Genomic DNA, 55,660 nt, shown 5'->3' with positions numbered 1-55,660 from the left:
TTCGCCGGTAAACGCGCCCTTGGCCTGCGCGCTGACATCCTGGGCGCCCCAGCTGATGGCGCTGCCCGACAACTCGGCGCTGGCCTGAGCCAGATAGGGAAACGGCACGCAGACGCCGATCTCGCAGTGCGAGGCAGGGTCGGCGGCGCGCAGGGCGGCGAGCAGGCTGGCGTTCTCGGCCAGGCTGCCGTGCATCTTCCAGTTGCCCAGCACCAGGCGGGTACGGCGAGTGGCGGCGTTTTCGGTCATGCGCTCAATGGGTTGGGGGCTGTTCAAAGGCGAAGCCGGCCTGGCCGAAAAGCGGCCCGCCGGGCATCCGCCGGGAGTCAGCCATTACGGCCTACCAGGCGAAAAAGCAGGGCGCGGAAAACCCGCACCCTGGGTCAAACCCATGATTGTATCGTGTTGGGGCGGTTTTCGCCGCCCCGCCCGTGTTACACGGTGAGGATGATTTTCCCGATCTGCTCGCCCGCCTCCATCATGGCGTGGCCGCGAGCGGCCTCCTCCAGCGGCAGCGTGGCGTGGATGATGGGCTTGATGGCGCCCTGCTCCAGCAAAGGCCAGACCTTTTCACGCAGCGAACGGGCGATCGCGCCCTTGAACTCGACCGAACGGGGACGCAAGGTGGAACCCGTCACCGTCAGGCGGCGCCGCATCACTTCGGCGGTGTTGATGGTCGCCTTGGCGCCGCCCAGCTGGGCAATGATGACGATGCGGCCATCGTCGGCCAGGCAGCTCAGATCGCGGCCGATGTAGTCGCCGGCCACCATGTCCAGCACCACATCCACCCCCTTGCCGCCGGTCAACGCCTTGATTTCCTGGACAAAATCCTGCGTCTTGTAATTGATGCCCTTGGCGCCCAGCCGCTCGACGGCGGCGACGCGGTCATCGCTGCCCACCGTGGCGAACACCGTGTGGCCCAGGGCGCGCGCGATCTGGATGGCCGTGGTGCCGATGCCGCTGGCGCCGCCGTGCACCAGCAGGCTTTCGCCGGCCGACAAGGCCCCGCGGTCGAAGACATTGCTCCAGACCGTGAAATACGTCTCGGGCAGGCCGGCCGCCTCGATGTCCGACAAGCCCTTGGGAATGGGCAGGCATTGCAGGGCCGGCGCGACACAGTACTCGGCGTAGCCGCCGCCGGCCACCAGGGCGCAGACCTTGTCGCCCACCTTGAAGCCGCCCGCCGCGGCATCGCCGGCGACGATTTCGCCGGCCACTTCCAGGCCCGGCAGGTCCGACGCCCCCGGAGGCGGCGCGTAATTGCCCAGGCGCTGGAACACATCCGGACGGTTGATGCCGGCCGCCGTCACCTTGATCAGGACCTCGCCCGGCCCCGGCTCGGGCGTCGGGCGCTGGGCCGGCACCAGGACCTCGGGACCACCAGGATGGGTGATTTCTACTGCGCGCATGACTTGTCTCCGTCCTTCGTTGAGCAAATGGATTATTATGACGCCCTTTGCGGAAAACCTGCGCCACGCCCCGGCGGGCATCAGGGTTTCCTGGCGCCTCGCGCGTCGCCAGATCAAGGAAGCGTGGCCGAGTGGTTGAAGGCACCGGTCTTGAAAACCGGCAAGGGCTTATACCCTTCGTGGGTTCGAATCCCACCGCTTCCGCCACATGCTCTGCCGCACCCATGGCGAAATTGGTAGACGCAAGGGACTTAAAATCCCTCGCCGCAAGGCGTCCCGGTTCGATTCCGGGTGGGTGCACCAGATAAAAACAAGCACTTGGCCCCCGATGCGGACACCGGGGATTGCGGCCATGCTCAGGGCCGAACCTTGGTCTCGAGGGCGCGCCTGAGCGGCTCGATCCGCGATTCGGCACGGTCCGGAGAGAACTTCGATGGACTCTCCAGGCGGCTCGGGTCGGAAACCACGAACGGAACCGGCGAGGTCGCCCTGATGATCTCGCTGGCCCAATCGCACAAGGCGGGCGGAACATCCTTGGCGGCCACGATATCCGCGGCCAGCTTGACATAGTCGCGCCCGATCTCGCGCTCCTTCCAGGAGGTCTGGAACATCCAGCCCAGCACGGCCACCACCAGGGGGACGGCCACGGCGGCAAAAATCTGCACCCAATCTCGCAATGCGGCACGTTGCTCCGGCGTCATAGGCACTCCTTTATCGACACAGGCATGCTTGCCGAAAAGCCGCTGACGGTCTCACGGATACACCCCATATCGGACCTGGCAGAGAAGACTCGTCCGGCCAGCGCTATACTGCCCCCGTCCCTGCCCCAAGCGTCGGCGTCCCGCCGCTCCCGCCTCATCTTGTCCCAGCCCGCTCCCTATATCGTCCTCGACGCCTGCGTCCTCATGTCCAACATCGTGCGCCGGCTGATGCTGCGCCTGGCCGCGGCCCAGGTTTACCAGCCGGTGTGGACGGAACGCATCGGCCAGGAATGGCGGCGCAATGCGGCGCGCCTATGGGAGGTGCCGCCGGCCTTTCTGGATGAGCAATGGGCGCAGATGAATACGCAGTTCCCGCAAGCCCTGGAGCCCGATATCGAGCCCTACGAGGCCGGGCTGCGCTATAGCGACCCCAAGGACTTCCATGTCATCGCCGCCGGCCTGGCGCGCCGCGCGCGCTGCGGGCTGCAGGTGCCGCCGGTGGTGCAGGTCGCCACCTGGAACCTGAAGGATTTCAATCGCTCGGAAATGCGCCGCCAGGGGCTGGACGCCTTCAATCCCGACACCCTGATCGCGCGCTGGCATGCGCAGCATCCGCAGGCCGTGCTGGAAGCGCTGGCCCCCGTGCCCCAGGACTACGTGGCGCTGGGCCGCGAGGCCGAGCCCCTGGCCGCCACCCTGCACCGCGAGCGCCTCTATCGGGTCAAGAATCTGGTTCAGTGATCGTGATTGCTGGCGGCAAAGCCAGCGTCATTGAGGATGCCGATGACTTCCTGGATGTGCTCGGGCCCCCGGGTCTGCAGCACGAAATCCACCTCGACATTGCGCACCGGCAGGGCCGTGAACGCGCGTTGGTGATGGACTTCGGTGATATTGGCGTGGGCGTCGGCGATCAGCCGGGTCGCCTGGGCCAGGGCGCCGGGCAGGTCGCGCAGATCCACCCGTATGCGGGCCAGGCGCCCTGCCCGCACCATGCCGCGCTCGATGAGTTCGCCCAGCATCAGGGGATCGATATTGCCGCCGGTGAGCACCAGGCCAATGCGCTTGCCCTTGTAGTGATTGGTGCCGCGCGCCTTGTCCAGCAGCAAGGCGGCCAGGCCGGCCGCGCCGGCGCCCTCGACCACGGTTTTTTCGATTTCCAGCAGGACGACGATGGCGTGCTCGATGTCGGCCTCGCCGACCAGTTCGATACGGTCCACCAGCCGGCTGACGATCTCCTGGGTGAGCGTGCCGGGCGATTTGACCGCGATGCCTTCGGCGATGGTGTAGTGCCCACTGTCCATGGAGACGCCGCGCACCGCCGCATACATCGACGGAAAGCGCTCGGTCTGCACGCCGATGATCTCGATGCCGGGCTTGATGGCCTTGGCGGCCGTGGCCACGCCGGAGATCAGGCCGCCCCCGCCGATGGCGATGACGATGGCGTCCAGGTCCGGCTGGGTCTCCAGCATCTCGATGCCTATGGTCCCCTGCCCGGCGATGACGGCCTCGTCATCATAGGGGTGGATCATGGTCAGGCCGCGCGCCTGGGCGAGCTCGAAGCCGTGCGCCTTGGCATCGTCGAAGGTATCGCCGGCCAGCACCACCTCGGCGCCGAAGCGCTTGGTGTTGGCGACCTTGACGGTGGGCGTGAAGCGCGGCATGACGATCACGGCGGGCACCTGCATGCGCTGGGCGTGGTAGGCCACCCCCTGGGCGTGGTTGCCGGCCGACACCGCGATCACGCCCTTGGCGCGCTCTTCGGGCGACAGCGTCAGCATGCGGTTGAGCGCGCCTCGCTCCTTGAAGGAAGCCGTGAACTGCAGGTTCTCGAACTTGAGCCAGACTTCGGCGCCCAGGATGTCCGACAGCGTGCGCGACAGCGTGAACGGGGTCTTTTGCACCTGCCCGCGCAGATGGTCGCGGGCGGCTTGGATGGCGGCAAAATCGATCATGGCTAAGCCGGTCAGCGCACCGGCAGAAAATTGAAGAACATCAGGCCCTGGGCATAGTTGATCCCTACGCGCCGGGAGTTTTCGCCCAGCAGGTTGGCGATCAGATCCAGCCGACCGATGATAGCGCCGAACTCCCGTTCAAAGCTGAGATTCGTGGCCGTGGAGGACATTTCATTGGCCAGCAGCAGCGACTCGCCCTGGGGATTGCGGCGCGAGGACAGCAGCCAGGCGGCCGCCTCGACGTTGCGCGCGGCATTGAAGATGCGCTGGCCGTCCAGCACATCGGAGACATAGAAGCGGGTTTTGTCGTTATGCGCGGCCAGTATGGTGTCGGCCATGCCGTAGATGAAGGCGGCCACGCGGTCGCCCTGGTAATTGGGATCCAGCGCCACGGCCAGCACCTGGATATCGCGCAGGCCCGCCAGCCCCGCCGGCGCGCGGCGCTCGTCGACCAGGCGCTTGACGTAGGCCACGGCGGCGGCCTGGTCGGCCACCCCGGACTTGCGCCACTCGCGCGGATTGCGCCGGTAGAGCTTGTCCAGCAGGGTATACAGGCTGTTGAAATTATCGCGGACTTCGAGGGTGACGGTGCGGTTGAAGTCGGTCTGGGCCAGTTGGTCGGCCGACATGGGTTCGCTATGCGGCACCCGCCCCGACGATGGGGTCGCGGCAGGCGCCACGCAGCCCGCCAGGCCCCAGCCTGTTGCCAGTATCGTCGCGGCCAGCCGCCATCCCCTCATGCCCGATTCGCCAGTCCTCTGCCGTCATCCGCAGCCCGCGGAACTGCCAAGACTTTACCGGATTTGCATCAACCCGCAAGCCGGGATGTTCCCGCTTTTTTGCAAAGAAAAGAAAAACGGCGCCCGAAGGCGCCGTTTTCCTGCCGGGGCAAACCGATTACTCGGCCTGCGGCTCGGACTGGGCTGCCGCCTCGGCGGCAGGCTGTTGCTGCTGCTCGATGCCGCCGATGGCCTTGATCGACAGGCGCAGGCGGCCCTTGTCGTCGGCCTCGATGACCTTGACGCGGACCTGCTGGCCGACCTTCAGCACATCGTTGATGTTGGCGATGCGGTAGTTGGCGATTTCCGAGATGTGCAGCAGGCCGTCGCGGCCCGGCAGCACTTGCACGATGGCGCCGAAATCCAGCAGGCGCAGCACGGAACCGTCGTAGATCTGGCCGACTTCGACATCGGCGGTCAGTTCGACGATGCGGCGCTGCGCTTCCTTGGCCTGGGCCTCGTCCACGCTGGCGATCACGATGGTGCCGTCATCGGAGATGTCGATCTGCGTGCCGGTCTCTTCGGTCAGCGCGCGGATGGTGGCGCCGCCCTTGCCGATCACGTCGCGGATCTTCTCGGGGTTGATCTTGATGGTCAGCATGCGCGGCGCGAAGGCCGACAGCTCGGTGCGCGAACCATCCAGGGACTCGCGCATCTTGCCGAGGATGTGCAGGCGGCCTTCGCGGGCCTGGGCCAGCGCCACCTGCATGATTTCCTTGGTGATGCCCTGGATCTTGATGTCCATCTGCAGCGCGGTGATGCCGTTCTCGGTACCCGCAACCTTGAAGTCCATGTCGCCCAGGTGATCTTCATCGCCCAGGATGTCGGTCAGCACGGCGAACTTGCCGTCTTCCAGGATCAGGCCCATGGCCACGCCAGCGACGTGATCCGTGGTCGGGACACCGGCGTCCATCATGGCCAGCGAACCGCCGCAGACCGAAGCCATGGACGACGAGCCGTTGGACTCGGTGATTTCCGAGACGATGCGGATGGTGTACTGGAAGTCCTCGGGCTTGGGCAGCACCGACACCAGCGAACGCTTGGCCAGGCGGCCGTGGCCGATTTCACGCCGCTTGGGCACACCGATGCGGCCCGTTTCGCCAGTGGCGAAGGGAGGCATGTTGTAGTGCAGCATGAAGCGGTCGCGGTACTCGCCCATCAGGGCGTCGATGATCTGCTCGTCCTGCTTGGTGCCCAGCGTGGCCACCACCAGCGCCTGCGTTTCACCACGGGTGAACAGGGCGCTGCCGTGGGCGCGCGGCAGCACGCCCAGGCGGATGCTGATCGGACGCACGGTGCGGGTGTCGCGGCCGTCGATACGGGGCTCGCCGTTCAGGATCTGGCTGCGCACCAGGCGGGCTTCCAGGTCGAACAGGATGTTGTCCACGGTCACGCCATCGGGCGCTTCCTGGCCGGCCGCGGCGGCCTGCTCGGCCAGCTTGGCCGACACGTCGGCGTAGACTTCGCGCAGCTTGGTCGTGCGGGCCTGCTTTTCGCGGATCTGGTAGGCGGCGTTCAGGCCTTCCTGGGCAGCGGCGGTCACCGCGCTGATCAGGGCTTCGTTCTTGGGCGCGGGCGCCCAGGTCCACTCGGGCTTGCCGGCGTCGCGCACCAGGTCATGGATGGCGTTGATGGCGGCCTGCATCTGTTCATGGCCGAACACCACGCCGCCGAGCATGATGTCTTCGGACAGCTGCTGGGCTTCGGATTCCACCATGAGCACGGCGTTTTCCGTACCGGCGACCACCAGGTCCATCTTGGAGGTCTTGAGCTGCGAAGCGGTGGGATTGATGACGTACTGGCCGTCGATATAGCCCACGCGGGCCGCGCCGATGGGGCCATTGAACGGGATGCCCGAGATGGCCAGGGCGGCCGAGGCGCCGATCATGGCCGGGATATCGGGATCGATTTCCGGATTGACCGACAGCGTGTGGATGACCACTTGGACTTCGTTGTAGAAGCCTTCCGGGAACAGCGGGCGCAGCGGGCGGTCGATCAGGCGGGAGGTCAGCGTTTCCTTTTCGGAGGGTTTGCCTTCGCGCTTGAAGAAGCCGCCGGGAATGCGGCCGGCCGCATAGGTCTTTTCGATGTAGTCGACGGTCAGCGGAAAGAAGTCCTGGCCGGGCTTGGCCTTCTTGGCGGCGACGACCGTGGCCAGCACGACGGTGTCCTCAACGGACACAAGCACAGCGCCGGAGGCCTGGCGAGCGATCTCGCCGGTTTCCAGTACGACCGTGTGCTGGCCGTATTGGAAGGTCTTGGTCACTTTATTGAACATGACGATGGTTCCTTGCAAATGAAAAACCGTGGCCGTCGCGACAGCGTCGCAGCGACCACGGTTGCGTCATGGGGAGCCAGCCCCGTCGATCACTTGCGCAGACCGAGTTTTTCGATCAGAGCGCGGTACGAATCGGGATTGCGGCCCTTGAGATAGTCGAGCAGTTTGCGACGACGGCTGACCATGCGCAGCAGACCGCGGCGCGAGTGGTGGTCCTTCGCGTGTTCCTTGAAGTGACCGGTCAGTTCGTTGATGCGGGCGGTGAGCAGAGCCACCTGGACTTCGGGGGAACCGGTATCGCCTTGCGCGCGTTGGAACTGCGAAACGATTTCGGCTTTTTTGATGTCAGCAACAGACATTATTGACCTCTACGGACATGCGTCAGGGCCGAGGTGCCCGGACGTGGGTTGAAAAAACACTGCTTTATCATCAATACGGCGATGCGTTTTGGCGCGCATCGCCCGGCCCGCATATCCCATGTGCTCTCTATGCACGGAAGATGCGGATCGAAAAGGATTATAGCCGATTCGCTAAAATGGATCGCGGCGCCCTCCCGGCCCGCCCCAGAGGATGGCAAAATCGGGGACAGCCCCCGTTCAGGAGAATACTCATGTCCCGCTCGCACACTCTGGCGCGCGCCTTGGCAGTAGGCGCCGCGGTAGCCGTCCTGGCCGCCTGCGCCCCCATGACCCAGGTCCCGCCTGGCTCGCCCTACGCCAGCGTCGTGAGCCAGTACGGCCAGCCCAATTTCAGCTGTCAGCTGCCCGACGGACGCCAGCGCGTGATCTGGACGCAGCAGCCCATGGGCCAGTATGCCTGGGGCACCAACCTGACCGCCGACGGGCGGATCGAACAGCTCGAAGCCCTGCTGACCGATGCGCATTTCAAACGCCTGGGCGAAGGCGTCTGGTCGGCCGAGCGCGTGCGCTGCGAATTCGGCCCGCCGGCGGAAATCCGCGAGACCGGCCTGCCCAGCGTGCGCCAGGTCGTCTGGGCCTACCGCTATCGGGAATCCAGCGTCTGGAACTCGCTGATGTATGTCTATATGGGCCGCGACGGCCAGCAGGTCACGCGCTTCCATCCCGGGCCGGACCCCATGTACGAAGAGCGCGACCGCGGCTGGTGGTAGGCGCCCCAACAAAAAGGCCGCCCCGGGGCGGCCTTTTTGCGAGACGGCTTACTGGCCGCGGCGCTCTTGCTGCAGCCTGCGCGCCCGGCTCCAGCGCCAGGCCATGATCACCCAGCCCGAGAACCCATAGAGCACGAACAGGCCAAAGAGCACGACCGGGGGATCGCTGGAGACGAAGACAAAGACGGCCACGACCACCAGGATGCCCCAGAAAGGCACGCTGCGGCCCAGCGCGAAGCTCTTGCCGCTGAAAAACGGCGCGTTCGACACCATGGCCACGCCGGCATAGGTCGTCAGGCCGAAGGCCACCCAGGCCATGATGCTGTCGTGGATGGGCAATTTGTTGTCGATGGCCAGCCAGACGAAACCGGCCACCAGCGCGGCGGCGGCCGGGCTGGGCAGGCCCTGGAAGAAACGCTTGTCGACCACGGCGATATTGGTATTGAAGCGCGCCAGCCGCAACGCGGCGCCCGCCACATAGACAAAGGCCGCCAGCCAGCCCCAGCGGCCGAGATCCTGGAGTATCCACTCGTAGGCGACCAGGGCCGGGGCCACCCCGAAGGAGGTCATGTCGGACAGCGAATCATATTGCTCGCCGAACGCCGACTGGGTGTTGGTCAGGCGCGCCACGCGGCCATCCATCCCGTCCAGCACCATGGCCACGAAAATCGCGATGGCCGCGGTCTCGAACCGGTCGTTCATGGCCTGCACCACGGCGTAAAAGCCCGCGAACAGGGCCGCCGTCGTAAAGGCATTGGGCAGCAGGTAGATGCTGCGATGACGATTCTCGGAATCGCGCATGTTGAAATTGGGCATGGCGTATGGGTACTTCCGCAAGCTTTGTAAGGTGAAAGGTTAACTCATCTGGCCCTGCTTGAGGCAAGGCAGGCGCCCGCCGTCGCGGCGGGCTTGCCGCCGGCGGGCGCCCCCGGACGCAAAAAGGCCGCCCGCAGGCGGCCTTTTTGCTGAACCGACGCGATCAGTTCTTGGACTTGTCCACCAGCTTGTTAGCGGCGATCCAGGGCATCATGGCGCGCAGCTTGGCGCCCACCACTTCGATCTGCGATTCCGCGTTGATGCGGCGGCGCGAGGTCAGGGTCGGCGCGCCGGCGGCGTTTTCGAGGATGAAGCGCTTAGCGTACTCGCCGGTCTGGATGTCGGTCAGGCACTGGCGCATGGCCTTGCGGGTTTCGTCCGTCACGACCTTCGGGCCGGTCTCGTACTCGCCGAATTCGGCGTTGTTCGAGATCGAGTAGTTCATGTTGGCGATGCCGCCCTCATAGATCAGGTCGACGATGAGCTTGAGCTCGTGCAGGCACTCGAAATAAGCCATCTCGGGCGCGTAGCCGGCTTCGACCAGGGTGTCGAAACCCGCCTTGATCAGCTCCACGGTGCCGCCGCACAGCACGGCCTGTTCGCCGAACAGGTCGGTTTCGGTCTCTTCGCGGAAGTTGGTCTCGATGATGCCGGCACGGCCGCCGCCGTTGGCGCTGGCATACGACAGGGCCACGTCGCGGGCAGCGCCCGACTTGTCCTGGTAGACGGCCACCAGGTGGGGCACGCCGCCGCCTTGCGAGTAGGTCGAGCGCACGGTGTGGCCAGGCGCCTTGGGGGCGACCATGATGACGTCGATGTCTTCGCGCGGCACGACCTGGCCGTAGTGCACATTGAAGCCATGGGCGAAGGCCAGCGCGGCGCCGGCCTTGATGTTGGCGTGCACTTCATTGCGGTAGACCGCGGCGATGTTCTCGTCGGGCAGCAGCATCATCACGACGTCGGCGCGCTTGACGGCTTCGGCGACTTCGGCGACTTCCAGACCGGCGTTGGCGGCCTTGTTCCACGAGGCGCCGCCCTTGCGCAGGCCGACCACGACCTTGACGCCGGAATCATGCAGGTTCAGGGCGTGGGCATGGCCTTGCGAGCCGTAGCCGATGATGGCGACGGTCTTGCCTTTGACGAGGGAGAGATCGCAGTCTTTGTCGTAGAAAACTTTCATGGTTGCTCCAGATGCTTTATTTCGAAAATCGTTGAATTCAGGGTGTAGGGTACTGCGGATGCCGGTCAGAGCTTGAGGATGCGCTCGCCGCGGCCGATGCCGGAAACGCCGGTACGGACGGTTTCCAGGATGGCGCTGCGGTCCAGCGCCTCGATAAAGGCCTGCACCTTCTCCTGGTCGCCGGTCAGTTCGATCGTGTAGGACTTATCCGTAACGTCGATGATGCGGCCGCGGAAAATATCCGCCATCCGCTTGACTTCTTCACGCTCTTTGCCGACCGCGCGCACTTTGATGAGCATGAGCTCGCGCTCGATGTGCGCGCCTTCGGTGAGGTCGACCACCTTGACCACATCCACCAGGCGGTTCAGGTGTTTGGTGATCTGTTCGATGACCTCATCCGATCCGACGGTGACCACCGTCAGGCGCGACAGCGTCGCATCCTCGGTGGGCGCCACGGTCAGCGTTTCGATGTTATAGCCGCGCGCGGAAAACAGGCCAACCACGCGCGACAGCGCGCCGGGCTCGTTCTCCATGAGCACAGAAATCACGTGTTTCATGGTGGCCTCCTTACAGATCCTCGGAACCGAGCAGCATCTCGGTCAGCCCGCGGCCGGCCTTGACCATCGGCCACACGTTTTCGGTGCGGTCGGTGATGAAGTCCAGGAAGACCAGGCGGTCCTTATGCTTCTTGAATGCCTCGCGCAGCGCCGGCTCGACGTCGGCCGGGCGCTCGATGCGCAGGCCCACGTGGCCATAGGCCTCGGCGACCTTGACAAAGTCGGGCAGCGAATCCATGTACGACTCGGAATAGCGCGAGCCGTAGTCGATCTGCTGCCACTGGCGCACCATGCCCAGGAAGCGATTGTTCAGGCAGACAATCTTGGGCGTGAGGTGGTATTGCTGGCAGGTCGACAGTTCTTGGATGTTCATCTGGATCGAGGCCTCGCCGGTGATCACGGCGATATCCGTGCCCGGGTTGGCCATCTGCACCCCCATGGCGTAGGGCAGGCCCACCCCCATGGTGCCCAGGCCGCCGGAATTGATCCAGCGGCGCGGCTTGTTGAACTTGTAGTACTGCGCGGCCCACATCTGGTGTTGGCCCACATCCGAGGTGACGAAGGCGTCGCCGCCGGTCACTTCCCAGAGTTTCTCGACCACGAACTGCGGCTTGATGACCTCGTCGGAGGGCGCGTACTTCAGGCATTCGCGGCCGCGCCAGGCCTCGATCTGCTGCCACCACTTGTCCTGGGAAGCCGGCTTGGTTTCCTGGCGCGCCTGCTCGTAATGGCCGATCAGCTCGACCAGCACGTCCTTGACGTTGCCGACGATGGGCACATCGACCCGCACGCGCTTGGAGATCGACGAGGGATCGATGTCGATGTGGATGATCTTGCGGGCATTCTGGGCAAAATGCTTGGGATTGCCGATCACGCGGTCATCGAAACGCGCGCCGATGGCCAGCAGCACATCGCAGTGCTGCATGGCCATATTGGCCTCGTAGGTGCCGTGCATGCCCGGCATGCCGACAAAGCGATGATCCGTCGCGGGCAAGGCGCCCAGGCCCATCAGGGTGTTGGTGCAGGGCGCGCCCAGCAGGTCCACCAGCTTGCGCAGCTCATCCGACGCATCGGAGAGGATCACGCCGCCGCCGGTGTAGATCATGGGGCGCTCGGCGCCCAGCAGCATCTGCACGGCCTTTTTGATCTGCCCCTGGTGGCCCTTGGTGACGGGCGCATAGGAGCGCATGGCAATCTCGCCCTTCTTGGGCGTGTACTTGCACTGCGCGACCGTGATGTCCTTGGGGATGTCGACCAGCACCGGTCCGGGACGGCCCGTGCGCGCGATATAGAAGGCGCGGCGCAGGGTTTCGGCCAGATCCTTGACGTCACGCACCAGGAAGTTGTGCTTGACGCAGGGCCGGGTGATGCCGACGGTGTCGCACTCCTGGAAGGCGTCCTCGCCGATGGCGGCGGTGGGCACCTGGCCGCTGATGATCACCATCGGGATGGAGTCCATATAGGCCGTGGCAATGCCGGTGACGGCATTGGTCACGCCCGGACCGCTGGTCACGATGCAGACACCGACCTTTTGCGACGCGCGCGAATAGGCATCGGCGGCATGCACGGCAGCTTGCTCGTGGCGCACCAGGATGTGCTGAAACTTGTCTTGCTTGAAAATCGCGTCGTAGATGTAGAGCACCGCGCCGCCGGGATAGCCGAAAACGTGTTCCACGCCCTCTTCGGCCAGGCAGCGCACGACGATATCGGCGCCATTGAGTTCCATGTTGTCTTTCCTTTCTGTACCGGCCCTGTTTCCCTGGTTGTCGCTCGCCCGGATACGGCGGCGACGGAACCCGTACCTGGCACGGCAGCATGATCCGGCGCTTTGCGGCTCACGGAGCCACGCCACCCGGACACCCTGCCGACCCGGCACACGCTCGTCAGAGACGCAGTGCAAACGCCCAAGAAGGCGTCGGAGGTCGAAATGGAAGCCTTGGCAACACACGCTTGTGGCGCGGCCAACAGCAGGTATTACTGGCGCAGCAGGCCGCGGAAGGTGGCCCGGGCCCTGCTCGCCCGCGCGCCGGATTCGGATAGCAGGCCGGCGCAAGAGGGGGCAATTTACCGCGTTGCGGCATCCTCCGCAAATCGGGGTGTCGCCGGGGCGCATCGGCGGCCGCTTTTTGGCGCCGCCGCGAGTTTTTCCAACCCATCCGGCCCCCAAAAACCCGGACGGATCTCTATACTTGGCAGGTCAAGACTCGCTTTCGCTCCATGGACCTGCGCATCGCCAGCATCCGGCGCTTTCTCTACAGCCACTACTTCTTTGGCGGCGTGCGCCAGGCCATCGGCATGCTGCTGCCCGTGCTGCTGCTGGGCGGCATCTGGGGGCAATACAGCATCGGCCTGGTGGCCACCTTCGGGGCGCAGTGCCTGGCCATCATCGACCAGCCCGGCGGGCCGCAGCGCCACCGCAGCAACGAAATGCTGGGCGGCGCCCTGCTTGGAGTCTCCACCGTCACCATCACCGGGCTGGCCTCGACCTACCCGCTGCTGCTCTGGTTCGTGGTGATCGGCCAGTGCTTTCTGTTCTCCATGTTCACCGTCTTCGGCAAGCGCGGCGGCCTGATCGGTTTTGCCGGCCTGCTGCTCATGACGCTGACCATGCACACACCCATGGCGCCCGACCAGGTGCTGTGGCACTCCCTGGCCACCCTGGGCGGCTCGCTGTTCTATTTCTACTTCAGCCTGTGCTTTCGCCACCTGTTCTGGCTGCGCGAAGAGCGCCAGGCCCTGTCGGTGGCGCTGTTCGCCACGGCCGACTATATGGCCTCGCGCGCCAGCTTCTACGATGAAAACGCCGACCTTGAGGAGTCGTACCGCACGCTGATGCAGCGCCAATCGGCCATGACCGACAACCACCAGGCCGCCCGCGACCTGGTCTTGCGCGCCCTGCCCCAAGGCAAGGGTTATCGCGAGAACGACCGCATCATGCTGTGGAATATGTTCGTCGACATGCTGCAGCTGCTCGACACCCTGGTGGCCACCCACACCGACTACGCCTCGCTGCGCCGCGCGCTGACCGGCAACGACGCCCTGGTCTTCATGCGCGACGCGCTGGTCAAGATGTCGCTGGAACTCAACCGCATCGCGCTGGACCTCTCGCGCGGGCGGCCCACGCAATACCGCAGCAGCGCCAAGGCCGAACTGCGCGCCATCGAATACGAAATCGAACAGCTCAAGCAGCAGGGCCTGGGCGAGCGCGAGCCCGAGATACTCGCGCTGCTCATCCAGGTGCTGCGCCGCCTGCGCAACGCCGCGCGCATCGTCGACCGCCTGGCCGACCATACGCGCCACCACCCCGACGCCGTCCCCACCAGCACGCTGCGCATCGACAAATCCCTCACCCGCTTCATGTCGCGCCAGGAAGTGCGGGTGGGCATGATCACCAGCAATCTGCGCCTGGACTCGCCGCATTGCCGCTATGCCCTGCGCGTGACCCTGGCCGCGGCCATCGCGCTGGGCCTGATCGGCAGCTGGGTGCCGCTGAACATGGCCGCCCACAGCTACTGGGTGCTGCTGACCATCGTCATCATCATGAAACCCGGCTTCGCCCTCACCCGCCAGCGTAACGGCTGGCGCCTGATGGGCACGCTGATCGGCTGCATACTGGCCCTGGCCCTGTTCATGACCACCGACAAGCCGGCCGTGCTCTTCGCCGTCCTGCTGGGCGCCTGCATCATGGGCAACAGCCTGGTGCAGCTCAACTACATGGGCAGCGCCATCTTCAATACCCTGTTCGTGGTGCTGGTCTTTCACTTCGTGGCGCCCGGCTCGGTGTCGCTGGAAGTGATCGGCGAGCGGGCCATCGACACCGTGCTGGGCTGCGTGCTGGCCCTGCTATGCAGCTACGTCCTGCCCTGGTGGGAAGCGCGCTACATGAAGCCCCTGGCCCGGGCCGCCTCGCGCGCCAACCTCGAATACCTGCGCGCCGGCCTGAACTACATCGACGTGGCGCGCCAGCACGGCGGCGCGCCCGCCTCGGACAGCGACAATGCGATCGCCGATGCCGACGTCGCCTGGCGCCTGGCGCGCAAAAACGTGCACATCGCCTTCAGCAATTATGCCGAGGCCTTCTATCGCATGATGAGCGAGCCGCAGCAGCATCAGGTCAGCGTGCCGGAATTCAACAACCTGTTGATCCAGAACCACATCCTGGCCTCGCAGATCACGGCCGCCGTGCCCACGCTGGCCGCCATGCCGCAGACGCCGGCCGAGGTCCAGCAGGCGCTCGACGCCATGGTGCAGCTCCTGCAGCCCGACGAGCCGGAGCCGGCCGAGCTGCCGACGCAGTTCGACACCACGGGCGAAGGCGCCGCCCTGGCCTATCCGGTCAAGCAGATGCTGCGCGCCGCCGTCATGATCCGCCAGGAGCTGACCGCCGTCGCCGACCCCGGCGAGGCGGGGCTGATCACGGCCTAGCTTTCCCGGCGCCGGAAGACCAGCTTATCGGCGCTGGAGGCCGAAGCATCGAAGGCGTAACCTTCGCTGTCAAAGGCCTGCAGCCCCTCGGGCTTGTTGATCTTGTGCTCGATGGCATAGCGCGCCATCAGGCCGCGCGCCCGCTTGGCATGGAAGCTGATGACCTTCCAGGCGCCGTTCTTCCAGTCCTGGAAGACGCACTGCAGCACGCGGGCCTTCAGCGTCTTGAGGTCGACCGCCTTGAAATACTCTTCCGAGGCCAGGTTCACGATGATCGGCGTCTTCTCGCCCTCTTGCCGCTCATTGAGATAGCCGGCGATGGCGCTGCCCCAGTACTCGTAGAGATTCTTGCCCTTGGACGTCTGCAGCCGCGTGCCCATTTCAAGGCGATAGGGCTGCATCAAATCCAAGGGGCGCAGCGCGCCGTACAGACCGCTCAGGATGACGACATGGTCCTGCGCCCAATCCAGCTGCCTGGCCGACAGGCTGGAAGCCTCCAGCCCCTCATAGACATCGCCATTGAAGGCCAGCACGGCCTGCCGGGCATTGTCCTGGGTGAACGTCTTCTTCCAGGCCGCATAGCGGCCCACGTTCAACTCGGCCAGCGCCTGGCTCAGACTCATCAGCTCGGCGATATCGTCGGCCGACTTGGTCTTGAGCACCTTGATGAGCGCGGCCGCCTGATCCACGAACAAAGGTTGCGTATGCGTCTGCACATGCACCGGCGAATCGTAGTCCAGTTTCTTGGCGGGAGAGAGCAAAAACAGCATGAGGGCAAAATCCTTGTTATCAGCGGGCGGTCCAGCCGCCATCGACGGAAATGGTCGTACCGGTGATCTGCTCGGCGGCATCCGAAGCCAGGAACACGGCGGTGCCGCCCAGTTGTTCAGAGGTGACGAACTGCAGCGAAGGCTGCTTCTCGCCCAGCAGCTCGCGCGCGGCGGCCTCCTGGTCCACGCCGTCCTTGGCGGCCAGGGCGGTGATCTGCTTTTCGACCAAGGGCGTGCGCACCCAGCCCGGGCAAATCGCATTGGCCGTCACGCCCGTGCCGGCCGTCTCCAGCGCCGTCACCTTGGTCAGGCCCACCACGCCGTGCTTGGCGGCCACATAGGCCGACTTCTGCGCCGAACCCACCAGGCCATGCGCCGACGCGATATTGATGATGCGGCCCCAGCCCTGCTTCTTCATATGAGGCAGCGCGGCGGCCGAACCATGGAACACCGCCGACAGGTTCAAGGCCAGAATGGCGTCCCACTTCTCGACCGGAAAATCCTCGATCAGCGCGGTGTGCTGGATGCCGGCATTGTTGACCAGGATATCGATGCGGCCCAGCGACTTCACCGCATTGGCCACCAACTGGCGCACCGCCTCGCCCTTGGACAGATCGGCGCCGTCGTACAGCACCTGCACCTTGTGCTGCGCGGCCAGATCGGCGCGCAGTTTTTCGATTTCCGCGGCGTCGCCGAAACCATTGAGCACCACATTGGCGCCCTGCTGCGCGAACGCGCGCGCGACTCCCAGGCCGATACCGCTGGTGGAACCCGTAACGACTGCAACTTTGCCTTTGAGCATGAAGATTCTCCGCTGGGTCAAGACCCGACAAGTGTATCGCCGCCGCGGCCATCCCGCATGACCGTCCGGCCCTCAACGCGCGGAAGCATCGTCCCCCTCGTCAAACCCCGCCGGGCGCACCCGCATCCCCCCTATGCCGCCATAGCGCGCCGGGAGCAGCTCGGCCAGCTTGAGCGCGCAGGGAATCAAACCCATCGACACCGCCACGATCACCGACAGCACATCGCGCTGCACCACCGTCATCAAACGGTTGCTCGCCGCCTCCGCGAAAATCGCATAGCTAAACTCGCCGCCCTGCGCCAGCACCAGGGCGAACATCAGGCGGTGATAATGCGGCAGCCCGCCCAGCCGCGCCATACCATAGAGCAGCAAACCCTTGATCATCAGCAGCGCCAGCACCCCCAGGGCCACGTAATGCCAATACTGGTAGACCTCGCGCAGATTGATCGACATCCCCACCGCCAGGAAAAACAAACCCAGCAACAGCCCCTTGAACGGCTCGATGGTCTCCTCCAGATCGGCCCGATAGCGCGACTCGGCCAGCAACACCCCCACCAAGAATCCCCCCAGGCCGGCCGACAGCCCCGCCGCATCGAACAGCTGGGCCGTGCCCAGCACAATCAACAACGTGGCGGCCGTGAACAACTCGCGCAGCTCCGAGCGCTGGATCCACGTCAAAAAACGCAGACGATAGCCCGCCAGCACCACCAGCACCGCCACCAGCGCCACCCCGAAATGCGGCGGATCCGCGCCGTCCGAACCCAACATCCCGGCCGCCACCAGCATGGGAATGGCCGCCATATCCTGGAATAGCAAAATCCCCAGCGCCATACGGCCCAACGGCGCGCGCAACAGCCCCCGCTCCTCCAGAAGACGCAAGGCCACCGCCGTCGACGACAAGGCCAGCGACAGCCCGCACAACACCGCCACCGTCACGCTCATGCCCGCCAGATGACGCAGCCCGGCGCCAAACACCAGCCCCAACAGCACTCCCGCCGTCAGCACCTGCAAGGCCCCCAGACCGAACACCTCCACCCGCATCTCCCACAGCCGGCGGGGCGCCAGCTCCAGCCCGATCACGAACAACATCATGACCACGCCCCATTCAGACACGTTCATCATGGCCGGCACATCGGTCACCAAGGCCAGGCCCGACGGCCCCACCGCGATGCCCGCCACCAGATAACCCGGGATCGCCCCCAGGCCCAGGCGCTGCGTCAACGGCACACAAACCACCGCCGCCAGCAGCAACAACGTGACTAGCCCCATGCGTCCTCTCCCGTCCGAACGAGGAAAGATTTGCAGAAAGAAAAATTTTGGGTAGAATAGCGGGCTTTCCTGCTTCGGCAAGAGCCACAGGAAACAAACCTCGTTAAATCATCGGTCTCATGGGTTTTGTGGACACCACACCAAGCAGACCGGGATCGGCGTCCAAGGTTCGGACCACGGCCGGGACTGAAACAGGTTTGAGCAAGACACCTGGAGAGGTGGCAGAGTGGTCGAATGCGCCGGACTCGAAATCCGGTATACGTTTAGGCGTATCGTGGGTTCGAATCCCACCCTCTCCGCCAGATTATTGCCCGAGCGAGTCCCGGGCAGAGAAAAACCCCGTAAGTTCGATGACTTGCGGGGTTTTTTCTTTTGCGGCGTCGCGATACTCGCAATGTCGTCTGACGACTGGATCGCTGGGGGAGGCCGCCCGCGATCCAGTCGTCAGACAAAAGTAGACATGGACATCAACAACGGCCGAGGCGGGGAATAGCTCAGATGACGGGCTCCTCGCAGCGCGCCTGCAAATTTACGGCGCCCGGCATACGCTGCCTCCGTTGCTTCAGCGTGGCTGCCGTCAAGCTAATCCCAAGCGGCATCGACCGACCCTGCCCTCCAATGCGCAAAACCGGCCAACAAGACTAGATTTTCTTTCCCCCTCAAACCGCCGCCGCGCACGCCTCGATTTCAATCAGCCACCCGGGCTTGACCAGTCCGGCGACCTGGACGACGGTGCGGGCGGGGAAGGCGGAGACGCGCTCCTTGAGGTAGGCGTTGTAGGCGGCGTTAAAGCCGTCGAAATCCATTCGACCAGTCTCGGGGTCGGCCACCAGATAGATTCGGGCATGGGTCAGTTGCTCCAAGCCCAAGCCCATGTCGGCCAGGACTTTTTCCAGGCGGGCCAGGGTGGTCCGGGTCTGGGTGGCCGTGTCGCCGAAGGCCTGGCGGGAGTCGGCCGGGGCTTGGGGGTCGACCACTTCGGGGTATTGGGCGCTGAGTTGGAAGTGGGTCAGCCCCGGCGGGACGCCGACGGCGCGGCTGATGGCGGAGGCGGAGCCGGTGGCGGCGATGTGTTGGAGCAGGGTCATGATGGTGTTTTCCCCCATTTGTGAAAGGTGCGCCAGACTTTATAGTATTTTCACATTAACGCTCAATCGGGGAGAGCCTGGGTGGACGCCTTTCTTCAGCATCTGGCCATGCATCGCAGTGTGCGCGCGTTTGCCCAGCGCGAGGTGGACGCCTCGGTGCTGGCCCGGGTGTACGCGGCGGCCAGCCGCTGCCCTTCCTGGAACAATGCGCAGAATGTGACTCTGATCGAGGTGCGGGACGCGGCGCGCAAGGCGGAGCTGGCGCGGCTTTGCGGCGGGCAGGAGGCGGTTGTGCAGGCTCCTGTGTTCGCGGTCCTGTTGATGGATTTCCACAAGACGGCCGAGGCGGCGGCGCGGCACGGCCGCCAGCAGGTCGCGCATGAGGATGTCAATGGTTTGCTGATCGGCGCCGTTGACGTGGGCATCATGCTGGCGACGCTGATGTCGGCCGCCCGGGCGGCCGGCCTGGCGGTGTGCCCGGTCGGGGGGATCCGGCGCGAGCTGGACGCGGTCATCGATCTGCTGGCCTTGCCGCCGCTGACCTTGCCGCTGGCGGGGGTCTGCCTGGGTTATGCGGCCGATACGGTCGCCGGGCCGCTCAAGCCCCGCCTGCCGCTGGAGGCGCTGCTGCATGCCGAACGTTATGACCGCTCGCGGGTGGCGCCGGCGCTTACGGCCATGGACCGCGATATGGCGGCCTATCGCCAGGCGTCGGGCGCGGCGCCGGCGCCGTCCTGGACCGATGCGGTGTCCGCGCGCTATGCCGCCATGCCGGCTTATGCGGGGGTGGCGCGCGCCCTGCAGCGTCAGGGTTTTCGCTTTCCGACGTTTGATATGTAAATCATATAATCGGATTTTAGGGACAGGATGGCGATATGGCGCTTCTGAAACGACAGGCCCCCGCGGCCGCCCGCAGCGAACTGAATCTCACGGACCGCATTGCCGAGATGCTGATCGAGGAGATCACCAGCGGGCAGTATCAGCTGGGTGAGGTCCTGCCCCCGGAGCAAGTCATCGCCGACCGCCTGGGCGTGTCGCGCACGGTGCTGCGCGAGGCGGTCTCGCGCCTGAAGGCGGACGGCATCGTGACCAGCAAGCAGGGCCGCGGGCTGACGGTCATGCTCAATACCCGCCCTTCGGTGCTGCGCATGCAGGCGGCCGAGGAAGGCAATGTGGAGCAGATCCTGCGTATTGTCGAGCTGCGCCGCGGTTTTGAGATCGAGGCGGCCGCGCTGGCCGCCCAGCGCCGCGACCGGCAAGACCTGGACGATATGCGCGCGGCGCTGGACAACATGGCCACGGCGCTGGCGTCGGGCGATGTCATCACCGGCGTGGACGCCGACCTGAGCTTCCATCGCGCCATCGCGCGCGCCACGCGCAATGAACACTATCTCAATTTCTTCGACTTCCTGAGCGTGCTGTTGCGGCGCAATCTGGAAGTCTCGCGTTCGCGTTCGGCCAAGACGGCCGGGCGCGGCGCCCTGGCGCAGTCCGAGCACGAGGCCTTGTACGAGGCCATCGAGCTTGGCGACAGCGAGCAGGCCCGCCAGCGCGCGCGCAATCATATCGAGAACACCGAAACACGCTTGCATACCACCAGTTTCTTGAAACGCTAGCGGCGCTCACGACCGTTGCATACAAGGGGAAAAAATGGCGAGTAAGTCCTTAGACGAATTGGTGATGGCCGACCAGGGCCTGGTCAGCCGCTCCATCTTTGTCGACGAAGAAATCTTCAAGACCGAGCTGGAGCGGGTGTTTTCCCGAGCCTGGCTGTTCGTGGGCCACGAAAGCCTGGTGCCGAATCCGGATGATTATTTCCTGTCGCGCATGGGCACGGAATCCGTCATCCTGACGCGCGACCGGCAGGGCAATATCCAGGTCATGCTCAACAGCTGCGCGCACCGCGGCATGAAGCTGTGCCGCTACGACCACGGCAATAACCGCACATTTACCTGTCCGTATCACGGCTGGAGTTTTTCGACGGACGGCAAGCTGGTGGAGCGGCCCGGCGAGCTGGTGGGCGTTCCCGGCCATGCCACCCATTACAAGGGCGAGCTGGACAAGAAGGCCTGGGGCCTGAAGACCGTGGCCCAGGTCTGTGTGTACAAGGGCACGGTCTGGGCCACCTGGGATGCCGACGCCCCGCCTTTCCTGGATTATCTGGGCGATATGAAGTGGTATCTGGACGCGGCGCTGGATAGCCGCGACGGCAGTCCGGGCGGCTCCGAGGTGATCGGCGGCGTGCAGAAATGGCGCGTGAAGTGCAATTGGAAGTTCGCGCCGGAGAATTTCATCGGTGATCTTTATCACGATATCAGCCACCGTTCGGTGGATATCGTGGGCATCGGGCCCAGCGGCGGCAAGGGACGCCGCGACCCCACGCCCAACCGCATGACCATCGGCTTTCCCCGCCACGGCCATGGGCTGCTGGGCCAGCTGCCTTTCTATGCCGAGCCCGAGTACAAGCCGCTTTATGCCCAGCATCCCGAGGTGGAAGCTTATTACCGCGAGGTGCATGAGGCGCGGGTACGGCGCTTTGGCGACAAGATGCGCGTGATGACCAGCGTGGGCACGATTTTTCCCAATATGTCTTTCCATGGCCGCCAGCCGCGCACCATCGCGGTGTTTCATCCCATCAGCCCGACCGAAATGGAAATGTGGCGCATGTACCTGGTCGACAAGGACGCGCCGGCCTCGGTCAAGGAGGCCGCCCGCCACTATTACCTGCGCTATTCCGGGCCCGGCGGCATGACCGAATCCGACGATATGGAAAACTGGACCGGCGCCACCGAGGCCTGCCAGGGCACGGTCTCGCGCGAGTTGTATTTCAATTACCAGATGGGCGTGGGCCATGCCCGCGCCGTGCCCGAGCTGAAGGGCTGTGTGGAGAACGGCGAGTACACCGAGGAAAACGCCCGCATCTATTACCGGCGCTGGGCCCAGTTCATGAAGGGCATGAGCTGGGACGCCCTGATGGCCGAGTCGGCGTGAGGAGGACAGACGAATGAGCACGACTTCCATTCCCGCGTCGCTGCTGCTGTGGTGGGAAGTGCAGCAGTTCCTCAGCCATGAGGCCGAATTGCTGGACAGCCGCCGCTTCGACGAATGGCTGGGTTTGTTCGATGAGCAGGCGCGCTACCGCATGCCGCTGGCGCGCAATGTGCGCCGCGACCGCATCGCCACCGAGGAATACACGACCGAGGACCAGGTCGCCTGGATAGACGAGAGCCTGCCCACGCTGCGTCAGCGCGTCGCCCAGCTCAAGACCGGCATTCATTGGGCCGAGGAGCCTGCCTCGCGCACCACGCATATGGTCGCCAATATACGTGTCGCCGAGAGCCAGGAGCAGGACGGCAGGCTGAGCGCGCGCGTGCATTCGCGCTTCATGCTTTACCAGAACCGTCTGCAAACCGAGACCAATGTCTTTGTCGGCAAGCGCAGCGACCTCCTGGTGCGCCAGGCGGATGGCTGGCGCATTCTTGACCGGCAGATCCATCTGGACCAGAACGTGCTGCAGGCCAAGGCCCTGACCGTTTTCTTCTGACCCTTCTTGTTCCTACATTGTCCTCCGGGATGTCCGCCAGGCCATCCCCGGGGAAGGCTGTACCCATACCTGCTGTACCGGGGAGACGACACGCCGCGCCGCGGCCTTCCTTACATGGAGTGTTGCAATGAACCGCCGTACTGTTTTGAAGACCTTGGGATTGACCGCCGCCCTGCCCTGGGCTCCGCTGGCGCGCGCCGCCGGCGGGGCCTACGCCAGCCGCCCCATCCGCCTTGTCGTGCCCTATCCGCCCGGCGGCGTGACCGACGTGGCGGCCCGCCTGGCCGGCGAGCTGCTGACGGCCAAGTATGGCCAGCCCGTCGTTGTCGAGAACCGGCCCGGCGCCAGCGGCCTGATCGGCCAGCAGGTGGTCGCCGCCGCCGCGCCTGACGGCTATACCTTCATCATGGGAGGCCTGGGCGGCAATGTGCTGCCGCCCGTGACGGTGCGCGGCCTGCCGCTGGACGTGCCCAAGACCTTCGTGCCGGTGGCGCAGATCGCCGAGTTCGTCAATGTGCTGGTGGTCGCCAAGGATTCGCCGCTGTCCAATGTCCAGGAGTTCCTGGCCTATGCGAAGTCCAAGCCGGAGGGCAGCCTGAGCTATGGCAGCAACGGCATCGGCACGTCCGCCCACCTGACCACGGAGTTTTTTGCGCAGCGCACCGGCCTGAAGATGCAGCATGTGCCGTACAAGGGCAGCAATGAGCTGAACATCGATGTGGCCAATGGCAATCTGGATTTTTGCTTCAGCAACCTGCCGCCGGTGCTGCCCCTGATCAAAAAGGGCAATCTCAAGGCGCTGGCCGTCACCAGCAGCTATCGCAGCAAGCAGCTGCCCCAGGTGCCGACTTTCGAGGAAAGCGGCATGGCGGACTTCGACGTCACCAGCTGGCTGGGCGTGTACGCGCCGGCCGGCGTGCCGGCGGCGCTGGTGCAGGAACTGGGCAAGGTGATTGCGCAAGGCGTGGACCAGCCCGGTATGCGCGAGCGTCTGCAGACGGCCGGCTTCGAGCCGCAACCGCGCGATGCCGAAGGTTTCGCGGCCCTGAACCAGCGCGAGCTGGAACGTTGGGGCGCCATCGCCAGGCAGGCCAATGTGGTCATCGAGTTCGGCAAGGGATGAGGTATGCAGCCTAGCCCTTCTATCGGTGTCTTGATCGTGGGCGCGGGCCATGCGGGCGTGGAATGCGCCTGGGCCCTGCGCGCGGCCGGCTATACGGGCGGCATCATGCTGGCCGGCGAGGAAGTCCATCTGCCTTATGAACGCCCGCCGCTGTCCAAGGGCTTGCTGCTGGGCGCCACCGAACCCGCCCGCCTGCTGCTCAAGGCGCCGGCCCAGTACGAGAGCCAGGGCATCCTGCGCCTGGCCGGCCACGCCATCGTCAGCCTGGGCGATGGCGTGGCGCGCTGCGCCGATGGCCGCGAGATCGCTTTTGAGCGCTGCGTGCTGGCGACCGGGTCCCGCGCCCGCCGCCTGCCCGGGCTGGACGGCCCGCGCGTGCATGTCATCCGTAACCAGGAGGATGCCTTGGGGCTGCGCCAGGCCATCGCCGCCGGGCAGCGCCTGCTGGTGCTGGGCGGCGGCTACCTCGGTCTGGAGGCCGCCTGCTCGGCCACCCGCCTGGGCGCCCGCGTGACCGTGCTGGAGCAAGGGCCGTCCCTCATGGGCGGCCGGGTCTCGCCCCATACCGCCCAAGCCATGGCGGCCCTGCATATCGACGCCGGCATAGACCTGCGGCTAGGCTGCCGCGTGCAGCGCTGGGAGCGCCTGGCGGCGGGCTGGCGGGCGCATCTCGACGCCCAGCAGAGCTGCGAGGCCGAGCAGGTGTTGGTGGCCATCGGCGGCGAACCCAATGACAGCCTGGCGCGCCAGGCGGGACTGGCCTGCGCCGATGGCGTGCTCGTCGATGAGCACTGCCGGACATCGGACCCGCGCATCTATGCCATCGGCGATTGCGCCAGCGCCTGGCGCGAAACGCTCGGGCGCCAGGCCCGCGTGGAGAGCGTGCAGAACGCGCTGGCCCAGGCCCGCATCGCCGCCGCCCATATCGCCGGCAAGCCGCCCCTGCCCCGCCGAACCGCCACGTTCTGGTCCGAACAGCAAGGACGCCGGCTGCAAATGGCCGGCCTGGTCGCCGCCGGCGCGGCCTGCCGCGATGTCGTCCTGTCCACGCCCAAAGGCTGGGTCGTGGAACGCCATCTCGACGGCCGGCTGGCCGCCATCGAGGCGGTCGACAGCCCGGCCGAATTCGTCAAGGGCGTGGCGCGCCTGTCCGCGCCGCCCCAACTTCAGGAGACCTGACATGCCTCAACTCTTTTTTGTGCTGCCCGACGGCAGCGAACAGGCCGCCCAGGCGCCCGCCGACTGGTCGCTGATGGAATGCGCGCGCGATCAAGGCATCGAAGGCGTGGTCGCCGAATGCGGCGGCGGCGCGATCTGCGGCACCTGCCACGTCCATGTCGACCCGGAATGGTTCGCCAAGCTGGAACCCGCCGGCGCCACCGAAGAGGCTTTGCTCGACGTGGTTCCCGACCGCGGGCCCACCAGCCGCCTGGCCTGCCAAATCATGTTGAGCGAGGCGCTTGATGGCATGCGCGTGCGCGTTCCCGCCGAGCAACTGGCGCTGTAGGAGGCCGCGCCATGTCGTCCACCGTCAATCTGGTCGAGCTGCAACCCGGCGCGGTCCTGCTGATGACCGATGGCGCCGTCGTCGAAGTCATCGAGAACCCGCAGGATGGCATCTGGATCACCTGCCGCTACCTTTCCCATCCCGGCAATCCCGCACTGGTCAACGGCGAAGAGCAACAGGTCTTCGCCACCGACATCCAAGCCTATGCCGAGGCGCCCTGACGCGCCCGGCCCGATTTCTCAGGAGTGTTTCATGTCTGCATCGTCCCTTCCCACCATTGTCCTGTCCGCCCCGCTGCCCCCCGATCTGCGCGAACGCCTGCAAGCCGCCTGCCGCATTCTGGAAGTGCCCGCCGGGCAAAGTCCCGCCCAGGCGCTGGACGCCGCGCAGCGCGAATCCGTCCAAGGCATTCTGTGCACCATGAAGACGCGCATCGGCCCGGAAGAACTCGCCGCCCTGCCCCAACTGCGCGTGGTGTCGAACTTCGCCGTCGGCTTCGACAACATCGACATCCCCGCCGCCACCCAGGCCGGCGTGCTGGTCTGCAATACCCCGGGCGTGCTGGACAAGGCCGTGGCCGACCTGACGCTGGGCCTGCTCATCTGCCTGGCCCGCAACCTGGTGCAGGGCGACGCCTTTGTGCGTTCCGGCCAATGGAGCAAGGGCGCCGCGCCGCTGACCCGCGACATCCGCGGCAAAACGCTGGGCCTGCTGGGCATGGGCCGCATCGGCCGCGAGGTCGCCGGCATGGCCCGCGCGCTGGGCATGCAGGTCGTCTATCACAACCGCCGCCGCGACGATGCCGCCGAGAGCCAAGGCCTGGCGCAATACCGCGAGCGCGACGCCTTGTTCGCTGAAGCGGATTTTCTCAGCGTCCATATCCCGCTGAACGCGGAAACCCGTCACAGCATCGGCGCGCGCGAGATCGGCCTCATGAAGCGCGGCGCCTATCTGATCAACACCGCGCGCGGCGCCGTCATCAAGGAGGCCGAACTGATCGAAGCCCTGCGCTCGGGCGTCATCGCGGGCGCCGGCCTGGACGTCATGGAAACCGAACCCATCGACGCCGGCCATCCGCTGTGCTCGCTGCCCAACGTCATCCTGCAAGCCCATGTGGGCAGCGCCACGGTCGAAACCCGCCGCGCCATGATAGACCTGGCGGCGCAGAACCTGCTGGATGCGCTTCAGGAGCGGCAACCGGCCGCCATGGTCAATCCCTCGGTCTGGCAGGCTGGCGCCGCCCTGGCTTGAGGAGACCGCCATGCAGAAAACCAACCCGCCGCTGGTGCAGGCCAGCGGCATACAGCCCGAGATCGCCATCGCGGCCATCCCCGATGACGAGCGTGTCTGGGTGCCCCAGGCGCCGCAGGTCTGGTACCGCCCCCTCTTCCTGAACACCGTCACGGGCGGCTGGTGCAACCTGCTGCGCGTGCGGCGCTCGGGGGTGCTCAGCCGCCATATCCACCCGGGCATGGTCTTCGGCTATGTGATCAAGGGCTCATGGCGCTACCTGGAACACAGCTGGGTGGCGCGCGCCGGCAGCTTTGTCTATGAACCGCCGGGCGAGATCCACACCCTGGTTGTCGATGAGGGCGCCGAACAGGAAGAAATGATCACCTTCTTCAACATCAGCGGCGCCCAGGTCTATCTCGACGAACAAGGGCGCCAGGTGGGCTACGAAGACGTGTTCAGCAAGATAGAGATGTGCCGCAAGCACTATATCGAAGTCGGTCTGGGCGCCGACTATGTCGATCAGTTCATCCGCTAGATGTGATGCCTCGATAGGCGGTTCACCCAGGTCCGGCCTGGGAGTTCCCCTATCGAGGCTCGCTAGCTAGAGCGCCCTGCCGACGATCAGCGGATCGGTGACCAGATCGGGGCTGCTGCCGCGGCCCTCGTAGGGCAGGCGATTCAGCACATAGCGCATGGCGTTGAGCCGCGCGCGCTTCTTGCAGTCGGACTTGACCACGATCCAGGGCGCATCGGCCGTGTCGGTATGAGCGAACATGGCCTCCTTGGCCCGCGTGTAGTCATCCCATTTGTCCAACGAAGCCAGGTCCACCGGGCTCAGCTTCCATTGCTTGAGCGGGTGGACCTTGCGCTGCTGGAAGCGCCGTTTCTGTTCTTCCTGGCTGACCGAGAACCAGAACTTGACGAGATGGATGCCGCTGTTGACCAGGTGGCGCTCGAAATCCGGCACCTGGCGCAGAAACTCCAGGTACTCCGCATCGCTGCAAAAGCCCATGACGCGCTCCACGCCGGCGCGGTTATACCAGGAGCGGTCGAACAGCACGATCTCGCCGGCCGAGGGAAGGTGTTGGACGTAGCGCTGGAAATACCATTGGCCTCGCTCGGTATCGGAGGGTTTCTCCAGCGCCACCACGCGGGCGCCGCGAGGGTTGAGGTGCTCCATCATGCGTTTGATCGTGCCGCCCTTGCCGGCCGCATCCCGCCCTTCAAAAAGGATGACGACACGCTGCCCGGTGGCCTTGACCCAGGCTTGCAGCTTGAGCAGCTCGACCTGCAGGCGGTATTTCTGCTTTTCGTAGTTCTTGCGCAGCATGCGATGCCGGTAGGGATAGGCGCCGCCGCGCCAGTCGCCGGCCAACTCCAGGTCGGGATTGCGCGGCATGGGCCGCGCCGCCGCCTGCACCAGCGCCTGGTGCACGGCCCGCGCATCGTCGGGCGACAGCGCCTCGATGACCGACAGCAAGGCCTCCTTGGCCTCGCCCTCGGCCTGGACGCGGGAAGCGATATCCGCCAGGACCGACACCGCCTCTTCGCGCGCGGCCTGCATGCGGGCCTCGGCCTGGGCGCGCTCGGGATCCAGAACCGCGGCCTCGGGGGGCAGGCCGGTCTTGCGAGGCGAACGGGAACGAGGCTTGTCAGTCATGGCATGAGCTCCTTTTTTCAAGCACGGCGGAAACCGCAACCCTATACCATCGGCCAGTCTCCCCTTTTGCGCAACATCAAGCGGCTTCAGCGGCGGGTTGCCAAATCCGCCAAAGCCATCGACACTAGTGCCGCGCGGTGGACCGGCCACCGTTTCTCTCGTACCGCGAGGCCACATGAGCCAGTTTGTCTCCGAAATCCTGTTCGGCTATACCACGCTCATCAGCATCATCAATCCGGTCGGCCTCGCCTTCATCTTTCTCAACAAGACCGCCACCCTCACCGTCGAGGAAAGGCGCAAGCTGGCCTACAGCGTTTCGCTGTATTCCTTTTTTGTCCTGGTCGTGGCTTTCTTCCTGGGCTCCTTCGTGCTGCATATGTTCGGCATCACGCTGGAGGCGCTGCGCATCGCCGGCGGGCTGGCCGTGGCGGTGTCGGGCTGGACCATGCTCAACGCGCCGGAAATCCACAACAAGGACGCCCAGACCGTCCAGCAGATCGCGCCCAGCCAATTGGGCGAAATGGTGTTTTTCCCGCTGACGGTCCCGCTGACCACCGGCCCGGGAACGGTGGCCGCGGCCATCGCGCTGACGGCCAACCGGACCAAGGAGCTGCGCGAATTCGTGCTCGGCAGCCTGTCGTCCATCGCGATCTCCGCCCTGGTCGTGGTGTCGATCTATCTGGTGTACAGCCGGGCGGATTCGCTCTCGCGCTTTCTGGGCGAGGGCGGGACACGGGTAGTGACCCGGGTGTCCGCCTTTCTGCTGCTCTGCGTGGGCGTGCAGATTATCCTTACTGGCATCAGCCAGTTTATCCGCCCGCTGCTGGCCGGGTCGTAATTCCGGCCTTATTCGTCGACATCGATTGATTATCTTTCTGGATGAAATCTGCCGCTGGCGATTAACCATGAAGTAATCATGGATTTTAACCGGCCGCCGCCTTATGCTCGCGCGGCCCGGACATCAATCTTGGGGCGGTCTCGACGGCTCGCCCGACGCCGATCCATGTATCGCCGTGATGCGCTTGGGCCGCCATATCTTGCAAGCCTGCTCCAGGCTCTTGCCCTGCTGCAGGAATCTGGCAAATCCCATGGCCTGATCAACCGTCAGGAACTCGTACTTGCGGGCCGAGCAGCTGACAGCCCGGCCTTCCCGAATCACTTGCAAAAGCGCCTCCCTTTGGTTTGACCTGCATTCAAACATATAACATGACTCAAACCGGAAACCTGTTATTTGTTTAACGCAATTTTTAATCCAGCGCGCCGGGAAAAACGTTAGCGCATATATATAATATTCTCTACAAAATACATGGATAGATAGGCGCCAATTATCGCAAGCTCACGGGCTGGACATGGCTTGCCGCGGCCGCTAAAGGCTTGACAATCATTGACATTAGTTTTCTGGAGAAACATCTGGAAACGCCGTAGCCTTAAGTCTGAGCCTAACCCCAGCAGGCCCACACGACATGCGCCTTGCCATGATTTCCTCAGACAAAACTCCTCGCGCCCATCGCATCCCCTTGCGCAAGCGCGTCTCGGCTTCCAGCCAGCCCGGACCGAGCCTGCCGGGGCGCTGCCCGCCCGCGCTCTGTCAGCCAGCGCTGCGCCGCAAGCTGAACGAGCTTGAGGCGGAGAACCGCCGCTTGCGGCGCCTGGTGGTGACGGATGATTTGACGGGGATTTTTAATCGGCGTTATTTCGCCAGACGCTTGCAGGAGGCGCTGCACGCGCCGCAGCGCGGACTGGGCGTGGCGCTCTGTCTGTTTGACCTGGATGATTTCAAGGCCATCAACGACAGCCTGGGCCACGCCGCGGGCGACCGCCTGCTGCACGCGGTCGCGCAGGCGGTCAAGCTGCAATTACGCCGCAATGACGATTGCGTCTGCCGCGTGGGCGGCGATGAGTTCGCGGCGATTTACTCGGCCGACTCGCCGGAGAAGGCGCTGCGCCAGGCCGAGGGCCTCATGGCGGCCATCCGCCAGCTGAACTGGGGACAGGCCGGGCCGGCCAGCGCGACCTTTGGTTTGGTGTGGTTGCCGCCGGGCGTGATGGTGGATTGGCAGCATGCCTATGGCCGGGCCGATGATGCGCTTTACCGCGCCAAGCACAAAGACAAAGGCGGCATCGCCCAACTGGATGCCGCCCAGCAAGCGATCTGAAACGGGTCAGTCGCGGGGGACTTCGGGCGGCTCGATCCAGAAAAAGCGCTCGCCCTGCCGGATCATGCCGGCGACGCCTTCGGGTTCCATGCGGAAGTCCGTGCCCATGAGCGTGGCGCCCCCGTCCGCATGAATGTGGATGATGGCCAGGGGGTCTTTCTCCATGGTGTACCAGTAGTACCCAGGCTTGAGGTCGTGAGCGGTCGTCATGCATCGAGTATACCGACAAGCCTTGCGAAACGCTTGCGCTGACGCAAAGCCGGGCCTGTTGGTGATTGGATGTAACACCGCCGCCGGGCGGTTTGATTTCAGCCGATTTCAAACCCTCTTCTCCCCCTCGGGGCCGTCGATGGCGCGGCGCAGCACCGCCGCGCGCCCCGGTTGCGCTTTGTCGCCATTGCAATACCCGTCTGAGATGCTTTCGCGGCGAAAACGGCGACAATACGATCGACGCAATCTCAAGACTGCATGTGCAGCAAGGCAGGTGAAATCATGAAGAAATGGCTAGTCGCTGGTTTGGGCGCCGCCGCCCTGACGATGTCAGCTGCGGCAATGGCGCATGTGGACATCGGCGTGTCCATCGGCATCCCCGGCATCGCGGTCGCCCCCGCTCCGGTCTACGTGGCGCCGCCTCCGGTCTATGTGGCTCCGGCCCCGGTCTATGCCGCCCCGCCGCCGCGCTATTACGCGCCGCCGCCGGCCTATGTCCGCCCGGTGGTCGTGCCGGCGCCCGTCTACTACGGCGGCCCGCGTTGGCATGGCGGCCCGCGCCATCATCATGGCCACTCCCGCGGCCACTGGCGCCGCGACTGACGCGGCAACGCGGCGCAAACCGCAGCCGCCCAGAATAAAAAACCCCCGAGAGTCGGATATAGATCCGGCCTTCGGGGGTTTTTCTTTGACCGCGTTCGGCGAGACGCTCGTCGCAGAGGTGTCAGACACCAGGCGGCAGGGCCTTGCGGTCTGAAGACGTGCTTGGGGGTGTCTGACACCTCAGGGTAGGTTGCCGCGTGGCTGCGCGCATGGCATCCAGCCAGCGGCGCGGGGTGCTGGTGTTCTTCCACCAGCCATTATGCGGTCGCATGTGCAAACTCCGGTTCACCATTAAAACGCACACCATTGATCTTCGAGAAGATTTCCTGGCTGCCTGCCTCCGCCTCGCTGAGACTGCGGTAGGTGCCAAGGTTGGGAAGATCCCATGCTTTTTCGGGAGCCGTGCCGCCTACGCGGCGCGTCCATATCCGCACACTGAAGGACTGCCCCTCTTGCGGGACCACAGTGCAACGAACGCGAAAATCGCCAATCATTCGTGAAGTCATGGTTAGCTTCCTCTATTGAAATGAAGGGACACGAGGCCAAGCAGACATATTGTGCCGCAAGATGCGGCCCTTTTAATCGCTCATTCACATTTGTTCACATCAATAGCGCAAGACCATGATACCGGCCAAAGGCTACAGAACGGTTTCGGTCACGGAAACGGAATGTGGCAAACCATTATCGGAACAATAAATCGACAAAATAAAAAAACCCGGCCGCGGCCGGGTTTTGGGGTTTGCCCAAGCCTCAGGGCTTGAGCACCTCGATGCCACCCATATAGGGACGGAGCACCTCCGGCACGACGACGCTGCCATCGGCCTGCTGGTAGTTCTCCAGCACGGCCACCAGGGCGCGCCCGACCGCCAGTCCGGAGCCGTTGAGCGTGTGGACAAACTCGGGCTTGCTCTTGGCGTCGGCGCGGAAACGCGCCTGCATGCGGCGTGCCTGGAAGTTTTCACAGTTGGAGACCGAAGAAATCTCGCGCCAGGTATTCTGCGCCGGTAGCCAGACCTCGAGGTCATAGGTCTTGGCCGCGCCAAAGCCCATATCGCCGGTGCAAAGCAGCATGACCCGGTAGGCCAGGCCCAGCCGGCGCAGCACGGCCTCGGCATGGCCGGTCATCTGCTCCAGCGCCTCATAGGACTGATCAGGCTGGACCACCTGGACCATTTCGACTTTGTCGAACTGGTGCTGGCGGATCATGCCGCGCGTATCGCGCCCCCCGCTGCCGGCCTCGGAGCGGAAACAAGGCGTGTGCGCGGTCATGCGCAAGGGCAGATCGGCGCCGGGCACGATGGTGTCGCGCACCACGCTGGTCAGGGTGATTTCCGAGGTCGAGATCAGGTATTGGTCTTCGCGCACGAAAGCCTTGCCATGTTCGTCGACCTTGGGGTCATCATCGCCCCCGCCCTTGGTCACAAAGAACATATCGTCCTTGAACTTGGGCAATTGCCCCGTGCCGTAAAGCGTGGAGCTGTTGACGATATAGGGCGTATAGCACTCGGTATAGCCATGCTCGCCGGTCTGCAGATCCAGCATGAACTGCGCCAGGGCGCGGTGCAGGCGGGCCATCTGGCCGCGCATGAAGGAAAACCGGGCGCCCGACAGCTTGGCCGCGGTATCGAAATCCAGGCCCAGGGGTTCGCCGATGGCCACGTGATCGCGCGGCTCGAAGCCCAGCCCGGCGGGATTGCCGTCCGGGCCAGCCTGGCCGGGCAGCCAGCGGCGCACTTCGACGTTGTCGTCGCTGGACGCGCCCACCGGCACGCTGGCGTGCGGCAGGTTGGGCACCGACATCAGCAGCTCATTGAGCTGCTGATGCAGCATCGCCAGCTCGTCTTCCAGCTGCTTGAGTTTGGCGGGCAGGGCTTGCGACTCCGCCATCACGGCCGAAGCATCCTCGCCCTTGGCCTTGAGCTGGCCGATCTGCTTGGCCAGGGCATTGCGGCGCGCCTGCAGGGACTCGGTCTCGGTCTGCACGGACTTGCGGCGGGACTCCAGATCGTTGAACCGTTCCGTGTCGAAGGCAACCCCCCGGCTCTGGAGACGGTCCACGACGGTTTGCAGGTCTTTGCGCAGCAGTATCGGATCTAGCATGGTGATGGCGATTAAGTTGGGAAACGCGCCGCCGGCCGCGGGGACCGGGCGCCTTGGGTCGCGGCACGAAGCGCCGGCAACCCCGGGGATTTTACCCTCCCCGCCGGATAGGCCTGCCGCGCACACCCGTCTGGCGGATGATTTCCTGGATGCGCTGGCGCGCGAGAAGGTCGTCGTGGAAGTGCGGCATTAAGCCGCGCTAGCGCTTCTTGTCGCGGGCCTGGGCGTCGAGTTCGCGCAGGAAAGCCAGTTTCTGCTGGATCTTGGCCTCCAGCCCGCGGTCCGTCGGCTGATAGAAGGTCGGGTTCAGGCCATCGGGGAAATAATGCTCGCCGGCGGCGTAGGCATGGGGCTCGTCATGGGCATAGCGATAAGCGTGCCCATGACCCAGCTGTTTCATGAGCTTGGTCGGCGCATTGCGCAGATGCAGGGGCACGGGCGCGCTGCCATGCTCGGCGGCGAATTTGCGCGCGGCGTTGTAGGCGTTGTAGACCGCGTTGGATTTGGCCGCGCAGGCCAGATAGACCACGGCCTGGGCCAGGGCCAGCTCGCCTTCCGGCGAGCCCAGGCGCTCATAGATGTCGGCGCCCTGCAGCGTCAGCTCGGTGGCGCGGGGGTCGGCCAGGCCGATGTCCTCCACCGCCATGCGGACCAGGCGGCGCGACAGGTATTTGGGATCGGCGCCGCCGTCGAGCATGCGCGCGAACCAATACAGGGCGGCGTCCGGGTCCGAACCGCGCACCGCCTTGTGCAAGGCGCTGATCTGGTCATAGAAGGCGTCGCCGCCCTTGTCAAAGCGGCGCAGGTTCTGCGAGAGCGACGTCTCCAGCCAGGCCGCGTCGACCTCTTCGCGGCCGGCGGCTTCGGCCGATTCGGCCACGACCTCGACCGCGCTGATCAGGCGGCGGGCATCGCCATCGGCCCAGGCCGCCAGCTGCTCGCGCGCGGCGTCGTCAAACCGTATGGGTTTGTCATCCCGGCCTTCATTGAAGGCGGCGACGGCGCGGTCCACCAGCAGCATGAGCTCTTCGGCGCTGAGGGACTGCAGAACGTAAACCCGCGCGCGCGACAGGAGGGCCGAGTTGACCTCGAAGGAGGGGTTTTCGGTGGTGGCGCCGATGAAGGTGAACAGGCCGCTTTCCACATAGGGCAGGAAGGCATCCTGCTGGGCCTTGTTGAAGCGATGGACCTCATCGACGAACAGGATGGTGCGGCGGCCCTGCCCTTGCGCGATCTGGGCCGTGACGACGGCATCGCGGATGTCCTTGACGCCGCCCAGCACGGCCGAGATGGCGATGAACTGGGCATCGAATCCATCGGCCATCAGCCGCGCCAGCGTGGTCTTGCCCACGCCCGGCGGCCCCCAGAAGATCATGGAGTGCGGCCGGCCGGACTCAAAGGCCACGCGCAGCGGCTTGTCCGGCCCCAGGAGATGCGATTGCCCGACCACGTCGGCCAGCGTGCGCGGGCGCAGGCGCTCGGCCAGGGGCACATAGGGGCGGTGGGCGGGGTCGGCGGAAAACAGATCGTTGCTCATGGCAGCAGAAAACAAAAGGACAGCGTCCAGGCGGCCATTACACCATGAGCCCGGCTAGGGGAAAGTCCTAGCTCCCGCCTGTAAATTTCTTTCAAGATAATCTCTACAAATCAGATTATTGGTAAAAATTTTCAAGGAGGCCGCATGGCCGAGGTGACGCCGCTGGACCCCGACGGCAAGGGGCTGGGCCCGTTTCCCGCAGGCTGTACCACCGCCCAGGCAGCCAGCCTGGGCTGGAATCTGCTGCGCGAAGATCTGAGCCTGCCGGCGGCCGTGCTCTATGAGAGCCGCATGCGCCACAACCTGCAATGGATGCAGCGCTTCATGGAGGCCTATCAGGTCAAGCTGGCGCCGCATGGCAAGACGACCATGAGCCCGGCCCTGTTCGCGCGCCAGATCGAGGCCGGGGCCTGGGGCATCACCCTGGCGACGGCGCCGCAGACGCAAGCGGCCTATCGCCACGGCGTGCGCCGGGTCATCCTGGCCAACCAGTTGGTCGGCCGCGCCAATATGGCCATCATCGCCGGGCTGCTGCGCGATCCGGCCTTCAGTTTCTGCTGCCTGGTCGACTCGGCCGCCAACGCCGCGCAATTGGGCGCCTACTTCCGGCAGGCCGGCCTGCGCCTGCCCGTGCTGCTGGAACTGGGCGTGGCGGGCGGGCGCACCGGCGTGCGCGATGCCGCCCAGGCGCAGGACGTGCTGGACGAGATCGCCCGCTGGCCGGACGCCCTGGCCCTGGCCGGCGTGGAAATCTACGAAGGCGTGCTGCAGGACGAGGCGGCCATCCGCGCCTTTCTGCGGCGCGCGGCCGATACCCTGCGCCGCCTCGCCGCCGAGGGCCGGCTGCGCGACGAAGGCGCCGCCATCCTTACCGGCGCCGGCTCGGCCTGGTTCGACGTGGTGGCCGAGGAGTTTTCGGGCCTGGACATCGGGCGCGCCCTGGATATCGTGCTGCGCCCGGGCTGCTATCTCAGCCACGACGTGGGGATCTACCGCAGCGCCGCCGAACGCATCGCCGCGCACAATCCCGTGGCCCAGCGCCTGGAACCGGGTCTTCAGCCCGCGCTGCAGGTCTGGGCCTATGTGCAATCGCTGCCCGAAGCGGGCCGCGCCATCATCGGCCTGGGCAAGCGCGACGCCGCCTTCGATGCGGGCCTGCCCGCGCCGGCCCGCCACTACCGGCCCGGCGCCCCGCTGCCGCAGGACGCGCCCGCCCAATGGAAGCTGACCGCCATGATGGACCAGCATGCCTTCATGTCCATCGGGCCGGACGACGACATTGCCGTGGGCGACATGATCGCCTTCGATATCTCCCATCCCTGCCTCACTTTCGACAAGTGGCGCCAGATCCTGCTGCTGGATGATGCCTACAGCGTCACGGGCGTGGCCGCGACTTATTTCTAACCAGCAGTTTGTTGTTGACTCCCCTGGAGACAAGCTCATGAATCTGCGCACCACCCGGCTGGCCAGCCTGTTCGCGGCCGGCATCCTCGGCCTGGGCCTGCATGCCACGGCCATCTCGGCCGCCCCGGTCAAGGGCGGCACCATCTCGGTCGCCACCATCGGCGAGCCGCCGACGCTGGATCCGATGACCAGCACGGCCGACCTGGTCGGCATCCTGACGCAGCACATCTTCGAGACGCTCTACACCTTCGACGCCAAGTGGAACCTGACACCGCTGCTGGCCGAGAAGTTGCCGGACATCAGCGCCGATGGCCTGACCTACACGATCAAGCTGCGCCCGGGCCTGAGCTTCCATGACGGCTCCAAGCTGAGCTCGGCCGATGCCGTGGCTTCGCTCAAGCGCTGGACCGAGATCGCCTCGCGCGGCAAACAGGCCGCCAAGCTGATCACCGCCATCGAAGCGCCCGACGCCGACACCATCAAGATCACGCTCAAGCAGCCTTATGCGCCGCTGACGGCCCTGCTGGCGATGAACAACAGCGCGGCCATCATCCTGCCGGCCAAGAACATCGCCCCCGCCTTGACCGCCTTTGTCGGCACGGGCCCCTATCAGCTCAAGGCGCGCGTGCCCGACCAATACATCCAGCTCACGCGCTTCGAAGGCTATCAGCCGCGCGCGGGCGAGCCCGATGGCTACGGCGGCGCGCGCAAGCAATACCTGGACGAAATCCGCTTCGTGCCGGTCAGCAACGCCAACACCCGCGTGGAATCGGCCATCGCCGGCCAGTTCGATTACGTCGATTCGCTGCCGGTGGAATCGCTGGCCAAGCTCAAGGGCGGGCGCTCGGATCCGGTCATGCTCAAGCCTTTTGGCTGGCCGCGCCTGGTGCTCAACACCAAGCAAGGCATCATGTCCAACCTGGCCGTGCGCCAGGCCGTGCAGCTGGCGCTGAACGAAGAGGACATGCTGTTCGCCGCCTTCGGCAACAAGGAGTTCTACAAGCTCAACGGCGACCTCTATCCCGAAGGTTTCCCCTGGGCGACCAAGCTGGGCGACAAGGTCTACAACAAGGGCGATGCGGCCGCGGCCAAGAAACTGGCCGATGGCGCCGGCGTGCAGGACCGCAACATCCGCATCCTGACCAGCCAGCAATACGAGTTCCATTACAAGATGGCGCTGGTGGCCGCCGAATACCTCAAGGCCGCGGGCTTCAAGGTGGACATGCAGGTGGTGGACTGGGCCACGCTGACGCAGCGCCGCCAGGATCCGGCCCTGTGGGACATCTTCATCACCCACAGCCCCTTCCTGCCCGAACCCGCGCTGATCGACTTCCCGTCCAAGGATGCGCCGGGCTGGTGGGACACGCCGCGCCGCAACCAGGTGCTTGACGCCTTCAACCAGGCGCGCACCCAGGACGAGCGCGTGCAGCGCTGGGCCGAGGTGCAAAAGGCGGTGTTCGACGAGGTGCCGTTCATCAAGGTGGGCGACTTCAATGCCCAGGCGGCGCGCTCGCCGGCGCTGCAGGGCGTGCAAGCCGCTCCCTGGCCTTATTTCTGGAACGCCTGGAAGACGGCCAAGTAAGCGCCGCGGCGGCCTTTGCGGCCGCCGCTGTCAAACCCGAGCGAGGAACCCGTTGTGTCGCGTTACCTACTGAACCGGCTGATCGGCCTGATCGCGGTGATGTTCATCGTCGCCACCATCGTCTTTGTGATCATCCGCGTGACCCCTGGCGATCCGGCCGCCGTGATGCTCGGCCCGGAGGCCAGCCAGCAGGATATCTCGGCGCTGCGGGCCCGCCTGGGCCTGGACCAGCCCCTGCCGGTGCAATACCTTACCTGGCTGGGCCAGCTGGCGCGGGGCGACCTGGGCCAGTCCATCTTCCTGAACAAGCCCGTGCTCTCGGCCCTGGCCGACCGCGCCGAACCCACGTTCTGGCTGACGCTGATGTCGCTGCTGATCGCCAGCGCCATCGCGCTGCCGGTGGGCATTTTGTCGGCGGTCAAGCGCGGCAGCACGCTGGACCAGTCGGTCCTGACGTTTTCCATGTTCACCTCCAGCGTGCCGAGTTTCTGGCTGGGGCTGATCCTGATGCAGATTTTTTCGGTCAAGCTGGGTTGGCTGCCCGTGGCGGGCTACGGCGGCCCCGACGCCTCCATCGGCACGCGGCTATCGCACCTGATCCTGCCGGCCGTGGTGCTGGGGCTGGTCAATTCGGCCCTCATCACCCGCTTCATACGGGCCAGCATGCTGGATGTGCTGCGCGACGACTATGTGCGCACGGCGCGCGCCAAGGGCCTGCCCGAGCGCCGCGTGATCCTCAAGCACGCGGTGCGCAACGCCCTCATCCCCATCCTGACCGTGCTGGGCCTGACCACCGCCTTGCTCATCAGCGGCGCCGTGGTCACGGAGACCGTCTTCGGCCTGCCCGGGGTGGGCAGCCTGGTGGTCTCGGCCGTGTTGCGCCGAGACTATCCCGTCATCCAGGGCGCTTTGCTGGTGATTGCCGCCATCTACGTCCTGATCAACCTGTTCATCGATCTGCTCTATCTGCTGGTCGATCCCCGCGTGCGGTACTGATATGGCCATCGCGACCCCCATGACCGCCGGCGGCAGCGACCGCTGGCAGATCCTGCGCCTGCTGGTGGCGCGCAAGACCGTGCTCATCGCCCTCATCGTGCTGGCGGTGCTGGTGCTGGCCGCGCTGCTGGCGCCCTGGATCAGCCCCTATGACCCCTACAAACTGTCCATCATGAACCGGCTCAAGGCGCCCAGCGCCGCGCACTGGTTCGGCACCGACGACTTCGGCCGCGACGTCTTGAGCCGCGTCATCCATGGCGGACGGCTGTCGCTGACGGTGGGCTTTGCCGTCGTGCTGCTGTCCAGCGTGCTGGGCATCGCCCTGGGCCTGATCGCCGGCTTCTTCCGCTCGGCCGATAAGTTCGTCTCGCGCCTGATCGACGCCATGATGGCCTTCCCCGACATCCTGCTGGCGATATCGCTGGTGGCCGCGCTGGGGCCATCGCTGGTCAATGTCATCATCGCCCTGGGCATTGTCTACACCCCGCGCCTGGCCCGCATCGTGCGCGCCTCCACCCTGGTGATCCGCGAACTGCCCTTTGTGGAAGCCGCGCGCGCCCTGGGCGTGTCGACCTGGCGCATCGTCACCGTCCATGTCCTGCGCAACCTGGTCTCGCCCATCCTGGTGCAGGGCACTTTCATCTTCGCCTACGCCATCCTGGCCGAAGCAGGCCTGTCCTTTCTGGGCGTCGGGGTTTCGCCCGACATCCCCACCTGGGGCACCATGATCAATGCCGGCCAACAATACATGGGGTCGGCGGACTGGATCATGCTCTTCCCCGGCATCGCCATCGTGCTGTCGGTGCTTTCGCTGCAACTGGTCGGCGACGGCCTGCGCGATGTGCTGGATCCGCGCCTGCGCAAGGAGCTGTAGACCATGAGCGGCAAAGAAATCGTCCTGGCCGTCGACGGCCTGAAAACCTGGTTCCACAGCCGCGATGGCGTGGCCAAGTCGGTCGACGGCGTCACTTTCGAGCTGGCGCGCGGCGAAACCCTCGCCATCGTGGGCGAATCCGGCTCGGGCAAATCGGTCACCAGCCTGTCCATCATGGGCCTGCTGCCCAAGCCGGCCGGCCGCATCGAGGCCGGCGCCATCCGCTTCAAGGACCGGCGCGGCAAAGCGCATGATCTGGCGCGCGCCGACGCGGCCACGCTGCGCCGCATCCGCGGCGCCGAGATCGCCATGATCTTCCAGGAGCCCATGACCAGCCTCAACCCGCTGTTCACCGTGGGCGACCAGATCGCCGAGGCGGTCCTGCAGCACGAGGGCGGTTCGCATGCCGCCGCCCTGCGGCGGGCCAAGGAAATGCTCGAGCGCGTCGAGATCCCGGCCGCCGCGCGCCGGGTCAACGAGTACCCGCACCAGATGTCGGGCGGCATGCGCCAGCGCGTGATGATCGCGCTGGCCCTGGCCTGCAACCCCTCGGTGCTCATCGCCGACGAGCCCACCACGGCCCTGGACGTGACCGTGCAGGCGCAGATCCTGGACCTGCTGCGCCGGCTGCAGCAGGAAAGCGGCATGAGCATCCTCTTCGTCACGCATAACCTGGGCGTGGTGGCCGAAATCGCCCACCGCGTGGCGGTCATGTATGCCGGGCGCGTGGTGGAGGATGCCGATGTGTATTCCCTCTTCGAGCGCCCCACCCATCCGTATACGCGCGGCCTGCTGTCCTGCATCCCGACGGCCGCGCTGCTGGCCTCGCGCCAGCGGCTGCAAGCCATCCCCGGCAATGTGCCCAGCGTGCTGTCGCTGCCGCCGGGCTGCACCTTCGCGCCGCGCTGCCCCCTGGCCGACGAGGGCTGCGCCGCGGCCGTGCCCGAATTGCTCGCCGTCCAACCCGCGCACCGCGCCCGATGCTTCAAGGTAGCCGCCGCATGATGACCCGCGCCGCCGAACCGCTGCTTTCCGTCGAAGGCCTCAAGGTCCACTTTCCGACCGGCTCGGGCGCCCATGCGCCCGTGGTGCGCGCGGTGGACGATGTCAGCTTCCAGGTGCCGCGCAACAGCATCGTCGGGCTGGTGGGGGAATCCGGCTCGGGCAAGACCACCACCGGACGCGCCCTCCTGCGCCTGTTCGCGCCCACGGCCGGCCGCATCGTCTTCGATGGCACGGACATCACGCACTTCGACGAGAAGCGCATGCTGCCCATGCGGCGCCGCATGCAGATCGTCTTCCAGGATCCCTATGCCAGCCTCAATCCGCGCATGACGGTCTCCGAGATCATCGGCGAGGCGCTGGACACCCACGGCCTGGCGCGCCAGCGCCGCGATGCCCGCATCATCGAGCTGCTGGAGCGCGTGGGCCTCAATGGCGACCACAGGCTGCGCTATCCGCATGAGTTCTCCGGCGGCCAGCGCCAGCGCATCGGCATCGCCCGCGCCCTGGCCGTGCAACCGGACTTCATCGTGGCCGACGAACCCGTCTCCGCCCTGGATGTCTCGGTCCAGGCCCAGGTGCTCAATCTGCTGCAGGATTTGCAGCGCGACCTGGGCCTGACCATGCTCTTCGTGGCGCATGACCTGGCCGTGGTGGACTATCTCTGCGACGAGGTCGTGGTGATGTACCTGGGCCGCGTCATGGAGCGCGGCCCGACGCGGGCGGTCTACGGCCAGCCGCGCCATCCCTACACCCAGGCCCTGCTCTCGGCCGCGCCCGTCCCGGATCCGCGCGCGGCACGCAAGCGTATCCTGCTCAAGGGAGAAATCCCCAGCCCGATCGATCCGCCTTCCGGCTGTGTCTTCCGCACGCGCTGCCCGCATGCGGCCGACATCTGCGCCAGCGCGCCGCCGGCGGCGCAAGACCTGGGACAAGGCCATTTCGCGGCCTGCGCCCGCCTGGACGAACTTGGATGAAGCCCTCATGAATTCGCACCGCGACATCGTCTACCAGATCCGCAGCTGCCGGGATACGCTAAGCGCCACCGAACGCAAAGTGGCCGACGCCATCCTCGACGACATCGCCCAGGCATCGGCGGCCACCGTCGATCAGCTGGCGCAGAAAGCCGGCGTGAGCATCGCCACCATCTCGCGCTTCGCGCGTTCGGTGGGCTGCGAGGACACGCGCGACCTCAAGCTGCGCCTGGCGCAGGCCAGCGCCATCGGCGAGCGTTTTCTGGACCGCGCCACGCCGGACGAAGAAAGCACCTTCTACGCCCGCCTGTACGCCGATATCGAAAACAGCCTGCGGGCGCATCTGCCGCTGTTCACCGAAACGCTGGTCGAGAGCGCCGCCGCCCTCCTGGGCGGGGCCCGCATGACCCACGTCTTCGGCATGGGCGGCGCCTCCGCCGCGCTCACGCACGAAGTGCAGTCCCGCCTGGTGCGCCTGGGCTATCCCGTGGCGCCCTATACGGACGCCGTGCTGATGCGCATGGTGGCGGCCACGCTGGACGAGCGCGACGCCGCCTTGCTGCTGTCGGTGTCCGGACGCACGCCCGAAATGCTGTCGGCCGCCCGCATCCTCAAGCAATACGGCGCGCGCATCGTGGCGATCACCGATCCCGGCTCGGAGCTGGCCGCCATGGCCGATGTGGTGCTGCCCGTGCACACGGCCGAGACCGATTTCATCTACAAGCCCTCGGCATCGCGCTACGCCATGCTGCTGGCGATCGATCTGCTGGCCACCGAACTGGCGCTGGCCCGCCAGGAAGACACACAGGAACGCCTGCGCCGCATCAAGCTGGCGCTGGACGAGTACCGCGGCGGCCCCAACCGCCTGCCGCTGGGAGATTGAGCCGATGCATGACACCCTGATCCGCGGCGCCCTGGTCTATGACGGCACGGGCGCCGCGCCGCAGCGGGCCGACGTGGCCCTCCAAGACGGCCGCATCGCGGCGCTGGGCGAGCTGGGCGGGCTGGCGGCGGCCCGGGAAGTCGACGCCCGCGGCCTGGCCCTGGCGCCGGGCTTTATCGATGTCCATACCCATGACGACACCAATGTGATCCGCCAGCCGCAGATGCTGCCCAAGCTGTCCCAGGGCGTGACCACGGTGGTGGTGGGCAATTGCGGCATCAGCGCCTCGCCGGTCAGCCTCAAAGGCGAGCCGCCCGATCCCATGAATCTGCTGGGCGCCGCGGGCGATTTCCGCTACCCGAGCTTTGCCGCCTATACCGCTGCCGTGGACGCCGCGCGCCCGGCCGTCAACGTGGCCGCCCTGGTCGGGCACACGGCCTTGCGCAACAACCATATGGACCGCCTGGACCGCGGCGCCAGCGCCGCCGAAATCGAGGGCATGCGCGCGCAGCTGCGCGAAGCGCTGGCCCACGGCGCCATCGGCCTGAGCACCGGGCTGGCCTATGCCTCGGCCTTCCAGGCCAGCACCGATGAAGTCAAGGCGCTGGCCGAGGAGCTCGATGCCCACGGCGCGCTCTACACCACCCATCTGCGCTCGGAGTTCGCCGAGATCCTGGAAGCCATGCAGGAGGCCTTCGACATCGCCCTGCACGCCCGCGTCCCGGTGGTGGTCTCGCACCTGAAGTGCGCCGGCGCCGGCAACTGGGGCCGCGCCGGCGAAGTGCTGTCGCTGCTCGACAGCGCCGGGCGCATGCAGGCGGTGGGCTGCGATTGCTATCCGTATTCGGCCAGCTCCTCCACCCTCGACCTCAAGCAGGTCACGGCCGATTTCGATATCGACATCACCTGGTCCACGCCCTGCCCCGATATGGCCGGCCGCAAGCTGGCCGACATCGCCGCGGACTGGGGTGTCAGCCTGCTGGAGGCCGCCAAACGGCTGCAGCCGGCCGGCGCGGTCTATCACGGCATGCACGAAGACGATGTGCGGCGCGTGCTCTCGCATCGCCTGACCATGATAGGTTCGGACGGGCTGCCCAATGATCCGCTGCCGCATCCCCGCCTGTGGGGCGCGTTTCCGCGCGTGCTGGGTCATTACAGCCGCGACCTGAAACTGTTCCCGCTGCAAGAAGCGGTGCACAAGATGACCGGCCTGTCGGCGCGCCGCTTCGGCCTGGCCGGGCGCGGTGAAATCCGCGTCGGCCATCACGCCGACCTGGTGCTGTTCAACCCGGTCACCGTGGCCGACCGCGGCACCTTTGTCGCTCCGGTGCAGCCCGCGGCCGGCATCGAAGGCGTCTGGGTCAACGGCGTGCTTTCTTACTTCCAGGGCCAGACGACCGGCGACCGCGCCGGCCGCTGGCTGCCGCGCGCCGGCGATCTGCGCCGCGGCTTTACCCCTTGATATCCCCATGAGGAGACCATCATGACGACAGCGCTTCCCGACCGCAACGGCATCACGCGCTATGGCGTGGCCGGCGGCACCGGCCAAGGCGGCCAGCACATGCCTTTCGCGCGGGCCGTCCAGGCCGATGGCTGGCTGTATGTATCCGGGCAAGTGCCCATGCAGAACGGCGAGGTCGTCGAAGGCGGCATCGTCACGCAATCGCACGTGGCCATCCGCAATCTCCTGGCCATCCTCGACGAGGCCGGCTATGGCGCCGAGCACATCGTGCGCTGCGGCGTCTGGCTGGACGACCCGCGCGATTTCGCGGCCTTCAACAAGGTGTTCCGGGAGTACTTCGGCGAGCACCCCCCGGCGCGCGCCTGCGTGGAGTCGCGCCTGGTGGTGGACGCCAAAGTGGAAGTGGATTGCGTGGCTTTTAAAAAGCCTTGATCGCCGGCGGGGCCTCGGGAGAGGCCCCGCCTTACATCTTCACGATGTCCACGCCCTTGGGCGGGTTGAACTGGAACTCGGCGGCCGGCAGGCTGGGATTGGCCTGGATGCCGGAGAGCTCCACGCGCGTGGTCTGGCCAAAGGCGTCGAGCAGTTCGATGCGGGCGGGCAGATCGCCGTTCATGCCGATATCCACCTGCGAGAACCCCGCGTCCGCGCTGCGCGGCTTGGCGCGCAGCCATTGCAGGCCATCTCGGTCCGGCAGGGCGCTGACATTGAAGGCCTGCTCCAGATTGCCCGAGCCGAACAGAATGGCCGCCGGCGACGTGCCGATGGCCTGGTCCACCTTGCGCACCGTCACCTGGGCCAGGTCAGGGTCGTATTGATAGACCTGCTTGCCATCGGAGATGACCAGTTGCTCATAGGGGCGGGATACCGCCCACTTGAACTTGCCCGGCCGCTGGAAGGCGAAGACGCCGCTCTGGGCGGGCTGGGTGCGGCCCTGCGGCCCGACCGTGGCCTGGGTGAAGCTGCCGGTGGCGCCCTGCACCTTGGCCACGAAGGCCTTGAGCTGGTCCTGGGCCCCCGCGGCCAGCGCCAGGGCGGGGACGGCGGCCAGCAGCGCGGCGGCGGCCAGGCGGGCAAAAAAACGTGGATTCATCAGGCTTCCTCTCGGGCGGGCACCAGGATGTCCCGGTTGCCATTGGACTGCATGGCGGACACCATACCCGCTTGTTCCATTTGTTCGAGCAGGCGCGCGGCACGGTTGTAGCCAATGCGCAGATGGCGCTGCACCAGGGAGATCGACGCGCGGCGATGCTTGAGCACCACTTCGCATGCCTGGTCGTACATGGGATCCGACTCCGCGTCGGCCATGCCGGTGACGCTGCTCACGCCATCGCCGGTCTCGCCTTCGGCCCCGCCTTCGAGCAGGCCTTCGACGTAATTGGGCTCGCCCTGGCTGCGCAGATACTCCACCACGCGGTGGACTTCGTCGTCATGGACGAAGGCGCCGTGCACCCGCACCGGCAGGCCGGTGCCCGGCGGCATGTAGAGCATATCGCCCTGGCCGAGCAGGGTTTCGGCGCCCATCTGGTCCAGGATGGTGCGCGAATCGATCTTGGACGACACCTGGAAGGCGATGCGCGTCGGGATGTTGGCCTTGATCAGGCCCGTGATCACGTCAACGCTGGGACGCTGCGTGGCCAGCACCAGGTGGATGCCGGCCGCGCGCGCCTTCTGGGCCAGGCGGGCGATGAGTTCTTCGATCTTCTTGCCCACCACCATCATCAGGTCGGCCAGCTCGTCGATCACCACCACGATATGCGGCAGGGGCGACAGCGGCTCGGGCTGGTCGGGCGTGAGGGAGAAGGGGTTCGGGATGGGCTCTTCGCGCTTGATCGCATCGCGGATCTTGGCGTTGTAGCCGGCCAGGTTGCGCACGCCCATCTTGCTCATGAGGCGATAGCGTTTTTCCATCTCGCCCACGCACCAGTTCAGGGCGTTGGCGGCCTGCCGCATGTCGGTCACCACGGGCGCCAGCAGATGCGGGATGCCCTCGTAGACGCTCATTTCGAGCATCTTGGGATCGATGAGGATGACGCGGGTGTGCGTGGCGTCGGCCTTGTAGAGCAGCGACAGGATCATGGCGTTGATCCCGACCGATTTGCCCGAGCCGGTGGTGCCGGCCACCAGCAGGTGGGGCATCTTGGCCAGGTCGGCCACGACCGGGTTGCCGGCGATGTCCTTGCCCAGCGCCATGGTCAGCACCGAGCTGCTGGCGTGATAGGTCTGCGAACCCAGGATTTCCGACAGCTTGACCATCTGGCGGCGCGGATTGGGCAGCTCCAGCCCCATCAGGTTCTTGCCCGGGATGGTCTCGACCACGCGGATGCTCACCAGGCTGAGCGCGCGCGCCAGGTCCTTGGCGAGATTGACGATCTGGCTGCCCTTCACGCCGGTGGCCGGTTCGATTTCGTAGCGGGTGATGACCGGGCCGGCCTGCGCGGCCACCACGGTGACCGACACCCCGAAGTCGGCCAGTTTTTTCTCGATGAGGCGCGAGGTGAACTCGATGGTCTCGGCCGAGACGGTCTCCTGGCTGGGCGGCGGCATGTCCAGCAGGCTGATGGCCGGCAGGTCGCCCTCGCCGGCCGGCGGCAGGAAGAGCGTCTGTTGTTTTTCTTTCTCAACCCGGTCGGAACGCGGCACCACGGTAATGGCCGGCTCGATGCGCACGGGTTGCTCGTGCACCATTTTTTCTTGCTTGGCGGCGACCTGCTCGGTGCGTTCGGTCTTGGCGACCTCGCCCACCCGGCGGTCTTCGCGCGCCGAGTACGAGTCGCGCAGCTTGCGCACCAGGCCTTCCATCCAGCCGCCCACGCGCTCGGCGACCTGGAGCCAGGAAAAGGAGAAGAACAGCGACAGGCCGATGGCGACCATCACCAGCAGGATCAGGGTGCTGCCCGTGAAGCCCACGGCCAGCTTGAGCTGGGCGGCCAGCATCTGGCCGATGACGCCGCCCGCGCCGCTCGCGCCGTCGGTGCCCCCGGGCAGGTGCATGCCCCAGCTGTACAGGCGCAGGGCCTCCAGGCCCAGGGAGCCGACCAGCAGCAGGGCAAAGCCGATGCCCTCCTCCCAGCGCACGCGCGGCAGCACATCCATGGGCTTGCCGTTGGCCGCGCGCAGATGGGACGCCAGGCGGTGATAGCCGGCGCGCACGCGGTGCAGCAGCAGGATGACCCACCACCAGGCGGAGAAACCGAACAGATACAAGAGGATGTCGGCCAGATAGGCCCCCAGCGTGCCGCCCTTGTTGTGCAGGGTTTCGTTGGAAACCGAGTGCGACCAGCCAGGGTCGGCGGGACTCCAGGTGACGAGCACCAGGGTCAGCCAGGCCGCCAGCGCGGCAAACAGAATCCACCGGGCCTCGCGCAGCAAAGCGGAGATCCGCGTCTGCAGGGGGGAGGGCCCGTTACGGGTGTTGCGCGATGCGCGCGGGGAGACATTGGAAATCCGGGGCATGCGCCTCATTATAATTGGGTGTCACTCCAAGAATAGCTGCCATGTCCACGCCCAAACACGCCAAAGTCCTTATTCTCGGTTCCGGCCCGGCCGGCTACACCGCCGCCGTCTATGCCGCCCGCGCCAATCTCAAGCCTTTGCTGGTCACCGGCCTGGCCCAGGGCGGCCAGCTCATGACCACCACGGAGGTGGACAATTGGCCCGCCGACGTCGACGGCGTCCAGGGCCCGGCCCTCATGGAGCGCTTCCAGAAGCACGCCGAGCGATTCAACACCGAAATCGTCTTTGACCACATTGCAAAAGTAGACTTTTCGCAACGCCCCTTTACGCTAACCGGGGACACGGGCAACGTCTACACCTGCGATTCCCTCATCATCGCCACCGGCGCCTCGGCCAAATACCTCGGCCTGCCCTCGGAAGAGCAATTCATGGGCCGCGGCGTCTCCGGCTGCGCCACCTGCGACGGCTTCTTCTACCGCAACCAGGACGTCGTGGTCATCGGCGGGGGCAACACCGCCGTCGAAGAAGCCCTTTACCTGTCCAATATCTGCCGCAAGGTCACCCTGATCCATCGCCGCGACAAGTTCCGCGCCGAGCCCATCCTGGTCGACAAGCTCATGGACAAGGTCGCCAACGGCAATATGGAACTGCGCCTGTTCAGCACCCTGGAAGAAGTCCTGGGCGACGACAGCGGCGTGAGCGGCGTGCGCATCCGCAACGTCCAGACCAGCGCCACCGAAGACCTGGCCGCCATGGGCTGCTTCGTGGCCATCGGCCACCAGCCCAACACCGGCATCTTCGAGGGCCAGCTCGACATGAAAGACGGCTATATCGTCACCCGCAGCGGCCTGAACGGCCTGGCCACCATGACCTCGGTGCCGGGCGTGTTTGCCGCCGGCGACGTGCAGGACCACGTCTACCGCCAGGCCATCACCAGCGCCGGCACCGGCTGCATGGCCGCCCTGGACGCTCAACGGTGGTTGGAGAATGCGGGGAACTAAGCTCGGCCTGGCCGACCTCAAAAAGCTGCAGAAAGACGTCCAGCAGCAGCGGGCCGAACAGCAGCGGCGCGAGGCCGAGGCCCGCGCCGCGCGCGCCCGTGCGGCCAGCCCCGATGACGTCACCGCCTTTCGCCGCGCCATGGGGCAGGCCACGCCGATCAAGCCCAGCGGCAAGGTGGTGCACGCGCCGCAGGCCACGCTCTCGCCGGCCATCGCCCAGCGCCGCGCCTCGGCCATCGGCGAGGCCTCGCCGCGCGCCGACCAGGGCGTATCCGACGGCGGCGACATCGCCCCCCTGCTCTCCGAAAACGGCACGGCCTTCGTGCGCCACGACGCCGCGCCCGACACCGCGCGCAACCTCAAGCGCGGCCAATGGCGCGCGGGCGCCGAACTGGACCTGCACGGCCTGCGCGTGGAGCAGGCCCGCCACGCGGTGCTGTCCTTCCTGGACGAATGCCTGGAGCATGGCATCCGCTGCGTGCGCATCGTCCACGGCAAGGGCTATGGCTCCCAGGGGCTGGAACCCGTGCTCAAGGACAAGGTGCGCACCTGGCTGGTCCAGAAGGCCGAGGTCATGGCCTTCTCGGAGGCGCCCGAACGCGAAGGCGGCGCCGGCGCGCTGCTGGTGCTGATGCGCGCCGAGACCCGCCCATGAAATGGCTCTTCCTGGCGGTCGCCATTGCCGCCGAGATCGTGGCCACCAGCGCGCTGAAGGCCAGCGATGGTTTCTCGCGGCTGTGGCCTTCGCTGCTCACCGTGGCGGGCTATGTGGTGTCCTTCTACTTCCTGTCGCTGACGCTGCGCGAGCTGCCGGTGGGCATTGCCTACGCCATCTGGTCGGGCGTGGGCATCGTGGTCATCTCGCTCATCGGCGTCTTTCTGTTCCAGCAGACGCTGGATCTGGCGGCCATACTGGGCATCGTGCTCATCGTGGCCGGCGTCATCGTGATGAACGTCTTCTCCAAGTCGGTCGGCCACTGAGGCCCGGCCTCAGCGCGGCGAACGCAGGTAGCCGACCAGGGCCCGCGTGGCAGGGTCCGGCGGCGGCGTAAGCAAAGACACCACGATGATGGTCAGAAAGGCCACCGGCGCGCCGAACACCCCCGCCGCGATGGGCTGTATGCCCCACCACAATTGCACCGGTTCGGTACGGACCACCCCGAACACCCATTCACGCATCCAGGGCTGGGTGTGGGCCATATAGGCGAACGTCGTCGCCATCCCCGCCATCATGCCCAGGGTGGCGCCCCATTTATTGGCGCGGCGCCAGAACACCCCCATGACCAAGGCCGGGAAAAAGGACGACGCGGCGAAGGAAAAGGCCGCCGACACCATGAAGAGGATGTCGGCCGGCTTGCGCGCGGCCACCCAGGCCGCGCCAAAGGCGACCAGCAGCAGCAGGATCTTGGACACCATGACGCGCCGCGCGGCCGACATGCGCGGCGAAACCACGCGGTACCACATGTCGTGCGACAGCGAATTGGACAGCGTCAGCAGCAAACCGTCGGCGGTCGATAGCGCCGCGGCCAGGCCGCCGGCGGCCACCAGGCCGGCAACGACATAGGGCAGCCCGCCTATCTCCGGCATGGCCAGCACCACGACGTCGGCGCCCATGCTGATCTCGGAGGCCTGCACGATGCCATCCCGGTTGATGTCCAGCACTTCCAGCAGATTGGCGTCCACCGCGCTCCAGGCATGCACCCAGCTGGGCAGGCTGAGGAAACTCGTGCCCACCACCTGAGTGTAGATCTCGTACTTGACCAGCAGCGCCAGGGCCGGCGCCATGAAGTACAGCAGCAGGATGAAGAGCAGCGACCAGCACACGGAGCGGCGGGCCGCGGCCACCGAGGGCGTGGTGTATGAACGCATGAGGATATGCGGCATGCCGGCGGTGCCCAGCATCAGGCAGAGCACCAGCGCCAGGAAGTTGAGCCGCATGTTGTCGCGCTCGCGCGCATCCTCGGCGGGATAGGCCTCGGCATGCGGCACCGGCGGCGCGGCCCTGGCCTCGAACACGGCGCGGGCCTGCGACCAGAGCGTGCGCGCATCCTCCACGGTGGCGGGATAGCCGGTCAGCTCACGCTCAAGCGAGCGGATCTCCACCATGGGCGCGTCCGTGGCGTTCAGGCGGGCAAGGCGGCCGCGCAGCTTTTCTTTCTCCTCGGCCCAGGAGCCCGGCAGGTTCTGCAGGCGGCTGGCCATTTCGGCGGCCCGCTCCGCCCACAGGCGGCGCACCTCGATTTCGTTGGGGTCGGCGACCAGCACGCGCTCTTTCTCCGTGACCTCCTGCAGCAGCGGCGCGCCCGAGAATTGCGGCAAGGGCACGTCGGTATGCTTGACCGACAGCCACACCACCGGCACCAGGTAGGCGATCACGAGAATGATGTATTGCCCCACCTGGGTCCAGGTGACCGCGCGCATGCCGCCCAGAAAAGAGCAGACCAGCATGCCGCCCAGGGCCACGAAGATGCCCAGCTCGAAGGAGATGCCGGTCAGGCGGGTGGTGATGATGCCCACTCCATAGATCTGCGCCACCAGATAGGTGAAGGAACACAGAATGGCGCAAGCCACGCCGGCCAGGCGCGGCATATTGCCGCCATAGCGCACGCCCAGAAAGTCCGGAATGGTGTATTGGCCGAACTTGCGCAGATAAGGGGCCAGCAGCAGCGCCACGAGCACGAAGCCGCCCGTCCAGCCCATGATGTAGGCCAGCCCGCCGTAGCCCGTCAGGTAAAGCGTGCCCGCCACGCCGATGAAAGAAGCCACCGACATCCAGTCGGCGGCGGTCGCCATGCCGTTATAAAAGGCCGGCACGCGCCGGCCGGCAACGTAGTACTCCACCTGATCGGAGGTCCGGCAGACAATGCCGATGCCGGCATACAGGCTTACCGTGACCAGCAGGAATACATAGCCTATCCATGCGCGCGGCATGCCCAGCACCTCGGCCAGGGCAAGCAGCAGGATCAGCAGCACGAACCCGACGGTGTACAGCACGTAGGTCCAGCGTAAGCGGCGCTCGAACTCCTGCGAGGTCGATCCGGAAAACGGCATCATTCGCTCCGCTCGGCCCGCGCGTCGGCGCGATTCGTGACAAAAGCGTAGATGGCGATGATGATGAGATAGGCCGCTGGCGCGCCGTAGGCCGCCATCCAGAAAGCAAATGGCCAGCCGAAGAAGTCAAAACTCCACTGGCGGGCGAAATAGGCGGGAACGAAGGTCAGTGCGGCCCAGATGGCCAGCAATAGCCCGATAAGCCACAGATTGCGGCGCCAATAGGGCGTGGAGGAGGTGCTTGCATCGCGAGTCTCTGGCATCGCTTTCCGTTCTTGTGCGCGGAACGCGCCGCCTGGCTGCAACCCTAGCATGGCGTCCCGGAAGCGACAACGGCCGGCACCTAGGTGCCAGCCGTTGCGCGTTTACTTTTTATTTTTGGTACTGCTTCATTTTTTAACCGGTGCCGCCGGTTTTTTTTCTGCCCATGCAGGGCTTGTCTCCTCACCTGCATGGGACGAAATTCTGCACCAGATACGGGCTTGCCACACTAGGGGAATGCCCTAATTCGGCGCATTTATTTCTATATAACTCGCACCGTATTGGTGCATTTGATGACAAAACACTGAATTTTCCGGCTTAAAACGCGATTTTCGGCCTGCAAGCGCCCTTCGGCATGACCGCCCGGCCGCAATGCCCCGTTTTGGGGCAGCCTTGCCGGGGCCGGAAACGGTGCATTTTTATATCGCGTTTACACGCCCCCGCCCAAGCTTTATCCCGTTTTTATCCCCGCTTCCCTAACCTGCCGGCCATACCCCTGACGGGGCTAATTCGGGCGTGCGCGCCGGGAGAACGAAAGTGGATTTTCTCTATCTTGCCTTGCTGGGTCTGTTCGCGGTCCTGACCTGGGGGCTGGTCTGTTTCTGCGCCGCGCTCAAGCAAGAGGAGCGCTCATGAACTGGCTTTATCTGGTCAGCGGCGCCTGCGCCGTCCTGCTGGGCGTTTATCTGCTGATCGCCCTGTTCAAGCCGGAGAAGTTTTGATGGATAGCCAATTCCTCGGCCTGCTGGCCCTGTACCTGATCCTGCTGCTCGGCCTGGCGCCCATGCTGGGCCGCTATATCCGGCGCGCGATGGAGGACGAGCGCTACGCGGCCACGGCCTGGGGCCGCTGGGCCGAGCGCCTGCTCTACCGCGCCGCCGGCGTGGACCCCGCCCGGGAAATGCCCTGGCGGCAATATGCCCTGGCCGTGCTGCTGTTCAATGTGCTGGGCCTGGCGGCCGTCTACGGTCTGCAGCGCCTGCAAGGCGGGCTGCCCCTGAACCCGGCCGGCATGGGCGCTGTCTCGCCGGACTCCGCCTTCAACACCGCCATCAGCTTTGTCGCCAACACCAATTGGCAAGGCTACGGCGGCGAATCCACCATGAGCTATCTGACCCAGATGCTGGCGCTCACGGTGCAAAACTTCCTGCCGGCGGCCACCGGCATCTGCGTGCTGTTTGCCCTGATACGCGGCCTGGCGCGCCACGGTTCGGCCACGGTCGGCAACTTCTGGGTGGATATCACGCGCAGCACGCTCTATGTGCTGCTGCCCCTGGCCTTGGCGCTGGCCCTGGCGCTGGTCAGCCAAGGCGTGATCCAGAACACCTCGGCCTACCAGGAGGTCGCCACGCTGCAGGCCCAGCCCTATGAGGCCCCCCGCCTGGATGCCCATGGCCAGGCGCTCAACGACGCCGCGGGCAAGCCGCTGACCGAGCCGGCCGTCGCCCGGACGCAGACGCTGGCCATGGGCCCGGTGGCCTCGCAGGAGGCCATCAAGATGCTGGGCACCAATGGCGGCGGTTTCTTCAACGCCAATTCGGCCCATCCCTACGAAAACCCGACGGCGCTGTCCAATCTGCTGGAGATGCTGGCCATCCTCATCATTCCCGCCGCGCTGTGCTTCAGCTTCGGCGAGATGGTGGGCAGCCGGCGCCAGGGTATCGCCATCCTGGCGGCCATGACGCTGCTATTCATCGGGTTTGCCTGGCTCACCCAATCCGCCGAACAGACGCTCACGCCCATGCTGGCCCATCTGCCCGCCGACGCGGCGTTGGGCAATATGGAAGGCAAGGAAAGCCGCTTCGGCGTGCCGGCCTCGGCGCTGTTTGCCGTCGTCACCACGGCGGCCTCCTGCGGCGCGGTCAATGCCATGCACGACTCCTTGTCCGCGCTGGGCGGCCTGGGTCCCATGCTGCTCATGCAACTGGGTGAAGTCGTGTTCGGCGGCGTAGGCTCCGGCCTGTACGGCATGCTGGCCTTTGCGCTGCTGGGCGTCTTCATCGCCGGACTCATGATAGGCCGCACGCCGGAGTACCTGGGCAAGAAGATCGAGGCCTACGACATGAAGATGGTGTCCATCGCCATACTGGCCACCCCCTTCCTGGTGCTCATGGGCACGGCCCTGGCCATCAGCCTGCCCGCCGGCCTGGCTGGCCTGCTCAATCCCGGCGCGCATGGTTTCTCCGAGGCGCTCTATGCGCTGTCCTCGGCGGCCAACAACAACGGCAGCGCCTTTGCCGGCCTGTCCGCCAACACACCCTTCTACAACATCCTGCTGGGCCTGGCGATGTGGTTCGGCCGCTTCGCCATCATCGTCGCCATCCTGGCGCTGGCCGGCTCGCTGGCGGCCAAGAAACGCCTGGCCGACGGCGCGGGCAGCATGCCGACGACCGGCCCGCTGTTCGTGGTGCTGCTGATCGGCGCCGTCCTGCTGGTGGGCGCGCTGACCTATGTCCCCGCCCTGGCGCTGGGCCCGGCCGCCGAACACCTGCAGCCCCGCCTCTCATTCCCTGGATAGTCCATCATGCTCAACACCGATCTGACCGCCGGGCATGCCGCGCTGGCGCGCGGCGCGACCTGGTCGCGCGGACTTGTCAACGCCGCGCTGCGCGACTGCCTGCGCAAGCTGGCGCCGTCCGCGCAATGGCGCAACCCCGTGATGTTCGTCGTCTATGCCGGCAGCATCCTGTGCACCGTGCTGTGGCTAATGGCGCTGACGGGCCGCGCCGACGCCCCGGCCGGCTTTATCCTGGCCATCGCCGCCTGGCTCTGGTTCACCGTCCTGTTCGCCAACTTCGCCGAAGCCCTGGCCGAAGGCCGGGGCAAGCAGCAGGCCGCCACGCTGCGCGGGCTGCGCACCACCATCGAGGCGCGCCTGCTGCGCGGCTGGCGCGATGAACAGGCGCGCCAGCCGGACGTGCGGGCCTGGCGCGCGGCGGCCGGCGCGCGCCCCTCGGGCGAGTTGCGCAAAGGCGATGTGGTGCTGGTGCTGGCAGGCGATACGGTGCCCGGCGACGGCCAGGTCATCGCCGGCATTGCCTCGGTCGACGAGAGCGCCATTACCGGCGAATCGGCGCCGGTGATCCGCGAATCCGGCGGCGACTTCAGCTCGGTGACGGGCGGCACCCGCGTGCTGTCCGACTGGATCGTGGTGCGCATCGCGGCCAATCCGGGCGAAAGTTTTCTGGACCGCATGATCTCCATGGTCGAAGGCGCCAAGCGCCAGAAGACCCCCAACGAGCTGGCGCTGACCATCCTGCTGGTCGGCCTGACCCTGGTCTTTCTGCTGGTGGTGGTCACGCTGCTGCCCTTTTCGCTGTACGCGGTCGGCGCCAACGGCACGGGCACGGTGGTGTCGGTCACGGTGCTGGTCGCCCTGCTGGTCTGCCTCATCCCGACCACCATAGGCGGGCTGCTCTCGGCCATCGGCGTGGCGGGCATGAGCCGCATGATGCAGGCCAACGTCATCGCGACCTCGGGCCGCGCCGTGGAGGCCGCCGGCGATGTCGACGTGCTCTTGCTGGACAAGACCGGCACCATCACCTTCGGCAACCGCCAGGCCTCGGCCTTCAGCGCGCCGCCCGGCGTGGCCGAGCGCGATCTGGCGCAGGCGGCCCGCTGGGCCTCCGAGGCCGACGACACGCCGGAAGGCCGCAGCATCGCGCTGCTGGCCGACCGCCTGCTGGGCGCGCGCGCCAGCGCCCTGCCGGACGCGGCGGCCTTCCTGCCCTTCACGGCCCAGACCCGCATGAGCGGCGTGGATATGCCGGACGGGCGCAGCGTGCGCAAGGGCGCGGTGGACGCCATCGCCGCCTGGCTGCGGGGCCAGGGCGCCGAACTGCCCGCCGCCGTGGCGCGCGCCGCCGAGGACATCGCCCGCCGCGGC

General features: G+C 66.0%; 55 protein-coding genes and 3 tRNA genes (1 of these 58 cut by a window edge). 34 read left to right on the top strand and 24 right to left on the bottom strand.

Annotated features, from left to right (window positions below):
- Positions 1-249, bottom strand: the start of a protein-coding gene (tpiA, locus tag L540_RS17570; protein WP_043213607.1) for a triose-phosphate isomerase. 504 nt of this gene lie to the left of the window's left edge; 249 of the gene's 753 nt are visible here — the first part of the coding sequence; its start codon is at positions 247-249; its stop codon lies off the left edge, out of view.
- Positions 250-434: 185 nt separating this feature from the next.
- A complete protein-coding gene (locus L540_RS17565; protein WP_043213604.1) occupies positions 435-1,409 on the bottom strand; it encodes an NAD(P)H-quinone oxidoreductase in 975 nt (324 codons plus the stop codon).
- Between the two features lie 117 nt (positions 1,410-1,526).
- On the opposite strand from L540_RS17565, the gene L540_RS17560 reads away from it, so the two are divergent.
- Positions 1,527-1,616: transfer RNA gene (locus L540_RS17560), tRNA-Ser, on the top strand.
- An 11-nt stretch (positions 1,617-1,627) separates the two neighbouring features.
- Positions 1,628-1,712: transfer RNA gene (locus L540_RS17555), tRNA-Leu, on the top strand.
- 53 nt (positions 1,713-1,765) lie between these two features.
- Here the strand turns inward: L540_RS17555 and L540_RS17550 are convergent.
- Positions 1,766-2,110 carry a hypothetical protein gene (locus L540_RS17550; RefSeq protein ID WP_060831940.1) on the bottom strand — a complete coding sequence of 115 codons (345 nt, stop codon included), beginning with the start codon at positions 2,108-2,110 and terminating at the stop codon, positions 1,766-1,768.
- Between the two features lie 204 nt (positions 2,111-2,314).
- On the opposite strand from L540_RS17550, the gene L540_RS17545 reads away from it, so the two are divergent.
- A complete protein-coding gene (locus L540_RS17545; protein ID WP_043213779.1) occupies positions 2,315-2,851 on the top strand; it encodes a PIN domain-containing protein in 537 nt (178 codons plus the stop codon).
- Here the strand turns inward: L540_RS17545 and L540_RS17540 are convergent.
- The 4 genes from L540_RS17540 to rpsO all read right to left on the bottom strand — a co-directional run bounded on the left by L540_RS17540 (position 2,845) and on the right by rpsO (position 7,478).
- A complete protein-coding gene (locus L540_RS17540; RefSeq protein ID WP_043213599.1) occupies positions 2,845-4,062 on the bottom strand; it encodes a threonine ammonia-lyase in 1,218 nt (405 codons plus the stop codon). The genes L540_RS17545 and L540_RS17540 overlap by 7 nt on opposite strands.
- A gap of 11 nt (positions 4,063-4,073) precedes the next feature.
- Positions 4,074-4,802, bottom strand: coding sequence for a hypothetical protein (locus tag L540_RS17535; RefSeq protein ID WP_043213597.1), 729 nt, complete (start codon positions 4,800-4,802; stop codon positions 4,074-4,076).
- Positions 4,803-4,959: 157 nt separating this feature from the next.
- Positions 4,960-7,119: a polyribonucleotide nucleotidyltransferase gene (pnp, locus tag L540_RS17530; protein ID WP_043213595.1), complete on the bottom strand. Its 2,160-nt coding sequence runs from the start codon at positions 7,117-7,119 to the stop codon at positions 4,960-4,962.
- Positions 7,120-7,208: 89 nt separating this feature from the next.
- Complete coding sequence (gene rpsO, locus L540_RS17525) at positions 7,209-7,478, bottom strand: 30S ribosomal protein S15 (RefSeq protein WP_012418311.1); 270 nt, start codon at positions 7,476-7,478, stop codon at positions 7,209-7,211.
- Positions 7,479-7,729: 251 nt separating this feature from the next.
- Here rpsO and L540_RS17520 point away from each other — a divergent pair, with 251 nt between their 5' ends.
- A complete protein-coding gene (locus L540_RS17520) occupies positions 7,730-8,248 on the top strand; it encodes a hypothetical protein (protein WP_043213592.1) in 519 nt (172 codons plus the stop codon).
- Positions 8,249-8,296: 48 nt separating this feature from the next.
- Here L540_RS17520 and pssA read toward each other — a convergent pair whose 3' ends face one another.
- The 4 genes from pssA to L540_RS17500 all read right to left on the bottom strand — a co-directional run bounded on the left by pssA (position 8,297) and on the right by L540_RS17500 (position 12,914).
- The gene (gene pssA, locus L540_RS17515) at positions 8,297-9,064 is read right to left on the bottom strand and encodes a CDP-diacylglycerol--serine O-phosphatidyltransferase (RefSeq protein WP_043213591.1); all 768 of its coding nucleotides are present in this window, start codon (positions 9,062-9,064) and stop codon (positions 8,297-8,299) included.
- A gap of 163 nt (positions 9,065-9,227) precedes the next feature.
- A complete protein-coding gene (gene ilvC / locus L540_RS17510; protein WP_043213590.1) occupies positions 9,228-10,244 on the bottom strand; it encodes a ketol-acid reductoisomerase in 1,017 nt (338 codons plus the stop codon).
- A 65-nt stretch (positions 10,245-10,309) separates the two neighbouring features.
- On the bottom strand, positions 10,310-10,801 hold the full coding sequence (gene ilvN / locus L540_RS17505) for an acetolactate synthase small subunit (RefSeq protein WP_029579087.1): 492 nt from the start codon (positions 10,799-10,801) through the stop codon (positions 10,310-10,312).
- Positions 10,802-10,811: 10 nt separating this feature from the next.
- Complete coding sequence (locus L540_RS17500; RefSeq protein ID WP_268902908.1) at positions 10,812-12,914, bottom strand: acetolactate synthase 3 catalytic subunit; 2,103 nt, start codon at positions 12,912-12,914, stop codon at positions 10,812-10,814.
- Positions 12,915-13,018: 104 nt separating this feature from the next.
- Between L540_RS17500 and L540_RS17495 the strand changes: the two genes are divergently transcribed.
- Positions 13,019-15,226, top strand: a complete 2,208-nt coding sequence (locus L540_RS17495) for an FUSC family protein (protein ID WP_043213587.1) — start codon at positions 13,019-13,021, stop codon at positions 15,224-15,226.
- Here the strand turns inward: L540_RS17495 and yaaA are convergent.
- From yaaA to L540_RS17480, 3 genes are all read right to left on the bottom strand, one after another.
- Positions 15,223-15,996 (bottom strand): peroxide stress protein YaaA, encoded by a 774-nt coding sequence (gene yaaA, locus L540_RS17490; protein ID WP_043213776.1) that lies wholly within the window; start codon positions 15,994-15,996, stop codon positions 15,223-15,225. The genes L540_RS17495 and yaaA overlap by 4 nt on opposite strands.
- A gap of 19 nt (positions 15,997-16,015) precedes the next feature.
- Positions 16,016-16,798: a 3-hydroxybutyrate dehydrogenase gene (locus tag L540_RS17485; RefSeq protein WP_043213586.1), complete on the bottom strand. Its 783-nt coding sequence runs from the start codon at positions 16,796-16,798 to the stop codon at positions 16,016-16,018.
- Between the two features lie 72 nt (positions 16,799-16,870).
- Entirely contained in the window at positions 16,871-18,067 is a 1,197-nt protein-coding gene (locus tag L540_RS17480) for a cation:proton antiporter domain-containing protein (protein WP_043213584.1), read from the bottom strand.
- Between the two features lie 212 nt (positions 18,068-18,279).
- On the opposite strand from L540_RS17480, the gene L540_RS17475 reads away from it, so the two are divergent.
- Positions 18,280-18,369: transfer RNA gene (locus tag L540_RS17475), tRNA-Ser, on the top strand.
- Between the two features lie 357 nt (positions 18,370-18,726).
- Here the strand turns inward: L540_RS17475 and L540_RS17470 are convergent.
- Positions 18,727-19,155, bottom strand: a complete 429-nt coding sequence (locus L540_RS17470; RefSeq protein WP_043213774.1) for a Rid family hydrolase — start codon at positions 19,153-19,155, stop codon at positions 18,727-18,729.
- Between the two features lie 81 nt (positions 19,156-19,236).
- Between L540_RS17470 and L540_RS17465 the strand changes: the two genes are divergently transcribed.
- The 10 genes from L540_RS17465 to L540_RS17420 all read left to right on the top strand — a co-directional run bounded on the left by L540_RS17465 (position 19,237) and on the right by L540_RS17420 (position 27,097).
- Positions 19,237-19,995 carry a nitroreductase family protein gene (locus L540_RS17465; RefSeq protein WP_043213582.1) on the top strand — a complete coding sequence of 253 codons (759 nt, stop codon included), beginning with the start codon at positions 19,237-19,239 and terminating at the stop codon, positions 19,993-19,995.
- Positions 19,996-20,030: 35 nt separating this feature from the next.
- Positions 20,031-20,771 carry a FadR/GntR family transcriptional regulator gene (locus tag L540_RS17460; RefSeq protein WP_053073236.1) on the top strand — a complete coding sequence of 247 codons (741 nt, stop codon included), beginning with the start codon at positions 20,031-20,033 and terminating at the stop codon, positions 20,769-20,771.
- A 34-nt stretch (positions 20,772-20,805) separates the two neighbouring features.
- Positions 20,806-22,146 (top strand): aromatic ring-hydroxylating oxygenase subunit alpha, encoded by a 1,341-nt coding sequence (locus L540_RS17455; RefSeq protein WP_043213580.1) that lies wholly within the window; start codon positions 20,806-20,808, stop codon positions 22,144-22,146.
- Between the two features lie 13 nt (positions 22,147-22,159).
- Positions 22,160-22,699, top strand: coding sequence for an aromatic-ring-hydroxylating dioxygenase subunit beta (locus tag L540_RS17450; protein ID WP_043213578.1), 540 nt, complete (start codon positions 22,160-22,162; stop codon positions 22,697-22,699).
- A gap of 127 nt (positions 22,700-22,826) precedes the next feature.
- Positions 22,827-23,822: a Bug family tripartite tricarboxylate transporter substrate binding protein gene (locus L540_RS17445; protein ID WP_043213576.1), complete on the top strand. Its 996-nt coding sequence runs from the start codon at positions 22,827-22,829 to the stop codon at positions 23,820-23,822.
- Between the two features lie 3 nt (positions 23,823-23,825).
- Positions 23,826-25,001 carry an NAD(P)/FAD-dependent oxidoreductase gene (locus tag L540_RS17440; protein WP_043213573.1) on the top strand — a complete coding sequence of 392 codons (1,176 nt, stop codon included), beginning with the start codon at positions 23,826-23,828 and terminating at the stop codon, positions 24,999-25,001.
- A 1-nt stretch (position 25,002) separates the two neighbouring features.
- Positions 25,003-25,329, top strand: a complete 327-nt coding sequence (locus L540_RS17435; RefSeq protein ID WP_043213570.1) for a 2Fe-2S iron-sulfur cluster-binding protein — start codon at positions 25,003-25,005, stop codon at positions 25,327-25,329.
- 11 nt (positions 25,330-25,340) lie between these two features.
- A complete protein-coding gene (locus L540_RS17430; protein WP_029579070.1) occupies positions 25,341-25,550 on the top strand; it encodes a hypothetical protein in 210 nt (69 codons plus the stop codon).
- A 31-nt stretch (positions 25,551-25,581) separates the two neighbouring features.
- Positions 25,582-26,580, top strand: coding sequence for a 2-hydroxyacid dehydrogenase (locus tag L540_RS17425; protein WP_043213569.1), 999 nt, complete (start codon positions 25,582-25,584; stop codon positions 26,578-26,580).
- Positions 26,581-26,590: 10 nt separating this feature from the next.
- Positions 26,591-27,097: a 2,4'-dihydroxyacetophenone dioxygenase family protein gene (locus L540_RS17420; RefSeq protein WP_043213567.1), complete on the top strand. Its 507-nt coding sequence runs from the start codon at positions 26,591-26,593 to the stop codon at positions 27,095-27,097.
- A gap of 66 nt (positions 27,098-27,163) precedes the next feature.
- On the opposite strand, the gene ppk2 is transcribed toward L540_RS17420, so the two are convergent.
- On the bottom strand, positions 27,164-28,222 hold the full coding sequence (gene ppk2 / locus L540_RS17415; protein ID WP_043213565.1) for a polyphosphate kinase 2: 1,059 nt from the start codon (positions 28,220-28,222) through the stop codon (positions 27,164-27,166).
- A 175-nt stretch (positions 28,223-28,397) separates the two neighbouring features.
- Between ppk2 and L540_RS17410 the strand changes: the two genes are divergently transcribed.
- Both L540_RS17410 and L540_RS17400 read left to right on the top strand, forming a co-directional pair.
- Positions 28,398-29,060, top strand: a complete 663-nt coding sequence (locus L540_RS17410) for a MarC family protein (protein WP_043213562.1) — start codon at positions 28,398-28,400, stop codon at positions 29,058-29,060.
- Between the two features lie 637 nt (positions 29,061-29,697).
- Positions 29,698-30,378, top strand: coding sequence for a GGDEF domain-containing protein (locus tag L540_RS17400; protein ID WP_082149681.1), 681 nt, complete (start codon positions 29,698-29,700; stop codon positions 30,376-30,378).
- A gap of 6 nt (positions 30,379-30,384) precedes the next feature.
- Here the strand turns inward: L540_RS17400 and L540_RS17395 are convergent, their stop codons facing one another.
- Positions 30,385-30,588: a hypothetical protein gene (locus tag L540_RS17395; protein WP_043213558.1), complete on the bottom strand. Its 204-nt coding sequence runs from the start codon at positions 30,586-30,588 to the stop codon at positions 30,385-30,387.
- 282 nt (positions 30,589-30,870) lie between these two features.
- Here L540_RS17395 and L540_RS17390 point away from each other — a divergent pair, with 282 nt between their 5' ends.
- Complete coding sequence (locus tag L540_RS17390) at positions 30,871-31,191, top strand: hypothetical protein (RefSeq protein WP_043213768.1); 321 nt, start codon at positions 30,871-30,873, stop codon at positions 31,189-31,191.
- Positions 31,192-31,448: 257 nt separating this feature from the next.
- Here L540_RS17390 and L540_RS21615 read toward each other — a convergent pair whose 3' ends face one another.
- The 3 genes from L540_RS21615 to L540_RS17375 all read right to left on the bottom strand — a co-directional run bounded on the left by L540_RS21615 (position 31,449) and on the right by L540_RS17375 (position 34,828).
- Positions 31,449-31,697 carry a hypothetical protein gene (locus L540_RS21615; protein WP_109842481.1) on the bottom strand — a complete coding sequence of 83 codons (249 nt, stop codon included), beginning with the start codon at positions 31,695-31,697 and terminating at the stop codon, positions 31,449-31,451.
- A gap of 244 nt (positions 31,698-31,941) precedes the next feature.
- Positions 31,942-33,291: a serine--tRNA ligase gene (serS, locus tag L540_RS17385; RefSeq protein WP_043213556.1), complete on the bottom strand. Its 1,350-nt coding sequence runs from the start codon at positions 33,289-33,291 to the stop codon at positions 31,942-31,944.
- 199 nt (positions 33,292-33,490) lie between these two features.
- Positions 33,491-34,828: a replication-associated recombination protein A gene (locus L540_RS17375; protein WP_043213551.1), complete on the bottom strand. Its 1,338-nt coding sequence runs from the start codon at positions 34,826-34,828 to the stop codon at positions 33,491-33,493.
- Between the two features lie 144 nt (positions 34,829-34,972).
- On the opposite strand from L540_RS17375, the gene L540_RS17370 reads away from it, so the two are divergent.
- The 9 genes from L540_RS17370 to L540_RS17330 are packed head-to-tail and all read left to right on the top strand — an operon-like array spanning position 34,973 to position 44,437.
- On the top strand, positions 34,973-36,232 hold the full coding sequence (locus L540_RS17370) for an amino acid deaminase (RefSeq protein WP_043213549.1): 1,260 nt from the start codon (positions 34,973-34,975) through the stop codon (positions 36,230-36,232).
- Positions 36,233-36,269: 37 nt separating this feature from the next.
- Positions 36,270-37,814, top strand: coding sequence for an ABC transporter substrate-binding protein (locus L540_RS17365; protein WP_043213546.1), 1,545 nt, complete (start codon positions 36,270-36,272; stop codon positions 37,812-37,814).
- 54 nt (positions 37,815-37,868) lie between these two features.
- Positions 37,869-38,810 carry an ABC transporter permease gene (locus L540_RS17360; RefSeq protein WP_043213543.1) on the top strand — a complete coding sequence of 314 codons (942 nt, stop codon included), beginning with the start codon at positions 37,869-37,871 and terminating at the stop codon, positions 38,808-38,810.
- Between the two features lies 1 nt (position 38,811).
- Positions 38,812-39,684: an ABC transporter permease gene (locus L540_RS17355; protein WP_043213540.1), complete on the top strand. Its 873-nt coding sequence runs from the start codon at positions 38,812-38,814 to the stop codon at positions 39,682-39,684.
- Positions 39,685-39,687: 3 nt separating this feature from the next.
- Positions 39,688-40,689: an ABC transporter ATP-binding protein gene (locus tag L540_RS17350; RefSeq protein WP_043213538.1), complete on the top strand. Its 1,002-nt coding sequence runs from the start codon at positions 39,688-39,690 to the stop codon at positions 40,687-40,689.
- A complete protein-coding gene (locus tag L540_RS17345) occupies positions 40,689-41,663 on the top strand; it encodes an ABC transporter ATP-binding protein (protein WP_043213537.1) in 975 nt (324 codons plus the stop codon). The genes L540_RS17350 and L540_RS17345 overlap by 1 nt, the downstream gene beginning before the upstream one ends.
- Positions 41,664-41,670: 7 nt before the next feature.
- Positions 41,671-42,543, top strand: coding sequence for a MurR/RpiR family transcriptional regulator (locus tag L540_RS17340; protein WP_043213535.1), 873 nt, complete (start codon positions 41,671-41,673; stop codon positions 42,541-42,543).
- 4 nt (positions 42,544-42,547) lie between these two features.
- Positions 42,548-44,005, top strand: coding sequence for an N-acyl-D-amino-acid deacylase family protein (locus L540_RS17335; RefSeq protein ID WP_043213534.1), 1,458 nt, complete (start codon positions 42,548-42,550; stop codon positions 44,003-44,005).
- Between the two features lie 21 nt (positions 44,006-44,026).
- Positions 44,027-44,437 carry a RidA family protein gene (locus L540_RS17330; RefSeq protein WP_043213532.1) on the top strand — a complete coding sequence of 137 codons (411 nt, stop codon included), beginning with the start codon at positions 44,027-44,029 and terminating at the stop codon, positions 44,435-44,437.
- Positions 44,438-44,468: 31 nt separating this feature from the next.
- Here the strand turns inward: L540_RS17330 and lolA are convergent, their stop codons facing one another.
- Both lolA and L540_RS17320 read right to left on the bottom strand, forming a co-directional pair.
- Positions 44,469-45,098, bottom strand: coding sequence for an outer membrane lipoprotein chaperone LolA (gene lolA, locus L540_RS17325; RefSeq protein ID WP_043213530.1), 630 nt, complete (start codon positions 45,096-45,098; stop codon positions 44,469-44,471).
- Positions 45,098-47,461: a DNA translocase FtsK gene (locus L540_RS17320; RefSeq protein WP_109842483.1), complete on the bottom strand. Its 2,364-nt coding sequence runs from the start codon at positions 47,459-47,461 to the stop codon at positions 45,098-45,100. The genes lolA and L540_RS17320 overlap by 1 nt, the downstream gene beginning before the upstream one ends.
- A gap of 41 nt (positions 47,462-47,502) precedes the next feature.
- Here L540_RS17320 and trxB point away from each other — a divergent pair, with 41 nt between their 5' ends.
- The 3 genes from trxB to L540_RS17305 are packed head-to-tail and all read left to right on the top strand — an operon-like array spanning position 47,503 to position 49,443.
- Positions 47,503-48,462 (top strand): thioredoxin-disulfide reductase, encoded by a 960-nt coding sequence (trxB, locus tag L540_RS17315; RefSeq protein ID WP_043213524.1) that lies wholly within the window; start codon positions 47,503-47,505, stop codon positions 48,460-48,462.
- Positions 48,449-49,117: a Smr/MutS family protein gene (locus L540_RS17310; protein WP_043213520.1), complete on the top strand. Its 669-nt coding sequence runs from the start codon at positions 48,449-48,451 to the stop codon at positions 49,115-49,117. The genes trxB and L540_RS17310 overlap by 14 nt, the downstream gene beginning before the upstream one ends.
- Positions 49,114-49,443 carry a DMT family transporter gene (locus L540_RS17305; protein WP_043213518.1) on the top strand — a complete coding sequence of 110 codons (330 nt, stop codon included), beginning with the start codon at positions 49,114-49,116 and terminating at the stop codon, positions 49,441-49,443. The genes L540_RS17310 and L540_RS17305 overlap by 4 nt, the downstream gene beginning before the upstream one ends.
- Before the next feature lie 9 nt (positions 49,444-49,452).
- Here the strand turns inward: L540_RS17305 and L540_RS17300 are convergent, their stop codons facing one another.
- Positions 49,453-51,513, bottom strand: a complete 2,061-nt coding sequence (locus tag L540_RS17300; RefSeq protein WP_043213515.1) for a sodium:solute symporter family protein — start codon at positions 51,511-51,513, stop codon at positions 49,453-49,455.
- Entirely contained in the window at positions 51,513-51,776 is a 264-nt protein-coding gene (locus L540_RS17295; protein WP_043213514.1) for a DUF4212 domain-containing protein, read from the bottom strand. The genes L540_RS17300 and L540_RS17295 overlap by 1 nt, the downstream gene beginning before the upstream one ends.
- A gap of 630 nt (positions 51,777-52,406) precedes the next feature.
- Between L540_RS17295 and kdpF the strand changes: the two genes are divergently transcribed.
- The 3 genes from kdpF to kdpB form a co-directional block, all read left to right on the top strand.
- Positions 52,407-52,496: a K(+)-transporting ATPase subunit F gene (gene kdpF / locus L540_RS17290; protein WP_043213511.1), complete on the top strand. Its 90-nt coding sequence runs from the start codon at positions 52,407-52,409 to the stop codon at positions 52,494-52,496.
- On the top strand, positions 52,496-54,292 hold the full coding sequence (kdpA, locus tag L540_RS17285; RefSeq protein WP_043213509.1) for a potassium-transporting ATPase subunit KdpA: 1,797 nt from the start codon (positions 52,496-52,498) through the stop codon (positions 54,290-54,292). Before kdpF ends, kdpA begins: the two co-directional genes overlap by 1 nt.
- A gap of 6 nt (positions 54,293-54,298) precedes the next feature.
- A partial coding sequence (kdpB, locus tag L540_RS17280; RefSeq protein WP_048026579.1) for a potassium-transporting ATPase subunit KdpB occupies positions 54,299-55,660 on the top strand: 1,362 nt, incomplete at its 3' end.

This window comes from Bordetella pseudohinzii, assembly GCF_000657795.2.
GTDB lineage: Bacteria > Pseudomonadota > Gammaproteobacteria > Burkholderiales > Burkholderiaceae_B > Bordetella > Bordetella pseudohinzii.
This window is presented reverse-complemented; position numbering and strand designations above follow the sequence as displayed.

Excerpts from the sequence above, each read along its gene's own strand:
- pssA (WP_043213591.1), bottom strand. The coding sequence starts at position 9,064 with ATGCCCAATTTCAACATGCGCGATTCCGAGAATCGTCATCGCAGCATC.
- L540_RS17540 (WP_043213599.1), bottom strand. The coding sequence starts at position 4,062 with ATGATCGATTTTGCCGCCATCCAAGCCGCCCGCGACCATCTGCGCGGG.
- L540_RS17355 (WP_043213540.1), top strand. The coding sequence starts at position 38,812 with ATGGCCATCGCGACCCCCATGACCGCCGGCGGCAGCGACCGCTGGCAG.
- serS (WP_043213556.1), bottom strand. The coding sequence starts at position 33,291 with ATGCTAGATCCGATACTGCTGCGCAAAGACCTGCAAACCGTCGTGGAC.
- rpsO (WP_012418311.1), bottom strand. The coding sequence starts at position 7,478 with ATGTCTGTTGCTGACATCAAAAAAGCCGAAATCGTTTCGCAGTTCCAA.
- L540_RS17295 (WP_043213514.1), bottom strand. The coding sequence starts at position 51,776 with ATGCCAGAGACTCGCGATGCAAGCACCTCCTCCACGCCCTATTGGCGC.
- L540_RS17330 (WP_043213532.1), top strand. The coding sequence starts at position 44,027 with ATGACGACAGCGCTTCCCGACCGCAACGGCATCACGCGCTATGGCGTG.
- L540_RS17375 (WP_043213551.1), bottom strand. The coding sequence starts at position 34,828 with ATGAGCAACGATCTGTTTTCCGCCGACCCCGCCCACCGCCCCTATGTG.
- L540_RS17320 (WP_109842483.1), bottom strand. The coding sequence starts at position 47,461 with ATGCCCCGGATTTCCAATGTCTCCCCGCGCGCATCGCGCAACACCCGT.
- L540_RS17435 (WP_043213570.1), top strand. The coding sequence starts at position 25,003 with ATGCCTCAACTCTTTTTTGTGCTGCCCGACGGCAGCGAACAGGCCGCC.
- L540_RS17335 (WP_043213534.1), top strand. The coding sequence starts at position 42,548 with ATGCATGACACCCTGATCCGCGGCGCCCTGGTCTATGACGGCACGGGC.
- L540_RS17495 (WP_043213587.1), top strand. The coding sequence starts at position 13,019 with ATGGACCTGCGCATCGCCAGCATCCGGCGCTTTCTCTACAGCCACTAC.
- L540_RS17485 (WP_043213586.1), bottom strand. The coding sequence starts at position 16,798 with ATGCTCAAAGGCAAAGTTGCAGTCGTTACGGGTTCCACCAGCGGTATC.
- L540_RS17350 (WP_043213538.1), top strand. The coding sequence starts at position 39,688 with ATGAGCGGCAAAGAAATCGTCCTGGCCGTCGACGGCCTGAAAACCTGG.
- L540_RS17550 (WP_060831940.1), bottom strand. The coding sequence starts at position 2,110 with ATGACGCCGGAGCAACGTGCCGCATTGCGAGATTGGGTGCAGATTTTT.
- L540_RS17345 (WP_043213537.1), top strand. The coding sequence starts at position 40,689 with ATGACCCGCGCCGCCGAACCGCTGCTTTCCGTCGAAGGCCTCAAGGTC.
- L540_RS17395 (WP_043213558.1), bottom strand. The coding sequence starts at position 30,588 with ATGACGACCGCTCACGACCTCAAGCCTGGGTACTACTGGTACACCATG.
- L540_RS17455 (WP_043213580.1), top strand. The coding sequence starts at position 20,806 with ATGGCGAGTAAGTCCTTAGACGAATTGGTGATGGCCGACCAGGGCCTG.
- L540_RS17565 (WP_043213604.1), bottom strand. The coding sequence starts at position 1,409 with ATGCGCGCAGTAGAAATCACCCATCCTGGTGGTCCCGAGGTCCTGGTG.
- ppk2 (WP_043213565.1), bottom strand. The coding sequence starts at position 28,222 with ATGACTGACAAGCCTCGTTCCCGTTCGCCTCGCAAGACCGGCCTGCCC.
- trxB (WP_043213524.1), top strand. The coding sequence starts at position 47,503 with ATGTCCACGCCCAAACACGCCAAAGTCCTTATTCTCGGTTCCGGCCCG.
- L540_RS17545 (WP_043213779.1), top strand. The coding sequence starts at position 2,315 with ATGTCCAACATCGTGCGCCGGCTGATGCTGCGCCTGGCCGCGGCCCAG.
- L540_RS17310 (WP_043213520.1), top strand. The coding sequence starts at position 48,449 with ATGCGGGGAACTAAGCTCGGCCTGGCCGACCTCAAAAAGCTGCAGAAA.
- L540_RS17410 (WP_043213562.1), top strand. The coding sequence starts at position 28,398 with ATGAGCCAGTTTGTCTCCGAAATCCTGTTCGGCTATACCACGCTCATC.
- L540_RS17340 (WP_043213535.1), top strand. The coding sequence starts at position 41,671 with ATGAATTCGCACCGCGACATCGTCTACCAGATCCGCAGCTGCCGGGAT.
- L540_RS17440 (WP_043213573.1), top strand. The coding sequence starts at position 23,826 with ATGCAGCCTAGCCCTTCTATCGGTGTCTTGATCGTGGGCGCGGGCCAT.
- L540_RS17425 (WP_043213569.1), top strand. The coding sequence starts at position 25,582 with ATGTCTGCATCGTCCCTTCCCACCATTGTCCTGTCCGCCCCGCTGCCC.
- ilvN (WP_029579087.1), bottom strand. The coding sequence starts at position 10,801 with ATGAAACACGTGATTTCTGTGCTCATGGAGAACGAGCCCGGCGCGCTG.
- L540_RS17450 (WP_043213578.1), top strand. The coding sequence starts at position 22,160 with ATGAGCACGACTTCCATTCCCGCGTCGCTGCTGCTGTGGTGGGAAGTG.
- L540_RS17400 (WP_082149681.1), top strand. The coding sequence starts at position 29,698 with ATGATTTCCTCAGACAAAACTCCTCGCGCCCATCGCATCCCCTTGCGC.
- L540_RS17470 (WP_043213774.1), bottom strand. The coding sequence starts at position 19,155 with ATGACCCTGCTCCAACACATCGCCGCCACCGGCTCCGCCTCCGCCATC.
- L540_RS17535 (WP_043213597.1), bottom strand. The coding sequence starts at position 4,802 with ATGAGGGGATGGCGGCTGGCCGCGACGATACTGGCAACAGGCTGGGGC.
- L540_RS17365 (WP_043213546.1), top strand. The coding sequence starts at position 36,270 with ATGAATCTGCGCACCACCCGGCTGGCCAGCCTGTTCGCGGCCGGCATC.
- L540_RS17500 (WP_268902908.1), bottom strand. The coding sequence starts at position 12,914 with ATGCGCCCCGGCGACACCCCGATTTGCGGAGGATGCCGCAACGCGGTA.
- L540_RS17300 (WP_043213515.1), bottom strand. The coding sequence starts at position 51,513 with ATGCCGTTTTCCGGATCGACCTCGCAGGAGTTCGAGCGCCGCTTACGC.
- ilvC (WP_043213590.1), bottom strand. The coding sequence starts at position 10,244 with ATGAAAGTTTTCTACGACAAAGACTGCGATCTCTCCCTCGTCAAAGGC.
- yaaA (WP_043213776.1), bottom strand. The coding sequence starts at position 15,996 with ATGCTGTTTTTGCTCTCTCCCGCCAAGAAACTGGACTACGATTCGCCG.
- L540_RS17520 (WP_043213592.1), top strand. The coding sequence starts at position 7,730 with ATGTCCCGCTCGCACACTCTGGCGCGCGCCTTGGCAGTAGGCGCCGCG.
- L540_RS17430 (WP_029579070.1), top strand. The coding sequence starts at position 25,341 with ATGTCGTCCACCGTCAATCTGGTCGAGCTGCAACCCGGCGCGGTCCTG.
- L540_RS17370 (WP_043213549.1), top strand. The coding sequence starts at position 34,973 with ATGGCCGAGGTGACGCCGCTGGACCCCGACGGCAAGGGGCTGGGCCCG.
- L540_RS17460 (WP_053073236.1), top strand. The coding sequence starts at position 20,031 with ATGGCGCTTCTGAAACGACAGGCCCCCGCGGCCGCCCGCAGCGAACTG.
- L540_RS17420 (WP_043213567.1), top strand. The coding sequence starts at position 26,591 with ATGCAGAAAACCAACCCGCCGCTGGTGCAGGCCAGCGGCATACAGCCC.
- L540_RS17305 (WP_043213518.1), top strand. The coding sequence starts at position 49,114 with ATGAAATGGCTCTTCCTGGCGGTCGCCATTGCCGCCGAGATCGTGGCC.
- lolA (WP_043213530.1), bottom strand. The coding sequence starts at position 45,098 with ATGAATCCACGTTTTTTTGCCCGCCTGGCCGCCGCCGCGCTGCTGGCC.
- L540_RS17480 (WP_043213584.1), bottom strand. The coding sequence starts at position 18,067 with ATGGGGCTAGTCACGTTGTTGCTGCTGGCGGCGGTGGTTTGTGTGCCG.
- L540_RS17445 (WP_043213576.1), top strand. The coding sequence starts at position 22,827 with ATGAACCGCCGTACTGTTTTGAAGACCTTGGGATTGACCGCCGCCCTG.
- L540_RS21615 (WP_109842481.1), bottom strand. The coding sequence starts at position 31,697 with ATGACTTCACGAATGATTGGCGATTTTCGCGTTCGTTGCACTGTGGTC.
- pnp (WP_043213595.1), bottom strand. The coding sequence starts at position 7,119 with ATGTTCAATAAAGTGACCAAGACCTTCCAATACGGCCAGCACACGGTC.
- L540_RS17390 (WP_043213768.1), top strand. The coding sequence starts at position 30,871 with ATGAAGAAATGGCTAGTCGCTGGTTTGGGCGCCGCCGCCCTGACGATG.
- kdpF (WP_043213511.1), top strand. The coding sequence starts at position 52,407 with ATGAACTGGCTTTATCTGGTCAGCGGCGCCTGCGCCGTCCTGCTGGGC.
- kdpA (WP_043213509.1), top strand. The coding sequence starts at position 52,496 with ATGGATAGCCAATTCCTCGGCCTGCTGGCCCTGTACCTGATCCTGCTG.